Genomic DNA, 57,671 nt, shown 5'->3' with positions numbered 1-57,671 from the left:
TCTTCTTTGGAAGAAGATATAGGTGTGAGACAACTTTTCTTTAACCTGCGATAGACATAAATAAATGCAGGAATTAAAAATAAATCCGCTGCGATCCACGCGGTAGGGTCACCAAAACAGACGGCTATGAAACCGAAAGCCGGCACTGCATAAATACTGACTAGTATACGAGCAATCATTTCCGAAACACCGGAAAACATAGCAAGATTCGTATATCCCACTCCCTGAATGGTATAACGGAGAATACAAAGCAATCCGAGTACAGGGAAAAAGCAGCAAGCAACATGAAGGAAGAGTTCTGTATTTTTCAGAATTTCCGTCTCCGAAGGATCTACAAAGATCAAAGCAAAATACTTAGATCCCACCATCAACAGTACAAAAGTCAATGCTGTATAAATTAACATCATCAGTACACTGGCTTTAATTCCTAACCAAACACGTTCCGGTTTACCGGCTCCGTAATTCTGTCCGCTGTAAGTTGCCATGCAATGCCCAAACTCTCAAATGTACAGATAAAGAACATTTTGATACGCATAGCCGATGTAAATGCCGCTACACAAGCCGTTCCCAATGCATTGTTAGCACTCTGAAGCATTATACTGCCAATTGCAGTAATGGAAAACTGCAATCCCATAGGTATACCTATATAAAGCAATGTCTTAGCCAATTTCGGTTGGAATCGCCGTTCTTTTGGAGAACTCTGTAATATTTCAAACTTCCTGCGCATATAAATATAGCATAGAACCGCCGAAAGTCCTTGCGAGACGACAGTGGCAATGGCAGCCCCCGCCACTCCCCAATTAAGTACTAGAATGCAGAATAAATCGAGAACGATATTTAATACGGTAGATAAGAGCAAAAACCAGAAAGGTGTTTTACTATCCCCTAATGCACGAATAATACTCGAAAGAAGATTATAAAAAAAAGTTGCCGGGATGCCGATAAAGGTAACAAACAGATAATCATAAGCTCCGTCAAAAATAATTTCCGGTGTACGCATTATCCGAAGTATATCGGCACAATAGATACTGGTAATAACAGCAATGACCAAAGACATTCCGACAGCCAGTTTCAGGCTGACGGCAACATAACTACGCATCGTACTATAATCTCGTGCACCAAACTTCTGCGCTACGGGAATCCCAAATCCGCCGCAACAACCATTACAAAAGCCTAGAATAAGAAAGACAACCGATGTACTTGCTCCAACAGAAGCTAATGAGTTTATTCCCAGAAACTTTCCAACTATTGCTGCATCAACAAGTGAATATGTTTGTTGCAATAGATTGCCAAGTAATAACGGCAATGTAAACTTTAAAATTAGAGGTAATGCCGGCCCTGCCGTCATTTCTTTAGAAGTTGCCATACGTCTGTGTTCTAAAATCAGGAGCAAAGATAAAAAGAATTCAACGAATTAAATTTAGTTTTCTTCGTCTCTTTCATTGACTTAAATCAAAAAAAAGAACGAAGCATAGATATATTATCTCTTTACCAATCTTTTAGGAGAACCATGCCAGGAGCAACCTAAACAATAGACCTCTGTCAAATCGTAACCTTCCATAGAAATTCCTTGCTGTTTTGGAACAATCTCTCCATTCTCCATTACATAAACCAGTAATCTTTCTCCCAAATCATTCTTCACATACATAGCAGCAATCTTACACTGCGGACATAATAGCTTTTTCATGCTACAAAGATACAATAGTTTTCTGTCAGTTTATTATCTTTGCTCCCATATTCAGTTATGGAGAAAAGAAAGAAATCGCGTATTGAACAAGAAAAAAGAACAGTTGAGATAATGATACGCCTCTACTGTCGGAAAAAGGAGAAGAATATCACGCTTTGCCCGAAGTGTGAAGAATTGCTCCGGTATGCACATACCCGTCTTGAACATTGTCCCTTTGGAGAAACCAAAAGTTCATGTAAACAGTGCACTGTCCATTGCTACAAACCCATTATGCGAGAACGAATGCGACAAGTAATGCATTTCTCCGGTCCGAGAATGCTTATATATGCTCCTTTGGAAGCTATCCGACATTTATTAAGATAAGACTAACAATTCTTCCTGAACTCCGAATAAAAGAATAATACATCAACTTAATATTTAACAACATGAAACGAGCAATTATCATAGGAGCCACCTCGGGTATCGGACAAGAAGTAGCAAAAACACTTTTACTGGAAGGTTGGAAGCTGGGAGTAGCTGGCAGACGTCGATTTTCACTTGAAATCTTTCAGCAAATAGCACCGGATCAGATAGAAATCGAGGAATTAGACATTACCCAAGAAGAAGCGACTGATAAATTGCAAATACTTATCAATAAGTTAGGAGGTATGGACTTATTCTTGCTTAGTTCCGGCATAGGTTATCAAAATATAAATTTAGATAGCAAGATAGAGTTGGACACAGCACGCACCAATGTGGAGGGATTTATCCGGATGGTAGACAGTGCTTTTACTTATTTCAAAGAAAACGGTGGCGGTCATTTGGCTGTTATAAGTTCTATAGCAGGAACAAAAGGACTGGGAGTGGCTCCCGCCTATTCTGCAACCAAACGTTTTCAGAACACTTATATCGATGCACTCGAACAACTGGTTCACCTACAAAGACTAAATATTTATTTCACAGATATCCGTCCGGGATTCGTTGCTACGGCTTTGTTGAACGACGGAAAACATTATCCAATGCTAATGAAGGCGGACAAAGTAGGATATAGTATTGTTAAGGCTATTAAAAGAAAACAACGAGTAGCTATTATAGACACACGTTACCGGATTCTCGTATTTTTCTGGCAAATGATTCCCCAATGGATCTGGAAACGAATGCCGATTAAAACGAATTGATAATTAATAAGGTTAGATAGTTTCTTTTTCAATAAAACTACCTATATTTGTTGCTGAACAATATAAAAAGAAATAAGATGGAACAGAAAATTTGCCAGAGTTGTGGTATGCCAATAGATGACTCTACTTATGGAAAAGAAGCAGATGGTAGCAATAACGAAGAGTATTGCCATTATTGTTATGCAGACGGACATTTTACTATGGATTGCACAATGGACGAAATGATTGAACACAATCTAAAGTTCCTCAATGAGTTTAATAAGGATTCTGAAGTAAAATTTACCTTGGATGAGGCTCGAGCAAGTATGAAGGAATTCTTTCCGCTACTCAAAAGGTGGCAATCATAAAATCCTGTAATATTTGTTCCATTTTTCTAGAACGATACCAAATTAGAAGGACAAATATTACTACTCATCATTACTGTTTTTTTTACTTTCTTAAAATAACTCCGACTCTTAATAACCATGAGGTTTGCTTGTCATTACCGAATTGGAGTATTTTATTAAAGTGATAAAAACTCCGGATGACGCTCTAGCCATTTCACTGCATAAGAGCAGGTTGCTTTAGGTTTCAGTCTATTTTGCAAAGCAAAGTCATAGGTAGCTTTTACCAATGCGGCAGCAATTCCACGCCCTTCAATGGGTGGAGGGACAATCGTATGAATAATATCAAGGCTATCGCCCAACAAACGATACTCAACAAAAGCAGTACGACCGTCTACTTCCGTTTTAAACAATTTCTGTTCCGGTTGATGAATAATTTTGTAATCCATGTTATTATAGTTTTAGAGTTGTTCAATCCACTTCAAACGTGTTGTATCATAACCGCGACGTTCAGCAGCGGTTACCAGTTTTTTCTTCACTTCTTCCGGAAGTTGTGGAGTACGGCTTAATATCCAAAGATATTTATCAGTACTACTTCCAACAAGAGCATAATTATAATTCTCCTCATCCAATTCCATAATATAATAATCAGAATAAACTCCGGGAAAAAACGAAACCTTCAATTTCCCAGGTTGAGTAAGATCGGGGATAATAGCACGTCCAGTAGCTGCTTTACAAACATTATACGGAGTTTTCTTTTTACATCCACGATTTTCCACACGAATCGTTCCGTTAGGACGTAATGTATAAGTGGCCGTTACATCAATAAGCCCCCGTTCAAAACGATTATCAAAACGGGCTATTTCATACCAATGTCCCATATAGTGGGAAAGGTCCAAATTATTGACAGTATGATGATCTGTACCTTCCAATAATTTATCCACTGTTGGTACTGAAAAAGTAAAACCGGCATCAAGTAAGCGTGTAGGATGAACATATTGCCCTGTGGTCAGAAACGAAGCCGCTTCACCATACAGCAAACGAAAGACCGTGCGGGGAACTTTAACTGTCATCCAAGAATGATATGCTTTCGCCATTGCATTCGTAAAAGGTAATTGGGTAATTTGCTGGGGAGCAACCAAATTAAAAGTTCCCTGCAATGATTCATTATTAATGATAAAAGCTATTGCACGACACAAATCACGGATACTGATCCATGGAAAAGGTTGCGTTCCGGGACCTATTGCAGTAGCTACTTTCATCATTTTCAGTGATCTCAGCATTTGTTGCATAGCTCCTCCGTCAGGAGAAAGTACAATACCGAAACGAGTAATCACCGTTCTCGTTGATGCCGGACATCGATGGGCTTCTTTCTCCCAAGCATAACATAAATCTGACAAAAATCCTTCTCCCCTGACTTTACTATATTCATCGAACACAGTTGTATCAGCACTCGGTTCTTCTCCTTCCCTTGAAGGATAATATCCTGTAGCAGAAGTAGAAATAAATAATTTCGGTTTCGTTTTGATAGTGCCCAGAATACGAATAATATGATGAGTTATATTAATACGACTATCATACAATTCTTTTTTATATTCAGGAGTCCAACGTCGGTAGATAGGAGCACCAGCCAGATTGATAATAACATCACAGTGGGTCAACGTCTGAATCAGATGACCGGACATATCCTCACGAAACATCGATCTTCCGAGCGGAAGTATCCGATGTCCTTCCGTTTCAGTCAGAAACTTAGAAAGATGTTTGCCTATATATCCGGTGGCTCCGGTAATTACTATATTCATATGGATCCATTGTTTTTTAACTATACTAGAAAACGTATAAAAAGCAAAAAAAGTTCTTTGAAAAAAGTAAAATGAGGTTATCTTTGCAAGAGAACATTTTCGAAATATAAAAAATATAAATATGATCGAAGCCCCCGAAGCACGTTATTTGTGCGAACAACTAAACAATACTGTTAAAGGAAAACGGATTACCAATGTGTTTGCCCTATTTACTCCTCATAAATTTGCCTGGTTCTCAGGAAGTCCCGAAGAATATGCAGAATGGCTGACAGGAAAAGTTATCAGCCATGCCCAGTCGCAAGGAGGAATGGTGGAAATTTCCATAGAGGACCGAATGCTTGTCTTTACGGACGGAGTAAATTTGCGATATTATGCTCCGGGGACAAAGTTGCCGGCCAAACACCAACTTCTGATAGGATTTGAGGATGAAAGTTGTCTTACAGCTTCCGTACGTATGTATGGTGGTTTGATGTGTTTCCTGAAAGGAAAATGTAATGTTCCTCTTTCTGAATATTACCTGACAGCCTGCAACAAGCCACAAGTGATGTCAGAAGCATTCGACAAAGAATATTTCCTTAATCTCATCTGCCAAGATAGCGCACAGAAAAAATCCGCCAAGGCTTTTTTAGCAACAGAACAGACAATTCCGGGACTCGGAAATGGAGTATTACAGGATATTTTATATCATGCACGCATACACCCAAAGAAAAAAATCGGTGAACTGACCGACAAACAGAAGGAAAATTTGTTTTATCAAGTGAAGGAGACAATGAATGACATCTACCAGCAAGGTGGACGTAGTACGGAAACAGACTTATTTGGAGAAAACGGCAAGTATGTAGCATGTTTATCTAAAGATACGGCTGGAAAAGTGTGTCCCTGCTGTGGAGAAACGATCATAAAAGAAAATTATCTCGGAGGCAGTATCTATTATTGCCGAGGCTGTCAGACACTCTCTGATTAATAAATTTAGAATTAAACTTTTAACAACGAAATGAAAAAACAGTATCGAATTAATTATATTCTCTCTCTTATTTTAGTGTTTGGTATAGGAACCATGCTTCCTACGCTGATTGGTAGTAGTATGGTTAGTGAACAACATTCCGCCAAGTCGGAAGTTCCTTATTGCGTCACTCCTCCAACTGTTCCCGAAAAAGTCTCTTTTGACGGTGAAACTATTGATCTACGCCGTTATGACCGTCGGGAGCGGATGGATCGTGAAATGATGTCATTTACTTACATGCACTCCACAACAATGTTATTGGTTAAGCGAGCTAATCGATACTTTCCAATTATCGAACCTTTGCTAAAAGAAAACGGTATCCCCGACGACTTCAAATATTTGATGGTTATTGAAAGTAATCTGAATAATATCGCCCGTTCCCCCGTCGGTGCAGCCGGATTATGGCAGTTTATGCCTGCCACTGCAAGAGAATTTGGTTTAGAAGTAAACGATAATGTGGACGAGCGTTATCATATAGAAAAAGCAACAGTAGCTGCATGTAAATATTTCAAACAAGCATACGCCAAGTACGGAGACTGGATGGCTGTATCCGCTTCTTACAACGCCGGACAGGGACGTATCTCTTCCCAGCTCGAACAACAACTTGCCAACCATGCCATGGATCTTTGGTTAGTAGAAGAAACTTCCCGTTATATGTTCCGTCTGCTTGCTATTAAAGAAGTTCTTAGTAATCCGCAACGTTACGGTTTTCTGTTAAAAAAGGAACATCTGTATCCCCCTATTCCTTATAAAGAAATAGAAGTTACCACGCAAATTGATAATCTGGACGACTATGCCAAACAACAAGGAATCACTTATGCCCAGCTGAGAGATGCAAACCCATGGTTGAGGGAACATTCTTTAAAAAACAAAAGTGGAAAAAAATACGTTCTCAAAATACCTACACAAGAAGGTATGAACTATGACCCGAAAAAAACTGAAGCCTATAACAAGAATTGGGTAATTGATTAAAAACGTGATAATGAAACTGAAAGAAAGAATCCATCATTTTTTGTATGATCAGAAACTGAAACATAAATTATATGTTATCATTTTTGAATCGGACACCCCTGCCGGAAAACTGTTCGATGTGATTCTTATCTGTTTCATTCTCCTTAGTGTATTATTAGTGATCATCGAAAGTTTGAAAGGACTTCCTACTTATCTGGCAACTCCGTTTGTCATCATGGAATATATTTTTACCGCTTTTTTCACTTTCGAATACATAACAAGAATTTACTGTTCGCCTCAACCTAGAAAATATATTTTCAGTTTTTCGGTATTGTCGATTTATTGGCAACTCTCCCACTTTATATCGGTCTGCTTTTCCCGGGAGCACGCTACTTATTAATTATCCGCGCTTTCCGCCTGATACGAATATTTCGCGTTTTCAAACTTTTTAATTTTTTAAATGAAGGAGAACTTTTACTTGCCTCTCTTCGGGAAAGTAGTAAGAAGATAGCCGTATTCTTTCTTTTCGTCGTTATCCTGGTGACGTCTATCGGAACTGTGATGTACATGATAGAAGGTACACAACCTAATTCGGAATTCAATAACATACCGAATAGTATTTATTGGGCCATCGTCACTATGACCACCGTTGGTTACGGGGATATTACACCGGTCACCGGATTCGGAAAATTCCTTTCGGCTATAGTTATGTTAATCGGTTATACGATTATTGCTGTACCTACCGGAATCGTATCTGTGACCATGATGAAAGAATATAAGCGAAGAATGGAAAAAGAATGTCCCAACTGCCATCGTTCGGGGCATGAAGATAATGCCAGGTTTTGCAAATATTGCGGACACCAGTTGGAAGAATAAGTGTAACTTAAGAAAGTTTCGAACGTTTACAGAAATGTTCAAACAATAAAATAAATAGACATCCCACTGCATAACAACCAATATCTTTCCAATCATATGTTGAACCTAGAATAACTCTTGCCGGCCGATTAGTGATTCCTAATGTCTCTACCAACTGGAAATATTGCAATATCTCCACAAAACATGCAAATAGGAAAACATAGAAAGGCATTCGGGGAATTCCTGTCGGCAAGAAGATCCGTACAAAACTATAAACCAGCACTACGACTAACACATCTCCCAGATAGGGACGTACAAAACTATCATGTACATATAAAGCAATCAATACTTCGACACAAAATAGTACAATAAAACTAATAATGTAAAATATCCTTTTCTTCATCATCTCTTCAACTTTCTGGAAAATAAATAGCTTCTGGTTTGCGAATATACGATAAAATACAGTTGTCATGTTCAATTATTCCTAAATAAATAATCGCAAAAGGGAAAAGAATTGTATCTTTAGTGATCTAATCATCCTATAAAAGTAAAAAGAAGATTATGCCTATGATATTGAACTTCGATTTTGTATTGAGATTATTGGTGGCAGGAATATTAGGTGCCATCATCGGATTAGACCGGGAATATCGCGCTAAAGAAGCCGGTTACCGGACTCATTTTCTAGTTTCATTGGGTAGTGCCCTGATTATGATCGTTTCACAATACGGATTTCAGGAAATTATCAAAGAGAGTAGTGTTACACTTGATCCTAGTCGTGTAGCAGCACAAGTGGTCAGTGGTATTGGCTTTATCGGCGCGGGGACCATCATCTTCCAAAAACAAATTGTACGCGGACTGACTACCGCCGCCGGTATATGGGCAACAGCCGGTATCGGCTTAGCTGTAGGTGCAGGAATGTATACCATCGGTATTGCAGCAGTGATATTGACACTGATCGGTCTGGAACTTCTGAGTTATGTATTCAAAAGCGTCGGTATGAAAAGCTCCATGATTACTTTCTCTACCGACAATAAGAACACATTGAAAAAAATAGCAGACAAATTTAACTCTAAAGATTATCTAATCGTTTCCTATGAAATGGAAACTCAACATTCCGGTGAAGCAGAATGTTATCAGGTCACAATGGTGATCAAATCAAAACGTAATAATGACGAATGGCATCTTCTCTCACTCATACAGGAGTTTCCGGATGTAACGGTACAACGAATTGAATAGACACTGAAACGAGAATTCTACTTTTTGGAAGAAGGAGAAGAAAAATTCTGTTTCTCTGTCAGATATTTCCAATAGCGAACAGGCATATCCTGTTTATGCTTTCGTGGATTAAGTCGTTCTTTAATACAAATAGCTTTAAAATATGTCTTCCAGAGTTGCTGAAAGAGTTTTTCATCCTTATCCATTAAGCTTTCATCCAGCATACCGGTAATAAGATGTGCCTCACGACTATCATCATTGAAAGAAACTTCAGTAACTTCTTGCAGATCATAATAAAAACCATAACGTCGTTTCATATCATAAATAATCCATTTCTGATCCGCAAAACGATCTTTGAAGTGCTGGATTGTAAGTGGCAACGCATTAAATTGTGGTTCAAATGCTGCAAAAAATGTCCCGTCAGCAGCTTTCTGGAAACGAACAAATTGTAATAAATGTACTCGTTCGCCATCTACCTTTTTCCAGATATGAGCGAGTTGAAGTACATCAGGGTCCGCAAAATTAGTTTCTATAGAGCGAGGGGTATCAATAGCTTTACGAATATAGCGAAAAAGCAACATTCCCACTTCCGGAAGTTCTGACAACCAGCTTTGTGTCAGACATCCCAAAGCAGAAGAAGATACTTTTTTCTGCAAACCTTTCCATACGCGGGTAGCTTTCTCTTCATCCGTAATGACCCTATGCATATCACTATAAAATAAAGGCAATGAATCACCTTCCGACAACAACATATCAGGAAAGGTCTTACGAGAATAGGCATCGAAGACAGCAGTCAGCAGACCGTCGAAGGTTTTATCGTAGACAAAAACGATCATGGAATGTCTTGTATTGGAGTAATGCCAAAATCTAATGTTAATTGACGTTCATCAATCTTCCTTTTAGGTTTCGGGATTAAAAGACTACGTACTCGTTGCGGAGTCAATTCATGCACTGTCTGCATAGGTAACTCTTTACAAGTGATGAAATATTGTGCTTTTTTCATCACTACACCTATCTTCTTTAATTCGTAATAGCCTAAACGGGAAAAGCGACGGGAAGCAACAATCAATTTAGCCGATTTCACTCCAATACCAGGTACACGAAGAATCAATTCATAATCAGCTTTATTGATATCTACTGGAAAACGCTCCGGATGACGTAAAGCCCACGATAATTTCGGATCAATCTCCAGATCGAGATCCGGATAAGCGTCATCTACTATTTCATCCACTTTGAACTGATAAAAACGCATCAGCCAGTCTGCTTGATACAAACGATTTTCACGTACCAAAGGTGGTTGTTTGAGAGCAGGAAGACGCTTATCGTAGGTATTCACAGAGACATATCCAGAATAATAAACACGTTTCATGGTAGGTCCTTGATAAAGTGCCGATGAAAGGAAAAGAATATCTTTATCCGACTCTGAGGTAGCCCCCACAATTACCTGAGTACTCTGCCCGGCTGGTGCAAAACGCGGTGCATGACGAAACCTTTGACGTTCTTCTTTGCTTTCAAGTACTCCTTGTTGTATATACTTCATCGGAGCGAAAACACTTTTATGATCTTTCTCTGGTGCCAAGAGTTTTAGGTTTTCTTCTTTGGGGATTTCTACATTGACACTTAAACGATCGGCATACAATCCGGCTTCATTGACCAGTTCGCGGCTGGCACCTGGAATGCTTTTAAGATGAATGTATCCATTAAAACGATATATCAGACGGAGATCTTTGGCCACTCGTACGAGGCGCTCCATTGTATAATCAGGATTGCGCACGACTCCGGAACTAAGAAACAATCCTTCGATATAGTTACGGCGATAAAATTCGATTGTAAGTTCTACCAACTCCGAGACTGCAAAAGTTGCCCGCGGAAGATCATTACTCCGGCGATTGATGCAATAGGCACAATCATAAATGCAATAATTGGTAAGCATGATCTTGAGTAATGAAATGCATCGTCCATCCTCTGCAAAACTATGACAAATACCCCACCCCCCCACTGTATTACCTAAAGTGCCCGGTTTATTAGCGCGCACCGTACCACTGGAAGCACAAGATACATCATACTTGGCAGATTCCGCCAGTATCTTTAATTTGGCAAGGACATTTTCGTTCACGACTTACTATAGAATTAGACTCGCAAATATAAAGGAAAAAGGGCACGTCGCCAAAACGACATGCCCTTTTCTTTTTCTGATATCTGAGTAGACTCCTAATCTTATTTTTTAGAAGCTTCCAAAGATGCTTTACGGAATTCTTTCATTGCTTTTTCAATTTCCAAAGAAGCCTTACGAGCACGAGTTCCTGCTGCTTTGTTACCATTTTCAATCTGAGCGTTAGCATCTTTTGAGAAGTCAGCATAAAGAGCTGCTACCTTTTCTACCAATTCTTTCATAATCCTTTTATTTTTTCGTTAATAATGTGTCGCAAAAATACACTGTTTCCTGAAATAAACGCATAAAAACGATATTTTTTTTGAATTAATCTGCGAAAAATACCTAAAAAAAAGGCTTTTCAGCATTTTTATCTACCTTTGTAGCCATGAAACCGCTTACAGATACCGATTATATACATACTTTGATTGCTGAAGGAGAGCATCAGCAACAGGATTTTAAATTCGCAATATCCGATGCCCGTAAAATAGCAAAGACACTATCGGCTTTTGCAAATACGGATGGGGGCAGATTATTGATCGGTGTAAAGGATAATGGACGGATTGCCGGTGTACGCTCAGAAGAAGAGAAATACATGATCGAAGCAGCTGCCCAACTTTATTGTTTACCGGAAGTGAATTATGAAATGCAAACGTATATTGTGGAAGGTCGCCAGGTATTGGTAGTCACTATTGAAGAAAGTCTGCATAAACCGGTTTATGCCAAAGATGAAAACGGTAAACCCCTCGCCTATCTTCGCATTAAAGATGAAAATATTTTAGCAACGCCTGTTCACTTACGTGTCTGGCAACAATGCGAAAGTCCGCGTGGTGAACTGATTCGCTATACTGAACGTGAACAACTCCTACTCGACCAATTGGAACAAGGCACCTTACTCTCCCTCAACCGATATTGTCGGCAAACCGGCATTTCCCGCCGTTCTGCCGAACATCTGATGGCTAAATTTGTTCGTTATGACATCGTAGAACCTGTGTTCGAAAACCACAAATTCTACTTCCGTATAAAAAAATAAATAACCATATCGCTATTCCCGACTGGATACTTAATACTTAACTATGGGTTTTATCAACGACATCAATGACTTGCTCTGGACTTACATCCTAATAATCATGCTACTTGGTTGTGCTATTTGGTTCAGCATACGTACTCGATTCGTACAATTCCGTATGCTGCGCGAAATGATTGTACTACTGAGTGAATCTGCCGGAAAAGGTAAACAGGGTGAGAAACATGTATCTTCTTTTCAAGCATTCGCCATATCCATCGCCAGTCGTGTAGGAACAGGTAATCTGGCAGGAGTAGCTACGGCAATTGCTATCGGAGGCCCTGAATCCATATTCTGGATGTGGGTGATCGCTCTACTCGGAGCTTCGAGTGCTTTTATCGAATCTACTTTAGCACAGTTATACAAAATACGCGGAAAAGACTCCTTCATCGGCGGACCAGCCTACTATATGAAAAAAGGATTGAAACAACCCTGGATGGGCATGCTTTTTGCCGTACTTATCAGTATCACCTTCGGCTTTGCTTTCAACTCTGTACAGAGCAATACCATTTGTGCTGCAGCAGAACACGCTTTCGGATTTGACCATTTTATATTAGGTAGTATACTGACTGTGCTGACATTGATTATTATCTTCGGAGGTATTCATCGCATAGCGCGTGTCAGTAGCATTATTGTGCCAATTATGGCATTAGGATATATAGGACTGGCTTTCATCATTGTTTTGCTCAATATTACTCATTTGCCGAGAGTTATCTCACTCATCATCAGTAATGCTTTCGGTTGGGAACAAACTTTGGGTGGAGGAGTCGGTATTGCATTGATGCAAGGTATCAAACGTGGACTATTCAGTAATGAAGCCGGAATGGGTTCTGCACCGAATGCAGCAGCTACTGCACACGTTTCGCATCCGGTAAAACAAGGATTAATACAAACATTGGCTGTGTTTACGGATACCTTATTAATCTGTACCTGTACGGCATTCATTATCTTGTTTAGTGGTGCTCCGCTGGATGGTTCTGCCAATGGTGTGCAACTAACCCAACAAGCATTAACAAATGAAATAGGTGCGTCGGGAAGTATTTTTGTTGCCATAGCTCTTTTCTTTTTTGCATTTAGCAGTATCTTAGGGAATTATTATTACGGAGAAGCAATATTCGTTTTATCACCCAAAGAAAATGGATACTTTATGTTTACCGGATATTAGTCAGCGGTATGGTACTTTTCGGAGCACTTACCACTCTAGACATGGCTTGGAATCTGGCTGATATAACCATGGCACTAATGGCAATCTGTAACCTGATCGCTATCCTTTTCCTTGGGAAATATGCAATCCGTCTGCTCGCTGACTATCGCGCCCAGAAGAAAGCTGGTATTTCAAGCCCTGTTTTCAAAAAAGAGAGAATGCCGGACATCGAAAAGGACCTGGAATGTTGGTGAAACCCAACTGTTTTTCTTACCTTTGCACCCAAATTAGTGAACGGCAAACTGATACAGTTTGATCTCGTCTACTTTGTTTTATATTTGTAACTTGTAATTTGTAAACATAACAATGGGCTTATTTGGTTTATTCAAGAAAAAATCCGATGAAACAAAAGTCGGCAATGTAGAAGATTTTATATCACTGACCCGGGTTTATTTCCAATCAGTAATTGCTACGAACCTAGGTATCACAAACATTCGTTTTTTACCTGATGTAGCTAACTTCAAACGTCTTTTTAAAGTGCCGACACAAAACGGTAAACTGGGACTTGCCGAAAAAACTACTTCACGCAAAATGTTGATGCAGGATTATGGTCTGAGCGAAGGTTTTTTTAAAGAGATTGATGCATCTGTTAAACGAAACTGTCGCACTCAGAACGATATCCAGTCTTACTTATTTATGTATCAGGGATTCTCCAACGACCTGATGATGTTAATGGGCAACCTGATGCAATGGAAATTCCGTATGCCTTCTATTTTTAAGAAAGCTCTTTACGGAATGACCCAAAAAACAGTACACGATGTATGTACTAAATTAGTATGGAAAGCTGATGACGTGCACAAGACTGCCACCGCTGTCCGTCAATACAAAGAACGTCTGGGATATTCGGAAGATTGGATGACAGAATATGTGTACAATATTGTAATGCTCGCTAAAAAAGAGCCTAAGCGGAAAGATGACGACACAGAGACGAAAAAATAAATCGTTCGAAATGTTAGAAAGAAAAAAATAATCGTAAAGAATAATATGGTAGGAAAAGCGAAGTTAGATAAACTCCGCTTTTTTTGTTATCTTTATAGAGTATTTTACTTCCGCAAGTATCCCGCCAAGCTTCAGAAGGACATTATTTATCTGTTTGTTGAATATTAATAGTCAACTTCTCAACTATTAATAACCTACATTCCAACTATTAATGCTCTACATCCCAGTTATTAATAGTCTGCAAACAGACCGTAAACGATATAGGAACGGGGGCATCGACACACTTGCGAAAGTGGACCAATCGATAATGACGCGTAGAAGTATCTGTCACTCTGAACCTGTCAAAGAATCCACTCTTCTGCACGCAGAAAGAAGAGATTCTTCCTTCTTGCAGTTGTCCAAGTGGCAAAGACAACTATTTTGTCACCGACAGAATAATGCAGTAGTAGTGGCATATACTACATCAATTTCAGACTTATTAATTAACCAATAAAAGAAGAATCGCTTATGAAACAAAAGAAAATGCTTACACTTACTCTTTCACAGTTAAAACAGATCTATAGCCAGGACATACCGGAGTTGATAGAAATAGCAACAAGAAATTCAACTATTGAGGATTTCAAATCTAATTTATCACTATATCTGGATACCTGCAAAATAGATGGAGAAATAGCGAAAGAGGCAAGAGAGCAAATTCGACTCTTACTACATTATGATGGATTAAATGTCCATGAACTGTCTATGGGACAGGATATGCCAGTACAGACAATTCGGTTACTTTATCAGTTTCTGACAGGGATGTTGGAGAATGTAGAAATGCCGACGGATTTGTTTATAGAAATCTTTCAGCTTTTCAAGAGGCTGAAAGGAGAAGAGGTTTCCATACCATCACCTCAACGTATCAAAAACCGCAGCGATCGCTGGGCTACAGGACTGGATGAAGAAGTACAGGAGATACGTGCTGAAAATAAAGAGCGGATGTTACATTTGCTAATCCAGAAGATAGAGAACCGAAAATCTAAACCTTCGGTACGGTTTCATTTTGAAGAAGGAATGAATTACGAGGAGAAATACCAATTGGTTAGTGAGTGGTGGAATGATTTCCGTTTTCATTTGGCAATGGCAATAAAAAGTCCGATTGAGTTAAATCGTTTTTTAGGAAATTCACTTTCCCCGGAAACGATGTATTTACTTTATAAAGCCCGGAAAAAAGGAATGCCATTCTTTGCAACCCCTTATTACCTTTCATTGCTTAATGTAAGTGGAGAAGGCTACAATGATGAAGCAATCCGAAGTTACATCATTTATTCACCGCGGTTGGTGGAGACCTATGGAAATATCCATGCCTGGGAAAAGGAAGATATCATAGAAGCTGGGAAACCGAATGCCGCCGGATGGATGATCCCCGGACATAACATTCACCGCCGTTATCCGGAAGTAGCAATTTTAATCCCGGATACCATGGGGCGTGCTTGCGGAGGACTTTGTGCTTCTTGCCAACGTATGTACGACTTCCAAAGTGAACGGTTGAATTTTGAATTTGAAAGTTTAAAACCGAAGGAAAGTTGGGAACATAAATTGCGCCGGTTGATGACTTATTTTGAAGAAGACACTCAATTGAGGGATATTCTTATCACCGGAGGTGATGCGCTGATGAGTCAAAACAAGACACTACGTAATATTTTGGAGGCTGTCTACCGCATGGCGGTACGCAAACAGAAAGCAAACCAAGAACGTCCGGACGGAGAGAAATATGCAGAGTTACAACGAGTACGGTTAGGCTCCCGCCTACTAGCCTATTTGCCGATGCGTATTAATGATGAATTAATTGATATCTTACGGGAATTTAAAGAAAAAGCTTCGGCTATCGGAGTCAAACAATTTATCATTCAGACTCACTTCCAGACTCCTTTGGAAGTTACTCCTGAAGCAAAAGAAGCTATCCGAAAAATTATTTCTGGCGGATGGATTATTACCAATCAGTTGGTGTATACGGTCGCCGCTTCCCGTCGAGGACATACGACACGACTTCGCCAAGTACTCAACTCATTAGGTGTAGTATGTTATTATACTTTCTCTGTGAAGGGATTCAATGAGAACTATGCGGTATTTACACCCAATAGCCGTTCGATGCAGGAACAAATGGAAGAGAAAATATACGGACGAATGACTCCAGAACAAGCAAAAGAGCTATACAAACTGCTGGAAATTAAAACGGAAACAAATAAAGATATCAAGAATGGTAATGAGAAGTCTCAAGCAACTATAAAAAAAGAGTCCAAAGAAGGTACCGCTACTTTGGTCAGGCGCTTTATGAAAAAACATCATCTACCTTTTCTGGCCACTGACCGCAGTGTCTTAAATTTACCAGCCATCGGTAAAAGCATGACATTCCAGTTGGTAGGACTGACTGAGGATGGAAAACGTATTCTTCGCTTTGAGCATGACGGAACACGTCGTCACAGCCCGATTATCGGAAAAATGGGTGAAATCTATATTGTAGAGAATAAATCATTGGCTGCCTATCTGCGTCAATTAGGGAAAATGGGAGAAGATCCGGAAGAGTATGCCTCTATCTGGAGCTATACGAAAGGGGAAACCGAACCTCGTTTCAGTTTATACGAGTATCCCGACTTCCCCTTCCATACAACAGAAAGAATGAGTAACCTGATCATTTAATCCTTCTTACTTTCTTCTTTCACCCGTATTACTATATTCCCAATAATCGCAGTCAAACCTCCGGTAGTAATTCCAGAAGAGAAAATACTTCGAATTGCTTCCGGAGCTTGTTTTAATACGTCCTGCATTAATTCTACTCCTAGCCCTAAAGGCAGACTTACTGCCAATACCAATGTTTCCTTTCGTCCTATTTCCTGAGATGCGATAATACGGATACTGACAGCAGCTACCATACCAAACATCAGCAAGAAATGAATTGAATCCGTCTACCATTACACCTGGAGCATACACAGAAAAAGAGCAGAAATAGTTTAACCGCCTCACATATACACATTCCTATCACTGATTCTTATTTCAGGTTATTATTTCCTGTATCCCACCAAAGTCTTGTACCTCCATTGTCATCGTTCCCCAAAGCTTTCACAAGAGCGAGATACTGTTCAAGATCTTCCGTTTGCAGCGTACCGGGAAAGCAAAGACGACGTATCATTATCTCCGTATCGATACTTCCATTTTTGCTATGATTAAAACGTACAGGAAACAAACGGGGATATCCTGTCCGCCGTTGCTCTGCCCACGCTTCACAACCTTCAGGAAACATAGCAATCCATTTTTGAGTGATGATTCTTTCTAGCTTTATCTCTTTATCGTCTTTTGAGTTCCACTTCGGCGAAACTTTACAACGAGCTTCTATATTATTGGCACTCTCAAAAGTATCCACAAAATCAATAGCTGTCCGTTCACTATTCAAATAATCCTCAACTTGATATATACCGCATTGGTGAAAAGAGGTAGTTACTCCATTTCGATAGCAGGTTTCTTCATCCTCATCTGTCCATCCACGCAAAGCAGCTTCGGCACGCAAGAACCAAATTTCTGCAGGCGTCATCAGAGGCGCATCCGTATTTTGATTACAAGTTAATTTAGAGAGTCCAGCATAATGATTGTGGGCAAAACATGTTCCCTGACGGATCCCACGATATTCTCCCTTATACTTTTCATCCGTACAAGATTCAAAATACACTTTTAGTCGTGGATCTTCAAAACCTTTCAAAATAGATTCCATAGCAGCACTCATATAGGTCTCATTCCAGACACGATTTAATTCGCCCAACGGATTAGTATAACCGGATTTTGTTAAGACTGCAACTCCTTCTGTTTCAGCTTCAAAAACACCATATTCATTCTTCAATCCTTTGAGAAATTCCTGACGGGCTTTATCCGGATCAACGGCAGAAAGGCGCATGGACAAACGCATCCGTAAAGAGTTGGCGAACTTGACCCATGTGGAATATTTACCATCCAGCAAAATATCAAAACGAGCAAATCCGTTAGATTCGGGTTTCTCCTCTATATAATCAGTAAGAGCAACCACAGCTGAATCCAGCTCATAAAAAAACTCATAATAAACATCCTTCTGAGTATCAGGTTGATAATGACTTTTTGCATCAGCAAAATGTTTATAAATAACAGGACCATAATAGTCTGTCATACGATGCATCACCTCTACCTTTAGTATTTTTGTTATACCGAACAAAGCCGGTTGTTCATGGCGAGTTGCATTTTCCGACTGAAATATCTGTGGGAAAATATAAGAATATATAATTGTCCACATGGCACTATTCCAACCATCCTGCAGATTATAATCAGAATTATGAGTACCTCCGTTTAAAGGTTTACTATCATGCATATACCCACAAAACATATCTGCATTCAAATTTTGTATCAGTTGGAAAGGCCAGTTTTTCCCTTTCCCGTAATCATAATTAAAATAAATGCCTTGTTGAATAATTCCCAATCGAATCCCATAACCATTGTCATCAATAATCAAATCTTCATCGGTAATACCGGACAAGTCTGTATTGAAATCACGAAACTTTCCGGTACATGCAATAGACAGTAACAGAACACCCAACAAGCATATGTATATGTACTTCTTCATCATCTCCCCTCCTACCTTTAAAACTCACATTTCACAGTAAAGCCCAAACTACGTGTAGTAGGCATACCAAAAACTTCAATACCTTGATTGTCATTACCTGTAGATAACACCAGATCGGGATCAAACGGGGCTTTCTTATACAGAAAACAAAGATTACGTGCAACAAAAGAAAGTTGCAGACTTTTCATAACATTCGTTCTCTGTATCCATTTCTTTGGAAAATCATAACTCAATGAGACTTCCCGCAAACGAAGATTGGTTGCATCATACATATAATATTCTGTCACTCCGGCACGCCCCCCTACTACATTCTTATAGAAACCCTTTACATTGTCTATACGGTTTCCTTCCAACATTATATATCCTCTGTCACGTGCCTGAGCAGTTACTTCCGAAACACCATAAAGATCCATTTCAGCCTGAGTTTGTGAAAGAACCTCGCCCCCATAGCGCCAGTCCAATAAGCAATAGAGACTAAACCCTTTATAAGAAAAGGTATGATTCCACCCCACCATAAAGACAGGATTAGCATTTCCTACTTTCACCGTATTGCCATCTCCTTTTACTTGAGGGAGTCCTTTATAATCCCCCTCCGTTTCGTACAAAATATTCCCTTCGTTATCACGTACAAATGCCTTACCATAAATATCACCAATAGAACCGCCTTTCACAAGCTTCATCGCATAACTGGATGAAAAACTGGTAGGTCCATAGGCAAACTCTTTCAATTGTTCATGCAGTTCAAGAATCTTATTCTTATTAGAAGAAAAATTCAGAGAAGTCTTCCAAGTAAAATCGGACGTTAATATCGGAGTAACATCCACCGTCATTTCCCATCCCCGATTCTGAATATCTCCGGCATTGACATATCGATAGGCATATTTATCTCCAGCCAGAGCAGGAAGCTTGAAAAATTGATTATGAGTATTCGTACGATAATATGTAAAATTGAACCCCAAACGTTGCTGTAAGAATTTCCATTCCATACCAATTTCCGTTGATCGGGTCATTTCCGGTTCCATCTCTTCAAAAGGAGCAGCGTCATTGGCTTGCATTTCACCCCCTGCAGTAATATGCGAAACAGAATTGGTTATAAATAGAGGAATATCATTTCCCACTTTACTATATGTCCCACGTATCTTGGCTAAAGAGATCCATTCAGGCAATTTAATCCATTTGCCAATTAAAAAAGAGATTCCTACAGACGGATAAAAGAAACCTGTTTTCTCATGTCTGGTATAGGCAAGAGTAGACGACCAGTCATTACGAGCAGTCAGATCAAGATATATTCCCTCCCGATATCCCAATTGAGCCGTACCGAACACAGATTGCAGTTGTCGACGAGCATCTATTTTCTGATCAATACTGGATGATCCGTTCATGATAATATTTGCAAGATTAAACACATTGGCATACTTTAAAGAGGCGTTTTTAGAATCATAACGAATAGAATTCACATTTTTATCATTGATACTTCCACCAATAGCCATATCTAATGTAAAATCATCCCATTTCTTCTTTCCCATCATCATGACATCACCATAAACCAATGTCTCCTGATAATCCATTTCAATATATCGCCCATTCGCTCCACACAATGCGGGAGCCGTAGAAGCATAAAACTTCTGCCGCAACTTATCGGAAAGATAATCCACATTACCCCGAGCCTGAATAGTTATCCAGTCATTCACTTTCAAACTTGCTGAAATAGAAACAATACTTCGCATACGTGTATCCTTACTCTGAATACGGTTTACCACCCAATAAGGATTCTGTTCAAAATCCTCGGTAAAAGTATGCCAGTTTTGTGTATTCAGTTTTCTATCTTCATCGTATGCTTCAAAATGATCTTTATAATAAGATAAATCTTCTCCCCTCGGAAAACGATATAACCCTACTAACGGATTCATATAAAAACCTCCTGAAACAGGCTTATTCTTGACAATCTGTCTCATAACATTCACATTACCATCTAGTTTCAGACGTTTATTAAACATGACAGCAGTCTCTCGAAGATTGATATTATGTCTCACTAGTTGATTCTTATCAATAATACCTCTTCCAGTCGTATTGGCATAAGAAAAATAAGTCTGAAGTTTCTCATTTCCATAATTAACAGACAAAGAAGAGATAGATGTCACCCCCGTACGAAAAAAATCATTCAGGTTGTCAGAAGCTGTTAGATTGGAGCGAATTCCCCAACTATCCACGACATCGCTTACCCCATACCGGTTTTGCATTTCAGGAAGTGTAAAAGATTTTTCAAAAGTTAACCCGGTAGAAAAATTAATATTCCTTTGCCCCACCGAGTTCCCTTTCTTCGTTGTGACAAGAATGACTCCGTTAGCTGCCTGACTACCATATAAAGCAGCTGCAGGAGCTCCTTTTAAGATACTGATACTTTCCACATCCTCCGGATTAAGATTAGAGATACCGTCACCTCCATCCCGGTTACCGGCGTTTGCCGTCCCACCAATAGCAGAATAAGCCTGCTCCGAACTTTCATTTAGCATTGGTACTCCGTCTATCACATAAAGAGGCTGGTTGTCACTGGATACCGAACGAATTCCGCGAATACTTACTTTAGCGGATCCCCCCATACCGGAAGAATTCTTATTAATCTGTACTCCGGCTGCTTTTCCGGCTAAAGCAGTGATCATATTCACTTCTTTCACCCGATTCAATTCTTTCCCGTTTATATTCTGGACAGCATAAGCCAAAGAAGATTCATTCTTTTCAAGTCCCAAAGCGGTCACAATTACTTTATCGAGTATTAATGTGTTTTCAACAAGACATACTTCAAGTGTCTTTTTACCTGCTACACTTATCTCCATCGTCTTGTAACCCACAAATGAGATTTCCAAAATAGCACTGTCCGGAACGGACAAAATAAAATTGCCATTCACATCAGTTGCCGTCCCTTTTGTCCCTCCCTTTTCACGAACATTTGCACCAATTAGCGGCTCACCATTCATATCAATAACGCGCCCTCTCACTAACGAATCAGTGGTGGAAACTTCTATTATTTCTTTAAATCCCAATTGTTTTAAAGCATAACTTTTTTCACCCGAGAAAAAGAACAGAATGATAATAGAGCAACTTAGAATTATTCTTATTTTCAATAACATCTTATGAAGAGTTCAAACATTTACGGACAAAAATAGCTAAATATTTTTAAAAGAACATTTTTTCGCATCGATTTTGAGAGAAAAGAACAATATCATTATTTTTGTAGAAAATTAAAAAAGAAATGGAAATAGAAATTGAAACACATCCATTAGAACCTTTTCTTCCATCAAACGCAAAATTGCTGATGTTAGGGAGTTTTCCGCCACAGAAAAAACGTTGGTCTATGGATTTTTATTATCCGAACCTGAACAATGATATGTGGCGTATTGTTGGATTTTTGTTCTTCAACGATAAGGATTATTTTCTGACCGAGACACGAAAAGCGTTTTGTCGTGACCGGATCATTAATTTTCTGCATGAGAAAGGTATTGCATTGTTTGATACCGCCTCATCCGTCAGACGATTGCAAGATAATGCCTCTGATAAGTTTTTGGAAGTAGTGCAACCTACGGATATAGCAACATTGCTTCGTCAAATTCCTTTATGTAAGGCAATAGTTACTACGGGGCAAAAAGCTACTGATACGCTCCGCCAACAATTGGAAGTGGAAGAACCGAAAGTTGGTGATTTCTCTGAATTTATCTTTGAGGGACGTGCCATAAGACTATACAGAATGCCCTCTTCATCGCGCGCCTATCCGTTGGCACTGGATAAAAAAGCAGCTGCATACCAGATTATGTACCAAGACTTGGGAATGTTAGTGTAATTAAGTAGTAAGTATCTAGTTTTAAAATATAAATCATCGAATATGAAACCTTTATTTTTGCAATATCCAGCGTGTAGTACCTGTCAAAAGGCCAAAAAATGGCTTGTAGAAAATAATATTGAATTCACAAACCGATTGATTGTTGAAGATAATCCTACTGTGGAAGAACTCAAAGAATGGATTCCGAAAAGTGGTTTACCTTTAAAGAAATTTTTCAATACGAGTGGAGTAGTATATAAAGAACTGAAGCTTAGCGAAAAGCTTCCAAACATGAGTGAAGAAGAACAAATCGCATTACTTGCTTCCAATGGGAAATTAGTAAAACGTCCTCTAATAGTCACAAACAACTCTGTACTAGTTGGTTTCAAACCCGAAGAGTGGGAAAAATTAAAATAGTTAAAAACTTATTTATCCGAACGCTTGCAGATTCAGAAGTTTCTACTACCTTTGCAGCCGCAAACACGGGAGTAGCTCAGTTGGTAGAGCACCGGTCTCCAAAACCGGGTGTCGGGAGTTCGAGCCTCTCCTCCCGTGCAAATTTCAATAGCTGTAAATCATAGATCTACAGCTATTTTTTAGTATAACAAATATTATTTCCAGCGACTAATCATTTCAGATGAAATGCCATTGCATCATTAGCATAAAGCAGAGCATAAGCATATGGAATGCGTCCATATCCTTTATCCCCAAAAGATTCTCCGAATGAATTTTTAAAAATGAGATACCCTCCACCAGGTATTTTATCATCTGCTTTATACCCAACAATCAGGACACTATGCCCATCAAAAACATTTTCACGCTCTACTATCGCCAATTCACCATGTTCCCCAATAGTTTCACCTTGTTTAGGCCATTGAAAACCGATCGCAACCGAATGATTAGCGTCTAATTGTTTTTGTACTTCGCACAACTGCTCTTTTGTAATACCCTTTTCTGGATTCCACTGTTTTATCCATATCTGTTTACCAATTCTACGAGACATCGCATCTTTTTTTGCCGACTCAGAAGGTTCTACTTCCTCTGTGAAACGCGTAGCATAAGGCATATAATCGTCTGCACAAATTCCATATTTTGCCATTCCGTCTATCGCATAATTAAAAAATGAACCATCGGCATTTATTCCCTCTATCTGATTGGCAGCCCAATTCAGATATTCTACAGACAACGGTGTGTTATCATTCAAAACATTGGCTCGTTCAAATTCTATTAAACCGACAATGGTAAATATAGAGCAAGTTCCCCTACTACCCTGATTTTTTACTAAAATTCCATACTTTTCAAAAAGCGGACGCAAATCTTTTCCCTGTGCAAAACCTTTTGAAAAGGAGAAAAACAATGCAACAACAATTAAAGTTAATACTTTCTTCATTTGTACGATTTTTATAGTCATCAAACAAAGATAGGATTTGAAAAATATGAAAACAAAAAACGGAGTTTTTTTATTCCGTTCCCATCAATTACATCACATCATTCATAACAATAAAACAGCTTTATCCAGATGAAGGTTGGCTTCTTCACGTTCAAAACCACATGAGCCCCCTCATTATTTCTTTCAGTTTGATATATGCTTTATGATCTTAATCTCCAGATAGTAAAGATAGCCTTATATAAGTTTATTCGCTCCACCACTATTATCCTTTCGCTCTATAGTGGTGGAACTAAAAAATAACAGTTTTTAATTATCAGTATCCAGCCCCTTAGTAACCTCTACCAAGCGAACAAACTCTCTCCTGTACCCTTTTTCATCATTGTCTAAGCCTTGTTTAGCCCAATCAATCACTTTATCATAAGTAGCATCTCCTTTGAAATCGGAATTCCTTAGTAACTGTCCGAACATAGCAACAGCTGAAGCAAATTTGAAATCGGATGAAACGTTATTACCTTTAGAATCAACAAAAGGAAGTTCTATCTTTTTACTAACATCTTTATCCAGAGATTTATAACGAAGTTTCACTGTTAGCAGTTCGTTAGATCCTGTCGATTTCACAACTGTTTTCTCCTTCTTCTGATACTTCAAATCATCTACTTTTCCCACATAATCGTTCTTTACACCTACAGGAATTACTTCATATAAAGCAGTCACTGTATGCCCCGCTCCCATATCTCCTGCATCTTTCGCATCATTATTGAAATCTTCATCTTTCAATAAACGGCTCTCATAACCAATCAATCTATAAGTCTGTACCCGTGCAGGATTGAACTCAACTTGAAGTTTTACATCTTTTGCAACAGTATGTAAAGTTCCTCCGAATTCACCTACCAAAATCCGATTGGCTTCCTGTAAATTATCTATATAAGCATGATTTCCGTTTCCTTTTTCAGCTAGAGTTTGGATTTTACTATCTTTGTAATTACCCATTCCATAACCTAAAACAGTTAGGAATACGCCACTCTTACGTTCTTTTTCTATCAATTGCTCTAAACCTTCTTCAGAAGAAACACCTACATTAAAGTCACCGTCTGAGCAAAGAATAATTCTATTGTTTCCATTAGGAATAAAATTCTTTTTTGCGATACTATAAGCTAATTGGATACCTGCACCTCCTGCTGTAGATCCTCTGGCAAGTAGTTCATCTATTGCTTCACGTATCTTCTGTTTATCACTTCCGGAAACAGATTCCATTTTGACATCCGCATTGCCGGCATAAGTCACAATTGCGACTTTATCTTTATCACGCAAGTTATTGACCAACATTTTAAGAGATGACTTCACCAAATCCAATCGCTCCTCTCCCCACATAGAACCGGAGACATCAATCAAAAAAACCAAATTAGAAGCTGGTAAATTATCTGTTGGAATCTCTTTAGCTTTCAATCCGATTCGAACCAGACGGTGAGTTGTATTCCAAGGACAGTCACCTGCTTCTATTGTTATCTTTACCGGATCGCTCCCCGTTGGTTTCGGGTAATCATATGAAAAATAATTCACCAATTCTTCTGTACGAACGGCATCAGAAGGTGGAAGTTCACCTTTATTAATGAAACGACGCATGTTACTGTAGGAAGCAGCATCCACATCAATGGAGAATGTAGATAGTGGCACCTCCGAAACCTCCTTGAAGCCATTTTCATTGATAAATTTATACTCTTCACTATTCATTACACCCCCTATATTCCCTGCCAATGCATTAGAAATAGGCACTTGTCTCAGTTTCCCTACATTTACAGATGTTACAGCCCCTGTCATAGTCACCTTTTTTTGTGCACCTGTTCCACATACAATGACTTCTTCCAATACATCCTTAACAGATTCTTTCATTACCACATTTATTTCCTCAGACTTAACAATCACTTCCACTGTCTCATAACCTATATATGAAAAACATAAAATTCCACCTTTAGCTATTTGAATAGAGTAAGCTCCTTTGATATCTGTAATAGTTCTGTCATTGGTTCCCTTAACGGTTACATTACAACCAATCAACAGATTATTCTTGTTATCTACAACAGTTCCTTTTACTTTTAGAAACTGTGCACTTACTTCTCCCAAAGAAATAACTACCATTATCAGTACGAACATGATCACTCTAAATTGATTTACTTTCATAACTACAAGTATTTAATGTCATTATTAATTCACTTTTACTATAGAGATGCAGAATACTCACAAATTCCATAAGCTCACTAAAGTTTTTTTTATTTTTCATCTGTCCGTTGTGATTTATCATTTCTATTTCTATCTTTGGCAACAAAAATAAAATTCTGATATTTAGAAAAGACATATCGAAGCTATCGGACGAAGAACTACTAACATGCTATACCAAGTCCGGGGATACAGAATATTTCGGTGAATTATACAACCGTTATATTCCGTTGCTTTATGGTCTCTGCCTGAAATATCTACAGGATGAGGATAATGCACAAGAGGCAGTCATGCAACTATTTGAGGATCTAATCCCCAAAATAGGTAATTATGATATAAAAATATTCAAACCATGGCTCTATCGTGTGGCCAAAAACCACTGCTTGCAACTGTTACGAAAAGGAAACAAAGAAATCTCACTAGATTATACCATTAATATTATGGAATCTGATGAATTTCTGCATCTTTTAAGTGAAGAAGACAATCCGGAAGAGCAACTCAAAGTATTGCACATTTGCTTGGAAAAGTTGCCCGAAGAGCAACGAACCAGCATTACCCGTTTCTTTTTGGAAGAAATGTCTTATGCCGACATTGCCGAACAAACCGGACTTACTCTGAACAATGTAAAAAGCTATATCCAAAACGGAAAGCGAAATTTGAAAATCTGTATAAAGAAACAAACCCTATGAAACTATTGGATTACATACGAGGACTACGCAAAGGGAAAGAAGCCCATCGACTGGAAAAAGAGTCGATGAGAGACCCTTTTCTAGCTGATGCCATGGATGGATACCAGCAAGTAGAGGGAAATCATGAAGAACGGATTAAGGAACTACAGAATCTTATAACAGTCCGCTCTACAAAGAAAAGATATTCATATGCCATCACTTGGAGTATTGCTGCTTGTCTGATCATCGGAATTGGTATCAGTAGTTATTTCTTATTCCTTAAAAATAACATGCCGGAAGATACATTCATAACAAAAGAAACGACTAATGTTACAACAGTAACTCCTGAAATCTCAATGACTCCTGAAACTCCAAAGGAGGAAATTATCCAGTCTCCATCTGCTGCAAAAAAGAAACAGGACTCAAGCCATGTGCTTACCACAGATAAAGAAATTAAAAAAGATATTATTGCTAAATCAAAGGTCGTAACTACTCCCCCAAAACTTCCTACTAAGAATTCTGTTCCTATAAAAGAAGAAGTTATAAAACCTGTAAAAATAGAAAAAGGGGAAAACTCTATTAGCACAATAGATACATCTATCTTACATAGCAATGAAAAAGATACAAAAAGACTCAAACTGAGTGCCAATGCTCAAAATATTATAGAAGGAATGGTGATTGATGATAAAGGGCAACCTCTTGTCGGTGCTAATATAACTTTTGGGACAAAAGAAACGAATAATAAAGATCAGTCTCTACTTTATGGTACCGTAAAAACTCATGAAGGAAAAATTCACAGCACTATTACAGACATTAACGGAAAGTTCACAATTCCCAAAGATCAACTCTTTGGTAAATTGAAAGTAAATTACATTGGGTATGATCCTGTCAGCATAACTATTAAGGACCCACTCCAGCCAATACTCATAGCAATGAAAGAAAGTACCCAATCAAAATTTGACGAAGTTGTAATAACCGGAACCGGTGTACAAAAGAAGATGACTGTTACAGGTGCTATCACATCTGTAAACGTAGAGGATCTGAAACAAGTACCTCCTACCAATGCTTTGGCAGGATCTATACCAGGAGTAACCAGAAGAAGTCCCGTAAAAGCTCCAAAGCAAATAATTCCAAAACCTATAATCGGAATGAAAAAGTACAAAAAATACCTAAAGGAGAACCTGATTCAGCCTACAGATGAAACTTGTAGTGAAATGAAAGGATCTGTCATATTAACTTTTTCAGTCGACAAAAAAGGACGTCCCAACGACATTAAAGTTAAGAAGGGACTTTGCGAATCCGCAGATAAAGAAGCAATACGCCTAATTCTGGATGGTCCGGATTGGACTTACGGAAACACTTCTGCAGAAATTACTGTAAAATTCAAGTAATCGGGGATACTATTATCTCCCAGTTCCAATCCAAGTACCTTTGCGCCACAAGAACTCCAAAGGTCCTTGCTTATGCCGCGCAAGCCACCAACGGCTGAATATCAATTGAATAGTAAAGATACATAATGCAATAAGAAAACTTCCTGTTGCTCCTGCATATCTATACATAGAGAGTCCGAAGCCATAATAAATACAAACTCCCATAATAGATTGAGATATATAATTTGTCAAACTCATACGCCCATATGGAATCAACAGACTTTGCCAACCATATCCACTATTTTTCTTAAACCAAAGCAATGTAAAAATAGAAACGAGAATAACCATGAAAGCAAAATTAACATAAGAAGGTACAACTATTTTATAAGGAACCAAAACAGAAGGATTGGTTATTAAATCGGAAACGAATGTCTTCAGACAATAGAGAGGAATAAAAGCAATGACAGCATACTTCAGCATCTTTTTCCAGAAACATATAGATTCCTCACTCTTAATAAAATATTTCCGGCGCCCCAGCAACATTCCGAACATGAATAAAGCAGCGGTCTGAAACAGACGACCATTTTCTACTTGCCAAATGTTACTATACAATTGCCCGTCAGTAATATTAGAACGAAGTACTTCCAGGAAACTACCATTTGCTGTAACCACCTGTGCACGTTCAGCATAAGGGATAAAGTGACCTGTTACAGGTACATAATTGGGATCTATCATCGCATAAATAGCACGTCCCCATTCATAAGGCTGCAAAAGCAATATAACAGCAATCCAAAAAACCGTTTTATCATTTAATTTACATACTGGAATCAGAGCAGAACCAACTACTGCATATAACAAAAGTATATCACCATTATAAAACAAAGCATGTAACTGTGCAAATAAGAACAACAAACACAACCGCCACGCAAAACGTCCACGAAAGTCAGTACCCCGTTTTTCCGCATTATGTAATTGGATATAAAAACTAAACCCAAACAATAAAGAGAAAGTAGCATACGCTTTTCCGGCAAACAAGAAGAACATCGTATCCCACATATACTTATCTATCGTTTGTAACCACCCCGGTACTGTAAATTCCAACGGTAGAAACAAATTATAATGTTCCAGATTATGTAACAATACAATAGCTAAAAGGGCAAATCCACGCAGAGCATCTACTACTCCCAGTCGTTCAGTCGTTTTAAGTGTTTGAGTCATAAAATAGATTTATTCAAGATTACTTAATAATAGCGGTAAAAATAACAGTAAAATCTGAATTACAAAAGTTTATAAACATAAAAAGGAAATGATATATTTAGTTTCCACCTCTGCTTACTTTACATCTATAAGGAACCGGGATCTAGTTCTTCCCGTTCAATTCATGATTTCACTAGATCAGTTCGTAACTAGCCATTTGTATAGGCATATCCAAATTATGCAAAACCTTCTCCAGCAAAATTCCTTCCCTATTATCATACTCATAACCAAAAGTAGCCCGAATCCCTTGCAAAATAAATTGTGTTGCACGATCCAATGCCATCGGGAGGCTGTCTCCTTGCATCAAAGAACCGGTTATAACACTCGTAAAAGTATCCCCGGTTCCGGGATAATGAGCCGGTAAATAAGGACAGGTCACTTTCCAATAGCGATTTCCATTCCTGTTATATGCATAGACGGAAGTTTTACGTGTATCTTCATGCACCGGAACACTGGTTATAATGACTACTTCCGGTCCCTTATCGGATAAATGACGCAGATATTCCTTTAATTCTTCATCCGTATTATCTGCTTTATATGGTTTATCCAACAAATAAAATAGTTCGGTCAGGTTCGGGGTTATCACATCCGCTTTTGTGATCAGATGACGCATTTCTTTAACCATATCCATGTCGAAGTTAGCATACAAACGCCCGTTATCTCCCAATACCGGATCTGCCACTACCAGACTATCCGGTCTTCTGAAATCATTAATAAAATCAGAAACAATCTGAATCTGCCTGGGAGATCCCAGATAACCAGTATAAATCGCATCAAACTGTACCTCCAAATTCTTCCATTCAGCAATAATTTTCGGCATTTCATCGGTCAGATCCAAAAAGGAAAAACCGGGATACTGTGTATGATTAGACAACACAGCTGTAGGAAGTGGACAAACCTGAAATCCCATCGACGATAAAATGGGAATTACAACTGTCAATGAAACTCGTCCCATCCCCGAAAGATCATGAACAGCCGCTATTTTCTTTACTTTATTTGTGTACATTACATTTTAATTTTTATGCAATCCAATAGTTGAAAATCTAATTTGTCGCCATTCTCTGTCATTCATTTCAAAATAACTAATACTTCCCGAGCTCCATGAGCCCCCATCACCAACGCCTGTTCAATGTCAGCCGTTTTCGACGGGCCGGAAATAAATGTTCCAAACTGATATTCTTGTCCGGCTAACTCGCAATAAGCGTCAAACATCGTATTTACAATTTTATTCCGATCGAGTAAAATTACCAAGCTTTCGGGAATAAAGTAAATAGCTTTATACTTGACTCTTTGTGGAATCCATATTGCTCCATTTTCTGCGACTCCTACCTCTCCTTCAATTACTGCCACCTCTATCCCGTCCAAATCCTTCGGATCATCGAGATTGTCCGGATTAAAAGTAGCACAAGAAACCTCCGGTAGCACAGAAGCTATACGCGTTGCAGCCGGGTAAGTACGGCGAATGACTTGATTCACATCCTCTCCTTCCCCTAATATTACAGCAGTACCACCAACAGCCCGACTAATCGCACAAAACTGTTCTATCTTATCAGGATAAGACATCCGTTTCATATTTATTATATCCGGCTTGTCATAACGAATCTGTGTATTTTTGCGGATATTCGCTAATATTTCTTCTCTACTACTCATTGCTATCCTCCTTTCCCTGTACTTCATTCTTCTTCCACATTTCATTGAACGACTCTTTGGCAAACGTCGGAAGTTCACGTCCTTTACCCCAAGCATCAAAATCATTATATTTCATAAAGCGTGGCAAACCATTCACAACAGGAGCTACCCACAAAGCCGCATTGAACAATGCCGGACGGTCCATCAGAAATTTCATGCCACCGGACATTATTTTCTTTCCGGCACTTGCTTTTCCTAAACCATCCAAATCCTGGCGCCATTTATAAATCTGCTCCGCCAAATCTACCTTCACCGGACAGACATCAGAACAGGATATACACAATGAACAAGCAGAAAGATTATCGTAATACTTCTCCGGATCATGTGCCATCCCCAGATTAATACCAATAGGTCCGGGAATAAAATAAGTATAAGAATATCCCCCGCTCCTGCGATACACCGGACAGGTATTCATACAAGCACCACAACGGATACAATTTAATGTTTTAATATGATCAGTCTTAGAAAGTATTTCACTTCGACCATTATCTACGATGATAATATGATATTCTCCCCCTTCACGCGGACGACGATACTGGGAAGTATAAGTAGTCACCGGCTGTCCGGTAGCCGAACGTGCCAACAGACGTGTAAATACCCCTAAAGATTCCAAGTCCGGTACAATCTTTTCTATTCCGAAAGCAGCAATATTCAGTTTCGGATAAGACGTTCCCATATCTGCATTACCTTCATTTGTACACACAACGATATCGCCCGTAGAAGCTACGGCAAAGTTTGCTCCCGTCATGGCAGCTTCTGCATTGAGGAAAAGATGTCTCAAATTTTTACGAGCCGCATGAGTCAGATAAGCCGGATCAAAATTACCTTTTTCCGTACCCATTTCTTTTTCAAAAAGCTCGCCTACTTGTTCCCGCTTAATGTGGATAGCCGGCATCACGATGTGGCTCGGCGCCTCATGCATCAATTGCAGAATACGTTCTCCCAGATCGGATTCAACGACGTCAATTCCACGTTCCATCAGGAAAGGATTCAGCCGCACTCCTCGGCAAGCATAGATTTACTTTTGATAAAATGATGAACATTATGTTCATTCAATATATCATAAACGATGGCACAATATTCATCCGCATCTTTTGCCCAATGTACAATCGCACCATTAGCAGTAGCATTTTTCTCAAACTCAATCAATAGTTCTTCCAAATGGCTGTTGGAATAAAGTTTCAACTCACAAGCCTTATTACGCAGTTCCTCCCACTCAGGAACTTCTTTACTCATTTTATCCCTTTTGACACGAACCATCCAAAGGGTTTCGTTATACCATGCTGCCATCTTGCCGTCCTGCAAGAACTTTTCTGCAGCTTTTGCATGTTTGGTACTCATGACTGCGAAGCTAAGATTTCTACTATATGAATGATTTTTATAGGAAGATGTTCCCTTTCAATAACTCCCTGCATATGCATCAGGCAGGAACTATCAGCTCCTACGATATATTCGGCACCAGTAGCCATGTGATTTTTCACCTTATCCCGTCCCATACAAACAGATACCGCTTGTTCTTCCACAGCAAACATACCTCCAAATCCACAGCATTCATCCACATGAGCAGGTTCGAAAACCTCAATCCCTTCTACCATATCAAGTAAATCACGCAACTTATTAAAATAAGGAATATTCAACTCACTTGGAGCAGAAAGAAGTAGTTCGCGTACCCCATGGCAACTATTATGAATGCTTACTTTATGTGGAAAACGTGCTGGCAGTTTGGAAGGTTTAAGCACATCATGAATAAATGCACAAAGATCATGAATCTTACCCGCACTTTGGCAAATATGTCCTTCTTTCTTTAGAATACCGGGATGATTCTCTTTCACAAAAGCCACACAACTGGCAGAAGGACCGACAATATAATCGTACTTCTGAAACAATTCATCAAACCGGAGTGCCAACTTCACCGATTCATCCTCAAAACCGGCATTTGCCATCGGTTGTCCGCAACAGGTCTGATCTAACGGATAATCGACATCTACTCCTAAACTTCTTAATAGCTTATACGACGCCACCCCCACATTTGGATAGATAGCATTGATATAGCAAGGAATAAACAAACCTACTTTCATAATGTATATGTAAAATATTATCAGCTCCTTTAGTCCATCCGTTTATCTATTTAGCGGATGTCAATAAGTTTGTGCGTCTGCAAGCTAAGCCTCCATTTGGGATGTCGCATTACGCAGTCTACTGTTTCAGCAGTATTACTACAAGAACAAGGCTGAAGGTAAAAATGTTCGGCAAAAAGTGATTCATAAATGCTGATATCTTGTCCTTCATAGACAACTTTCACTTCATCCATTCGGGTAATCTCCAATTTGGCACCTTGTTTAGGAGAACAAGTTATCCAATCGATAGATTCGGGCAATGGATGGGTTCCGTTAGTTTCGATACAGATATATTTACCTGCCTCATGCAAACGGTCAATAAAATCATTATCTATCCATAACGAAGGTTCACCCCCCGTCAAAACCACTGTAACGGCAGGATATTTCCTTACTTCAGCAATGATTTCTTCATCAGTCATCATTATTCCTTCTTCATGTTGCGTATCACAAAAATCACAGTTGAGGTTGCATCCCGAAAATCGAACAAAAATAGCCGGTGTCCCAGTGTGATAGCCTTCCCCCTGTAAACTATAAAAGATTTCGTTGATTTTTCTCATCATTTTTATCTTTCATTCACCGGTTCTTATTCCTTTTCATTCTCTACATTATCTTTCTCGTAAATGGCAACATTGCCTTCCGACTCCTGCACTTCCACTTTATAGCATTGAGGAATCTGCTTGCAAACCCAACGAGCTATATTCTCCGCCGTTGGATTAAATGGAAGGACTTCATTCAGATTCTGGTGATCAAGCTTTTCCATAACTACTTCTTTAATTCGGGAGAAATCGACCACCATCTTCGGAGTTCAACCGCGCAGAGCGGCAATAGACAGTGATAATCCAATTGTGACCATGTAGACTAGCGCATTTACTGCGATACGGGAGCACCAGCTTATGAGAAGCTGATATCTCCATTCGTTTAATTACTGTAAACATTGTTATATGAATTAAAAGTTACCTGTATCTAATGTCACCTCGATACAAGTACAAAAGTAATATAAAAAGAGTTTTCATTGGGCAAAACTTGTTATTTTTTCATTTTTCCACTCTGCAAAATAAACTACACCGAATGTAGAATACAAATAAATTTGCTTCTACATCCGGTTTGCACTATCTTTGCTGCATGAAAACTCTCTGTATTGTTTTAGGAAGCATCTCTCTGGCACTCGGCATTCTCGGTATATTTTTGCCGTTATTGCTACTACCCCCTTCTTATTACTTACTGCTGCCCTTTATTTCAAAGGATCACCTCGATTATATAATTGGCTATTAAATCATCGGCATTTCGGACCATACATTCGTAACTTCCGCGAGAACAAAGCAATACCTTTACGCGCCAAAATAATTTCCCTCACTCTCATGTGGGGAACCATGTCTTATTGTATATTCTTCTTGATCCCACTTTTATGGGTAAAAATACTCCTTGCACTGATAGCAACAGGAGTCACTTATCATATTCTTTCTTTTAAAACGTTGAAATAACGTGAAAGTTCCTGACGGGCCTCTGCCAGCTTATCCTCCCAAAGTTTCACCGAATTCTGTCCAATGATATCCGACACGTATTTCACCGAAATAAAAGGTATTTCTTTCGCCCGGCAAACAAATGCCTGCGCATAAGCTTCCATATCTACGACATCTCCAGTGACATGAGTCAGCTCCGTCAAGAAACTATCTCCTGTATTGCAAACTCCTTCTTCCGTCCAATGTTCACAAAAACCTTTTTCTTTAAGTAAAACAGACGAGTCAATTTCTGACTCCAATCCAAAATCTGTCATCTTTTGCATATCACGATCCACAAACTTACGACAAACAAAGATATCTCCTACTTGGTGATTAACGGTTCCAGCTGTACCAAGATTCAAAACTAAATCCGGTTGCACCTGACGAATCGCTTCCGCCAAATGAAAAGCTGCCTTCACTTTACCAATGCCTGTACGAATGTAATAAGGTTCCACTTCAGGCCATTTTATCTCTACAAACTCACCTTGAACAGCGTAGGTTACTAAAATTTTCAACATAAATACCTCTTTATTTATACAACTTTTATTTATACGGGAATAAACCAATTACATATTAAATGTACAAAAGTAACTATTTTATTGAATTTTTCCTACCCAGCCAAGACTTAACATCGAAACAAGGACAAGACTTTATATATTCACAAGATTCAACCACTCCATCTCCATCCAAATCCGGTGAAGTATCCCGATGTCCTAGCACTTGATGAATATCATATTTATTCTTCAAATCGATAACTAATTGATAAAGCGTATGTTTTTGCTCATTGGTACGCGTATCCGCCGGACATCCGTTCTTATCTAAACCACCAATATAACATACTCCGATACTTCGCTCATTCCAACCTTTGCAGTGAGCACCAACTAAAGATATATCACGTCCTTTCTCTACTTTCCCATCCAACGAATCACATAATGATATCCGATTCCGTTAAATCCACGCTTACGATGCCAGCCATCAATATCCATTACAGTAAAATCCTGTCCGGCTTTCGTAGCCGAACAATGTATGATAATAGAATCTATCTTTCTCATTATATTTGTCATTAATCAATTATTTTTTTTAGTAATCAGAGGGAGGGATGCGCTTTGCGCACCCCCTGATTTCACACCTCTTCACTTCAAATTCTTTCTGAATCAGCTCCACTTCATGACACTTATGTATCCAGTTTATTTTATCTTCCTGTTCCTTGCGAAGTTCGGCATAGAGTCCATCTATTTTTTCGTCCCTTTGAGTCAGACGTTCTTCCAGCCAGTCCACTTTTTTACGGCGATTTTCCTCTTCCAGACTACAAACAGTCGCCTCTTCCCTCCGAGCATCGGTCTTACGGCAAGTGATGCATCGCACCATCCACTTTATCGCTTCCAAACCACCTATAGCGGTAATAAAAGCCAGAATTGTAGTGATTTGCATTGCATATTAAAGTGTCGGATCCGGTGACTCGCCACCATCTCCCGGATCACCTTTATCTCCGGAATCATCAATACCAGGATTATTTCCATTTCCATCCGAATCCTTATTAATGTGATCCAAATCCTTAAACTTCAAACCACTTGTACGACCTGTCCCTCCTGTCTGCAACCGGATATCCGAGTTGGCACGAAAACAGATACGCAGTCCCGAAATATCAGCTGCGGTAAAATCTTCTGCGGTATCTGTTCCTTTACTTTGGGCAGATAAGTAAAAGTAGCCCAATCCGCTGATATTTACCGACCGCCCTGCAAGCAAAGTCTTTCGTAATAAAGTACGAAAATCTTTGAGAACACTAATCGTCTCTCCCTCGCTTACCCCGGAAGTTGAAGAAATCTCATTTGCAAATTCATCCAGCGTAGCACTATTATCATACTGATAAGAGATTACCGGATATACTTTCTTCCCTGCAGCTTTGTCTGTTGGATCACACAAACGCTCTACTCTTCTAAATCGAATTGCCATAAATTTTCCTTTCTTTAATTTTAATGAATACTGTTATTTATTACTTTGCTAACGTTAACGATACAAAGATGCAGTATATTCACCGGTCATGAAACGACAAGAGTATATCTACCCCAGAAAGCATCCTAAGAGGAAATAATCTCCAAAAGCGGGAGTTTTAGAACAATTAAGCGACAGAGAAGCAAAGGAAGGAGTAATGTTTTCTTCTATTAAGATTTCAATTCCTATCCTAATAAAAGACGAAAACCATCACGTTATTGCAAGATTTTAAAATATAATACCTATATTTGCTCGGTAAACAATTAGGTTTATTCTGATTCTTCTTCTTTGTCTGTGTTTGATTCCCATGCTATTTTGCAGTGGACTTTCTCATTTTCAAGATTGATCTCATTATTAGTCCTTTTTGTCTGGAGAATATCCATTTTCAACATTGATTATTTGGTATATGAAAATTGATGAAGGCATCATTAGCAGAATATACTATTTAATTATATAAATTACAATTATATATGGTAAAAAAAGTAACATCAACTAAAAGAGATCGAGAAAAAGCGAAGCAAAGTAAGAGAGAAGAAAAACAAAAGAAAAAAGAAGAACGTCTTAATAATGGGAGTCGCAGTTTTGAAGAAATGCTTGCATATGTAGACGAAAATGGAGTACTTCATTCAACGCCTCAAGAAAAGCCTAGAGAGGAAATTGATGCCAGTGAAATTGCAGTCTCAGTTTCCAAACAAGAAGTAATGGAGGATCCGCTTCCCTTTACCGGACAGATTGATCATTTTAATGAGTCCAGAGGTTATGGTTTTGTGAAGGACGCAGAAAACGGTGAGAAATATTTTTTTCACATCAGTTCAGCTCCGGATAATATTGCAGAAGGAGATATAGTAACATTCGAAATAGAACGTGGTACGCGGGGAATGAACGCCGTGCGCATCTCAATTATTAATAAGTAAATAAATAGAAAAGAAAATGAACATTTATGTTGCAAATTTAAGCTGGGGTACAACATCCGACAGCTTGCAAGAATTATTCTCACAGTTTGGCGAAGTTACAGCAGCCAATATCATTACCGACAGAGAAACAGGGCGTTCACGCGGATTCGGTTTCGTTGATATGTCGAATGATGAAGAAGGTCAAAAAGCTATTAACGAACTTAATGAAACAGAATTTGAAGGCAAAACTATTGCGGTGAGCGTAGCGCGTCCGAGAACTGAAAGACCTTCAGGTGGACGTGGCGGTTACGGTGGTGGAAATCGTGGTGGTGGCTATGGCGGTGGAAACCGTGGCGGTGGCTATGGTGGCGGAAGATATTAATTTCCGAATTATATAAAGGATATATCAATAAAAGCGGATGCGTCACGACAGACACATCCGCTTTTTATACACATGGAGTACAAAAAAGTATCCATGCTTTAAAAGTTTTTCAATACTAATCGCAAGTAAAAATTGGATATGAAGTATTAATCGGAAAGAATTGCTTCTTTAATACACTCAACAATGTAACGCACATCATCATCGGTAACGCATGGTCCACTAGGCAAACACATACCAACTTTAAAGAGAGCTTCTGAAACTCCGTTCACATAAGCATCAGCATCAGCATATACAGGTTGTTTATGCATAGGTTTCCAAAGAGGGCGACTCTCGATACCTTTTGCATCAAGGAAAATACGCATAGCTTCAACATTAGCATTAGGCTCGCAATCGGTATGCAATTCCTTTGCCTCGTGAGTTAAACCGGAAGCACCTCCCACTGCGCCCTGAACAACCACCTGATAAGCATTTTCCTGTCCGCTCACTCTCAATAATGGGTCAAGAGTTATGGTACAGAGCCAATAATTGCTATCGTATTTCCCTGTGGAAGGCTGACTATGAATAGTCACACCTTGAATGTCAGCAAGCAGCTCCTCATACATCTTCTGAATGTGCTTATGGTGAGAAATATGATCGTTAGCCACAGTCATCTGACCTCGACCGATACCAGCACAGATATTTGACATACGATAGTTATAACCGATCTTCTCGTGTTGATAATATGGATACGCTTCACGAGCCTGGGTAGCATAGAACATTATTTCTTTCTTATCATCTGCAGAAGGAGTTATTAGAGCACCACCACCTGAAGTCGTAATCATCTTATTACCATTGAAACTCAACACACCGTATTTTCCGAATGTACCACACATCTGCCCATTATACTTCGAGCCAAAACCTTCGGCAGCATCCTCGATAACAGGGATGTCGTACTTCTCCGCAACTGCTATGATTTCATCAATCTTGGCAGGCATACCATACAGATACACAGGCACAATCGCTTTTGGCTTCTTTCCGGTTTTCTCAATACGGTCTTTGATAGCTACTTCTAATAGTTCAGGATCCATGTTCCAGGTATCCATTTCCGAATCCACAAACACAGGCTTAGCACCTAAGTAAGTGATCGGATGCGAGGAAGCACAAAAAGTAAACGATTGCACCATCACTTCATCTCCAGGTTTCACACCGCAAGCAATCAATGCCAAATGTACAGCAGCCGTACCTGCAGACAAAGCAACGACCTCCTTTGTTTCAAGCTCGTCAATACTCGCTGTCACAAACTCTTTCAGGTCTGCCTCAAATCCATTCACATTAGGTCCTAAAGGCACTACCCAATTGGTATCGAACGCCTCTTTAATGAAGCCTTGTTCTTTGCCTGACATGTGGGCAAGACATAGATATATTCGTTTATCCATAAGTTTATATAATTATAAAACCATTATATTCTTTTAATTATTTTACACCTGTTCCCAACAGCCAATACATTGTCAGGAATATCTTTCGTAACAACAGATCCCGCACCAATAACACTCCATTTTCCAACTTTTACACCTGGTATAATGGTTGTACCGGCACCCACCCATGTCCCCTCTCCAACCTGCACATTACCGCAAAGGGTACAATGGGGAGAAATATGTACGTAATCATCTACAACACATTCATGATCTATTGAAGCTCCTGTATTTATAATACAATGCTGTCCTACATTCGCACAAGATTGAATAATCGCTCCTTGCATCACAACACTTCCTACTCCAATTTTCGCTGTTTCAGAAATAATTGAAAACGGATGAATAGCGGTTCCAAATTCAACTGACAATAAATCTGCAATCTTACAACGAATCTGATTATTTCCTATACTAATTATTAATGGCCCTAGAACAGACGAAGGGTGTAAAACAGGATAACCTAACAAATCATGAATTGCCTCATTATCATCAAATAACCCCTCAACAACCTCATTATTTGCACGCAAAATATCAATGATCACTTTAGCATGCCCACTGGCTCCATATAAAAACATTACTTTCTGATTTAATTATTTCCGGTAAAAGGCTCCATTGTAGCAGAAGTTTCAGAACTAATACCTTCACGTATAAATACTTTTCTTATAGTCATCAAAAGAATTCTCATATCAAGCAAAAAAGAACAATGATCGACATACCATACATCTAACTCAAATTTCTTTGTCCACGATATAGCATTACGCCCGTTACATTGTGCCCAACCAGTAATACCCGGACGCACTCCATGTCTTCTTGCTTGTTCTTTACTATATAAAGGCAAGTATTGTACTAATAATGGACGAGGACCAATCAGTGACATGTCACCTTTAAGTACATTTATCAACTGTGGCAACTCGTCTATTGAAGTAGAGCGTATAAACTTGCCTACGGAGGTTAAGCGATCTGCATCAGGTAGGAGGTTACCCTCGGCATCACATTCATCGGTCATGGTTTTAAACTTCATCACCTTAAAAATCTTTCCACCTTTACCAGGGCGCTCCTGCGTGAAGAAAGCACCTGCACCCTTATTAGCAAAATGAAGCCAAACAGTAATGATTAGTAATGGAAAAAATAAGATACTTAATGTTACAAAAGCAATACAAAAATCAATTACTCGTTTAAAAAAGCATTTATACATAATTAGTTATTTAACTAAAGATTTTAATAAAGCGAATGTGAAACAATCTTCGCAGAGAGCATACGTTCACTATCTTGAAAAATAACCTATAATCTTCTATAAAGTTATTTAGGAATATAAAACTTGCACTCAACTTATCCAAGCCAAACATGATTTAAAAACAAATATAATCCCAAACGTCAAATTAAAAGAAATTTCAGGATATGCCATATCATAATTACTCACCATAGAATAGTTAAAAGCACACGCAATATCTCCTATTACATTACAAAACACTTTATAATCAATGGATATTATTTCCTAGAATTTCCTTATAGAAATCCTTTTGACATTTTCGTACGAAACTTTGCTCATATCTCTCAGCAATAATACCTCTTGCAGTTGATGACATACGCTTCACTTCTTCCGGGTTATCCAAAAAATCTTTCATTGCATGATATAAGGCATCAACATTCTGGAATGGAATGATTATACCGTTTACACCATTTTGGATAATTTCACGGGATCCATTAATGTCTGTCACAATAGATGGTAATCCCATTGCGCCTGCTTCTAAAACTACATTGGGAAAACCTTCACGATAACTTGGAAATACCAATACATCAGAGGCCGCTAACCAAGGACGCACATCGTTTTGTCTACCAACAGCTCTTATACAAGACGATTTAATGATAAAATCTTTAGTTCTTTCGTTTATTGGATCTAAATCGTCTTCAAATGGACCAACTAAAAGAATTCTAAATTTGTAACCTTCACATTGAAGGCGCCTAGTAGCCTCAATTAATTCATTGATTCCCTTATCACGAACAATGCGTCCAATAAAAACGAATGTGAAAAGTGTTTTATCCTCGATATCTTCAGCATCTTTAATTACTTTAATCGTACGATCATAATGTACAAGATCAACACCTCGCACATTACCATAACCTAATACTTTAATCGGCTTTCTGGTTATCCTATAATTTAACAAATCTTCTTTCACTCCCTCACCTTCGGGGATAATATGAGTGGCACAGGCACAAGTTATCCAATCAGTGACCATTAAAACCTTACGCTTCAAACCTGTAGAGGTCGGGAATACTAATCCTGTAAAAGTATGTATTCGATAAGGTACTCTTATAACCCATGCGGCCACCATACACAGCAATCCGGCTTTGGGTGTAATACTATGTATAATAGCTGGCCTTTCTTTACGAAGAACTTTCATCAGTAACCAAAGTGATATGATATCCTTTTTAAGAGATATATGCCTCTCCATATCAACAGCTATAGTTCTAATGCCCTCATGTTCCGCAATAAAACTCATTGCTTCACCATGTGATGATAATGCTACCACTTCATAATCCTCAGACAATTCCTTTAAAAATCCAGTACAAAAAGTCGCAAGAGACTGAGGAACGGTTGATGCCCTTATCAATTTAGTTTTCATTTTTTATTGTCATTTTATAAAATAAAATCAATGGCACTGAATATCTATGTCTCAAAATGTAATTTTTAGTTGGCACCCAATTTTGATATGTTTGTCAAAGAAAGCCGCCTCAAAGTAGGTTCCTTATAATAAACCCAAAAGCTGAACTGATTTTTAATAATTGTAATTACATACTCCAAAAACCAATGGTAACAAATTATTGTAATTCACACAACTTTTAACAATCTTATAGAAAATACTCTTGAAGCATTCAAGCACTGGTATACGCTGCATTTTGCAAGTCGATATGATTATATAAGTACACACCAACCAAAGGGGGGCAAGATTAAATTTTCGATCGAGTAGAAACCATCAAAAGTATCCATATATTTAAGCGTTTTGTTAGTGACCAATTTTGACATATCCTATACAGAAAGTCGCATTTAAGCAATTCATTTATAAAATTTGTCAAAAATAGGATTGTTGCCTAATATTTATTGTTGTTTATTCCAATAGTCATCGGCAACAAATTCTCATAATCGGTACGACCAAGCACTATTCGTTTGAAAATCACTACCAGATGCTACTCCAACAAGTTCATAATATTGATTTAGAAAGATCAACTGATCTTTTAATAAAATCTCAAGACTAGTAGAAACTGTAATGATTCTTAATATTTTTTCATACATCCAAAGCGATTCAGATTCTCTATGGTTATCGTATTTTATCCATATTAGAAGAATTCTTTATAAATGCTGTTAAAGCGCTTATTTGTTCTCCCCTATCCACAATTTCATGTAATGGAATATTTGAAGCATTAAAACTCTTATGATTTAGTTCTTCATTTGACAAATTTTCAAAAAAATGGTATATTGCTTCCTCTGAAAAACAATTTAAAATGAAACCATTTTTTCTTAGCCTTACTTGTTTAGCCAAATAAGTGTTTTCACTTACAATAATTGGAGTATTAAAATATATAGATTCATACAACTTATTAGGTTCTGCCACTCTTTCATTTCGTCCATGAGTATCATAGCAAACAAAATTGATATCAATAGTATCATATATTGAAGATAAATCAAGAGGATTACGAAATGGACCATGATAAACAACATTATCTTTTTCCTTAACACATTGATTTATTTGATCTTTCATATATTGAGGACCATCTCCCCAAATATGAAATTCATAATTAGAATTAAATTTACTCATGACCTTAATGAAAGGGAAAATTGTATTAGGATATCGAAGTAAGCCAATAAAAGCAAATCGTATTTTTTCCGGATTATATTTTTTAATACCAGGACGTTTTTGATTTAAAAAGTAAGAATCTAATTTATTTGGAATAACAAAAATATTAGTTGGAACAGTAGAATATAAATAATCAAGAAAGCCACTTGAAGTCAGAACTGATGCAATAGACCTTTTTTGTATGAATCTATCAAGGAACTTAAAAAAAGGAATCAAAATATTATTATATTCTAAATACATTAAATCACTTTCTTCATATATATACTTTCTTTTAAATAGCAAAGTGACTAATGCTAAATCCATTCCAAAACAATAATAAATACATTTCTTCCCATGTTTCTTAAATATAGGTGATAATGCTTTGAAATAGATATATAATCTTTTCATATATGAACCACTAGATATATCAGCTAATATCTCAATATCAAAATCTACAGGTTTATTAACTGAATACCAATTTCTATCAAAAGAATAGACTTTTACTGTATATCCCAAATCAATAAAAGACCGAATTCTTTTATGACATCGCGGTTGAGTACAAGAATTTAGTAAAAAAACATATTCCATTCCTAATCAAATATTATGTACGGAACAACTCCTTGGTTATTATGAAGAAGTCCCCAAATTAAAGTAAAAAAGATAAAACTAACGAACACAAAAGAATTTATCATTCTATTTCTCAAATAAATACATTGTTGAATACAATAAGGAAAAGTTATTGTATCCATAATAGTTACATACCATACTAAACGATCGATTCCTACTAAATAATTAAATAAATTAGAAACAACTATACCACAAAATGTCAGAGGAATATATTGAAATGTAGATACTCTAACACAGTTCTTAATAACAAAAATATAAATTACTGTCCTAAGTATATTAAAAAATAAAACTCCTACTATATTAAAATCCAAATGACTTCCATAGTCAGCATAATTGGCATATTTATCAATACCAATAATAGAAATAACACTCGTGATAAGAGGGGAAATACATGGACCTATAACCAAAGAAATAATTGATAATTTTATCCAAACATTTAGTTTTATTTTTTTTATAAAAGGATATAACAAAAATAAAGTAGCAAAAAAGAATGCAGAGTAATGGAACAGTACTGAAAGTATAAAAAAAGAATAGCATTTCAATTTTTGTCTTTTGAAATAAAAGTGCCATGCCACACAAAAAAAAGATAAAGCTATTGCTTGACGCATTTGATTAAAACAAATGAAATAGAAACACAAACAATAATAAATCAAATATGATTTATTGGCATTTACACTTTCCCTTTTAAAAAAAACGAACAGAGGGAATAATGTCAAGAAGGCTGAAATGAATAACAAACATCGAAAATCTCCTCCAAACAAATCAATAAAAAAACAAAGAAAACTCCAACCGATCTCATAACTATCACCTAATAAATAAGTATGCCATTCAAAAGACTCTGCATATGAGATTACATCAAATCCAACTTCATTTCCTCTAATACTTGCTAAGATGAGAAGAATAATAAAACTAAAAAATGCTAATATATTTTTTCTACTTACACTAAAATAAAATAATAATATAGCTACTCCAATATACAATGCCATATTTTATTTAATTTTACATCCATTATTATCATATTTCTTCAGTAATTTTGAGACTTCTCTTAACAAAATCAACCTTCTTTCTGGAATTTATATCAAATACAATAAATATATCTAAATATATTTATCGCAATAAATTTCCAAATACTTACCACAATGTAATCAAAGAACAGCAATTATTCTTCCACACGCCAACCCATCGCCATAAGGATTTATAGCTTTACTCATTTTTTCATAAGACTCATGATCATTCAGTAAAATAGATACTTCATTCACAATCTTATCATAGTTAGTTCCAACCAACTTAACCGTTCCAGCTTCCAATGCTTCTGGGCGTTCTGTCGTATCACGCATCACAAGAACAGGTTTTCCTAATCCGGGTGCTTCTTCCTGAACACCTCCACTATCTGTCAATACAATCGTCGATTTTTCCATTAAATAAACAAAAGAAAGATACTCCAATGGCTCAATAAAAAACATATTACCCAAATTAGACAGTTCTTCACCAAATACTTCATGTATTGGCTTACGAACATTTGGATTTAAATGCATCGGGTACACAAAATCCACCTCAGGATATTTCTCTGTTAGAGACTTGATAGCCTGGCATATAGATATAAAACCATCACCAAAGTTTTCACGACGATGACCGGTAATTAAAATCATTTTCTTTCCGTCTCGTAAACGATTTATATCATATCCGGAAACTTTTAAAGTATTCTCTAGTTCTTTATCAAGCTCCTTGCTATTTTTAATCTTCTCTACAACCATATATAGAGCATCAATCACTGTATTACCAGTCACTGTAATAACTGAATCCTTAACACCTTCATTCAATAAATTTTGTTTACTCAAAAGAGTAGGAGAAAAATGATAAGTAGCAATACGTCCTGTAATCTGACGGTTCATCTCCTCTGGCCAAGGACTGTAAATATTATGAGTACGGAGCCCAGCTTCTATATGTCCTACAGGAATCTGCTGATAATAAGCAGCTAAAGCAGCAGCTGTAGAAGTAGTTGTATCGCCATGAACTAACACTATATTTGGATTACAATCTTTCAACACATCTCTCATACCTACCAAAACACGTGACGTTACATCATATAAATCTTGTCCTTGTTTCATAATATTCAGATCGTAATCAGGAGTAATTTCAAACAGATGTAATACTTGATCCAGCATCTCCCGATGCTGACCTGTGACACATACTATAGTCTTAAACTCCTTCGGATTCTTCTGAAATTCTTTTACCAAAGGAACCATTTTTATAGCCTCGGGACGTGTCCCGAAAACTAACATTATTTTCTTCATATCGTTAAATGCTTGAATTATTTTTTGTAAATACCACAAAAATCAAGAATAATTTTCTTGTCATCATAAGGAAGAGATTTGAAAACCGAATGAGCTACCAAAAACACTACAATGTCGGCCTTTATATATGCTTCTTTGTAATCTGTCAGTTTAAAAACATTGTGTTCCTGTACATTAGGTTCCACCACCAGTATATCCGCATTATTGCAGCTTTGCATTACTTTTGTTGTGATATATTTAGCAGGTGCTTCACGTAAGTCATCAATATCTGGCTTAAAAGCCAATCCCATCATAGCAATAGTAGGTTTACGATGATGTTCTAGTTCGAACTTTAACATTGTATTTTGAACTTTTTCCGCGCACCAAAAAGCTTTATAATTATTCATTTCCCGTGCAGTAGCTATAATTTTGGACTCCATAGGAAAGTCAGATGTAATAAAATATGGATCAACAGCAATACAATGACCGCCAACACCACATCCAGGCTGAAGGATATTTACACGAGGGTGCTTGTTAGCCAGTTCAATCAGTTCCCATACATTAATTCCAGCTTTATCACAAATTAGAGAAAGTTCGTTAGCAAAAGCTATTTGTACGTCACGAGAAGAATTCTCTGTCAGTTTACACATCTCAGCAGTTTTACAATTAGTACGGTGAAGTGTACCTTGTACAAATTGACTATAAAATGCAATAGCTTTATCCGTAGACACCTCGTTTATGCCACCGATAACACGATCATTACATACCAACTCATAAATTACATTTCCAGGAAGAACACGTTCCGGACAATAGGCAATATAAATTTTATCTGTTAGTTCGGGACGTAAATCAAAAATTAATTTCGCCATCTTATCAGTAGTACCAACAGGAGATGTAGACTCAATAACATACAAATCACCTTCCTTCAGAAGAGGAATTATTGCACGAGTTGCTGCCTCTACATAAGAAATATCAGGCTCATGGTTTCCTTTAAAAGGTGTGGGAACTACCATAAAATAGGCATCACTTATTTCAGGAGTAGTAGAAGCTTTTAATTGCCCAGAAGAAACAACTTCCTGAAGCAGTTCTTGCATGCCAGGCTCAACAATATGCAACTTACCTTGATTAGTCATTTCAACAACTTTTGGATTAATATCAACCCCTATAACCTGAATGCCATGTTTAGCGGCAATAATGGCAGTGGGCAGGCCAATATAACCTAACCCCATAAAGCATACTTTCATAATAAAAAAATGAATTATTTTACTTGATAACAGTTTATTATCATATATATTTTTTTAATAAATACCTTCATTAAGTTTACACAGTAGCTATTTGGAAGCAGCCTATCGATGACAAAGCCATACACAAGCATGTAAACTAAACTATAGACTATAATCACTATTATTGACGATACTTTTCCCAGAAAAAGATAGAAAGGAATAGAATATACTGTAATCATCAGTAATGGTTTTATGGATTTCATCATATATTCAATGAAATGCCCATTTATCAATGGTTTTACAGTTATTCTCCAAGAAATGGGTTTAGATAATAGTGTTACTAAAAATAAGCTTAATATGATTCCTTCTATATTATTAAAATAAGAGCCTATAAATATGGCTAAAGTATTCAATACAATTCTTACGATCGTCCAATAAAAGCCTGTATCTGTCCTTCCCAAAGCTGCTTGTAAACTACCAACAGGGCTTCCTGTAGATAAATAGCCATAATAAATTGAAAGCAATGACAATATCATTGCACTATCCGTATAGTTATCACCATACAGAAAGTTGATTATTCCATATGAAAAGATAGAGATTAAAAAATAGATTGGAAAATTGATAATCGAAATCGTTTCTATAACATCATAATAAATTTTCCGCACATGGCTAATATCATTTTGTATGTAGGCAAATGTTGGAGCTAATACTTTTGTTAAAATTGGAGTAATCGCAGAATACACCGACAACACAAGTTTCTTACATAATGAATAGGCACCTAATATCTCTTTCCCCAATGTTACGCTAATTAAGATAACATCCACTTCCCGAGAGAGATAATCCAAAACTTGCGTACCAACGGAAAATATACCAATTTTTAAAAATGGATAAGTATCTTTTAGTATAAAATGAAAAGATATATTTCTATCCTTATATATTCCTATGAAGAAAAACAATAGGTTTGAAAATAGGATATTAAATAAGGTTGAGTAAACCAAACTATAAATCCCGTAACCATTTGTCACTAGTATAATAGCAACAAGTAAAGTCAACAATGATGCTAATATTTCTATGACAGAAATATATTTAAACCGCATCAACTTCTGTTGTACTGTTCGATGTTGATTACCGATCGATGAGAAAAGTATACTAAAACTTAACAGTGATAGTATATTTGTTAATGAAGGAGTATTATAAACTTCCGCAATGATTGGTGAAATCATGTATAATATACCAGTAATCAAAATACCCGAAAATATATTTAACCAAAACAAAGAGCTATATTGTTGTGGAGTTATATCCTGTTTATGAATAATACCTATTGAAAAGCCCAAATCCATGAAGATTTGACTAAATCCAATGAAAAGTGTACAGATGGCAACTATACCAAATTCTGTCTTATCTAAAAAGCGAGTAAGAATTGATACTTGAAGCAAGGAAACAATACTTCTCACAATTGTTGATGCAGAACTCCAAGCAACCCCTTTTATAGCAGCAGAAAACAAACTCATATTACCAGTTAATTATCTCCCCAAATAGTACAAATAGCCTTAATAATTGTCTTTTCACTCAACAAGTCAAATAGGATTTTTCGATTTAAACTCTTTATCTCATCAGATAGAGGAATATTAATATCTTCCTGTTTTATCTGTTCAATCGTATATACAACAACACCAATACTCTCAAAATACTTAACTAATGAAGACTTTTCAGATAAAAAGACCTTTGCACCTAGATATAAAGCTATAACTATATTTCCAAAAGCCTCTTGACGCCAACTTGGAAATATACAGATTTCAGCAGTTGTCATTAGCTGATTATATTCATCAAGAGGTAGAAACTTGTAGAGGGGAACAAAAGAGGTCCCCCAATTTTGATGTCCTTGTTCTGTAATATGTCTAATATATTGGGGAGATCCTCCATAGCTTAATGGTACAGCAATCTTTTTACCATTCAAATTTAATTTGGACAAAATCTTAAAAGCATAAGAATGGTTATTAGTAAAGGAGGCAGAATTACCAAGCAAAATAAGATTACCATTAACTGTTTTCTCTATCAATGGTCCCAAAATAGTATCAATGGAATAATATCTAAATCCAGTGACCTGAACTCCATTTATATACTTGCCAATATATTGTTTCGCAATATTATAATCCGAATTACTAACAAAATGGGTTATACGTTCTTTAATGAACTTCAATACAGTTCGTTGCTTGGGAGGTAATACTTTTATTTCATGCAAAACTTTATATATAAATGATTTATATCCCAAAAATCTTGGTTCATAATAAATTGGATATCCTCTATAAGCAAGTATGCCATTATATAAATCTCCCCCCCAGATATTCCAATAACACGGAATAGATTGAGGAATATACTTTTGTATGAACTTTATCTTTTTATATGATAAAAAATGAACTATGACCTTATTGATATCTTTCAATATATCTCTTTGAAAACTATCATTTTCTTTATAGAAATAAAGATTATCTGTTGCCCTTACAAAACGTGGAGCTTCATCAATAAAACATATATAAATACTTTTTCCAGGCAATGCTTTTTCAAATATCTCTATAGTTCTATTAACTACTTTCTCGTCATCAAATAAATGTAATAACATATAGATAAGCGGTAAAGATCAACTAAAAAAAAGATTGATGTTGTCAATTATATATTGAACTTCTTCATTCTTTAATTCATAATACATCGGAAGTCTTACCAAACAATTTGCATATCTATCACATTGAGGAAGATTAGGGATATCATTATAATGAGAAGTATAATAATCACTTAGATGCAAACTTAAATAATGGAATACAGACAAAATACCATTATCTTTCAAAAACTTAATTAAAGCAGTTCTTTCCTCCAACGAACGACAGATTATATAAAACATATGGGCATTGTTAGTGGCATATGCAGGAACATCTGGCAATTTGATGATTTCTCTTTTTTCTAAATCACTTAATCCATTATAATATTTGTTCCATATAGCCTTACGCTGATTTTGAATCATTTCCATATTCTCTAATTGAGCCCATAGAAAAGCTGCTATTACTTCAGAAGGCAAAAAAGAAGAGCCTGTATCTACCCAGCCATATTTATTGACCTCACCGCGAAAGAACTCAGAACGATTAGTTCCTTTCTCCCAAATAATCTCTGAACGACGAATAAAACGTTCATCATTTATAGCCAATAAGCCCCCCTCACCAGATATAATATTTTTTGTTTCATGAAAAGAAAATGCTGACATATGTCCAATACTCCCTAAAGGACGATCTTTATAATAAGAATCTATGGCTTGTGCTGCATCTTCTACTACGAGAATGTTGTGTCGATTAGCAATTTCCATTATACGATCCATATTACAAGCAACACCCGCATAATGAACGGGCACTATAACTTTTGTTTTAGGAGTTATCAATGATTCTAATTTCTCAGGATCAATATTTGGATTGGAGGCCATACTATCTGCAAATACAATTTTAGCTCCCTGACGGACAAAAGCAAGAGCTGAAGAAACAAACGTATATGATGGTACTATAACCTCATCGCCGGGATGTACATCAGACAAAATAGCACACATCTCAAGTGCATCCGTACAAGAAGTGGTCAACAAAGCCTTCTTAAAACCATATTGCTTTTCAAAAAAATTCTGGCATCTCTTTGTAAAAGAACCATTACCAGATAGTTTACCGGTATATACTGCTTGATACATATAGTGTGCCTCCTTGCCGGTAAGGAAAGGACGATTAAAAGGAATATTCATTTATTATATTATTTATAATTTCACACGTACGAAGAGCTTTATCTTCTGAATAATACTTGTCATTAAATAAATTAATTACACGAGAATGTAGTCGTTCAGAGTTTGAATAAATATCATAATTAAATAGTCGATTAGCGCTATTATAATGGGAACTAGCAAATAAATTACTTTCAAATATTTTTTTAAGTATCACATCTTTTAATGAGAAATCAACACTTATATTAAAACGCCAATTCTGATATTCATTTGGTAGTTGAATACTTTCAGGAAGATGAGTCTTATATATTTCATTTAATTTATCCCTACATAAATTTCGTTCTATAGAATAATTCTCTATTTGAGATAAATATGTATCTAGACTTATATCAAGATAATCAAGACAAAGCCACCCTGATGGGATTCTATCAAAAGGTTTGTTACTAGAAAATGCCTCCTTATATATCGCTACTTCATCTGTACCATCATATAATACATTTTTCTCTATTTTATAAGATCCGACATTTCTGAATACAGCCAATCCTCCTTTGCCCAGATCTATTTGTTTGCAATGCCCCGTACTATAAAGTAACATATCCGCTCCTTGCATATCTGCATTAATATCAGGAATACACAAGCATCGATCATCAATAATTCTTAAATCCGGTGACTCAGAATGAAGCGTATCAAAGAAATCTGAAGCATTATCCAAAAAACCATAGGTTCGAACAAATACTATTCCTTGATATTTATCAATATTCTTTCGAATTTTATTAAGACACGCTGATTTGTTTATGCACAACGTTTTCTCATCAATATCTACAAATTCAAAAGAAACATTTGCTAAACAAAATGTCAATGGTACATCAGGACAAACATTTACAGGTAATAAATATGTTCCTTTACTATATTGACTTATATAGCTATATAATAAAGTACAAGCTCTATTAGCAGTAGCTATAGGTGATATTTTTGTCATAAAGTTTTAGGCTTATCAGCTTCCTTTATGAAATGATAATTGTGGAATCGCTTAGACTCCCACTCTTTTTTATAATCTGAATACAAAGTCACAATATCTGTATATTGTGGTTTCCATAACAACTCATTTTTTGCTTTATCTATTGAATAGACATATCCTCTAGTAAGCCCAGGCTTTTCTGGATGAAGTTCAATCTCAGATTTATTATTCCCAAATACCTCATTTAAAGCTTTAGCTTCATCATATTGTGAATAGCCTATACCTGAAGCAATGGTATAAATTCCCGCTGCATCTTTAGTATCAATGGAAGCTTTTATTGCAGATAAAACATCCTTTATATAAATATGATCACGTTTTATCGTTTGGTCTCCCCAAACTTCTATCTTCTTACCTTCCAAAATACGTTCAAAGAAAAGTTCAAAAGTACTCTTTTTGTATGAACCATCCGTATTCAGATGTCCCAATATTTCTCCATAACCATGTACACCTGTCAAACGTAGAACAATTCCTTGAATACCAAAGTCTTTCTGATAGTATTGTACAAAATTTTCTGCAGCTATTTTAGATATAATATACGGGGAATGATCTCCTCTGAATGAAATACCATCTGCTTCCGAAATAATCAGCTTATCTATATCATTATACACCTTGTGTGATGAAGTAAGGATAAATTTATTAATACCATTCATCCTTGCATATTCCAATAGTTTATACACTCCTAAAGTATTAATATCAAAAAACTTATGTACAGGAGTTTCATGTTCCGCCAAACATGCAGAGAGACACACTATTGCTTCAACACCATCTTTAGGCAAAGATAAATAGGAAGACTCATCTGTTATATCAAAAAATTGAAATGGTATTTGATTTTCTTCAAAAAATGTCTGAACAGCCTTTGAACGACCTAATGCTAAAATATCATATCCTAATTCCTTCAAATAGACTGACAAATATCTACCTAAATAACCTGTTGCACCGACTAATAAAATCATACCCTATTAAATTTATTTGTTTTAGATTTATATATAAAGTAACCACTCCTATCTACACTACATTCAATATTACGTAAATTAGGATTTGTTATTTTAGCTTCAACAATCTCAGGATAATCTTTCCAATTTTCAATAATTGATACTAGACTTTCTGTTTCCTTACTTAAAAAATATACTCCAGAATAACTTTTTTCTGTAATTTTCGGTTCTTTAAATTCTCCCATTGCAACTTTAATTGTTGCTTCAAGAAAATCATATCCTGTAGAAAGTTTAACCAAATCTGAACCAATAAAATCGCCCCCCATACGTGCACCAATTTCAATAACACAAATATCGCCATCTTCTGTAACTTTCAATTCTGAATGAGATGCACCATATCGTATATGTAATGCATCCAAAGCTGTCAAAACTATCTTTTCCACCCTTTGCTTTATATTATCAGGCAAAGAAGATGGCTGATGATGTTCTAACTCAACAAAATAAGGTTCTCCAGTAGTTACTTTATCTGTAATCTGCAAGATATAATGTACTCCATTGAATGAAATAGACTCAACACTTATTTCACGACCAGTTACAAATTCCTCAATAATAGCAGTTTTACTGAAAGACTCATTTTGCGCTCGAGTTATTGCCATATCCAATTGAATAGGATCAAGAACTTTTTCCACCCCACGACTACCAGAACGGTCTGTAGGTTTTACTATTAATGGAAAATGAAATCCTGTAATATCATAGTTATCATGACTGTCGGCAATTGTAAAACGAGGAGAAGGAACTTTGTTTTCTGCAAAAGATTGACGCATCTCATATTTATTGGTAGTTATCAAAGTATATTCATCAGGATTAGATATTAGCCCCAAATGACTTGCAATATAATTAACCGTCAATACGGCTACATCAGAAGAGATTGAAGTAATACCATCGATCCCTATTTCTTTACATTTTACTAAAATCTCTTCTTTTTCCATTATTGAAATAGGATAGAAATAGTCTGAATGTTCAGCACAAACAGCTCCATCAATCCACGAAAAACAATGAACTTCTAAACCGAGTTCCTTTGCTTTTAGAACAGCAGGCAGTTGTAAATAGCTACCACCAATTATTGCAATCTTTCTCATTATTAATAGAATTTGTCACTAATACTATGATTATTCTCTTCATCTTTCAATACTGACTATCTAAAACCTCAAATCGTGAATTTTTCGATATAAATTCCGGAAGTATCTTTTTCATTAAAGTAACCGTATTCATGATCTCAACATTACGAGCAAGATTTTCGAAATCAGCATAAGCTTCTAGTACATCATTATATTCGTAACGACGAACTTTAGCTATTTTAATTTTCTTGTTGGAAGTTGGAAGGGTATTCTCCTCTGTACTCAATAATTCTTCATACAGTTTCTCTCCTGGACGTAAGCCTGTAAACTCAATCTTTATGTCTTCATCTAGACGATAGCCTGCTAACTCAATCATACGCGTTGCCAAATCTACAATCTTAACAGGCTCACCCATCTCAAAAACAAAAATCTCATTACCTTCACCCATCATACCAGCTTCCATCACCAAGCGACAAGCCTCGGGAATAGTCATAAAATAACGAATAATATCAGGATGCGTTACAGTTACAGGACCACCATTTTCTATTTGCTCTTTGAAACGAGGGATCACCGAACCATTACTACCTAAGACATTACCAAACCTAGTTGTAATGAATTTGGTCTTTCCTTTTACTTTTCCTTCTTTGATAGCAGTTCCCAAACTTTGGACATAAATTTCAGCCAGACGTTTGGAAGCCCCCATCACATTTGTAGGATTGACAGCTTTATCCGTAGAAATCATGATCATTTTCTCTGCCTCATATTCGACTGCTATTTCAGCAACTTGACGGGAACCGATCACATTAACATAGACAGCTTCGCAGGGATTTTCCTCCATCAGAGGAACATGTTTATAAGCGGCTGCATGGAATACAATTTGTGGATGATACAGTTCAAAAACCATACGTATACGTTGCTTTACACGAACGTCACCAATGACGGGGACAAAATCGATATTAGGATATTTCTTCTCAAACTCCAGACGGACATTATGAAGAGGGGTTTCGGCAGAATCAAACAAGATCAATTTACGAACCCCTATTTGGGCCAATTGCCTGCACAACTCGCTACCAATACTTCCGGCAGCTCCTGTCACCAATATTGTCTTATTACAATATTCGGAAGCAATCTCATCCATATTAATTTTGATTTCTTCACGTCCTAACAGATCCTCTATTCTGATAGGACGAACAAATTGATGAAAAAGCCCGTTCGCATCAGCTTCACTGATTGAAGGAGCGATCAAAGTCTTTACACCACTACTTTTACAATATTCAAGAAGACGGTCCTCTTCCTCTTTGATTGATTCATTTCGAGCAAACAGAATGCCTTGAATATGGTGCTTTTTTATCAAAAAATCAAAACTCTCTTTATTGCTAAAAGAATAAACCCGCGAATCTACAAGTATTCTACGACTATGGTCACGACTATAAATACAAAAACCAGATATCTTATAGTGAGAACTGTTACGTAAACGGGTTTTTAGAGCGACACTTTTGTCATCGGTTCCATAAATCAGAACCTTTGTATCCGTTTTACGGACAATACCAATAAGGGATTCATAGGTGACAATAACTAGTACCCGAAGACCGATCAGAGTAATCAAGGTAAGCATTCCGTCAGAAATGACAAATACCAAATTCTGACTACTGAACAGTTTGTCTTCCTTGAAAAAGAAGAATACAAACATTGTCATGCATAACGTTTTAAACAGGACACTACATGTGATACGCCATAGATCCTTTATCTCGGAATAGCGAATCGTATTGCGGAAGGTATTGAATATCAGATCTCCAATTATGCTGGACAGTAAAGCAACAGCAATCACCTGAATCAATTGAGTAGTATTCCATTCTATACCTGTTATATAATGAATACCGATAAAAGTAAACAATGTGCATAAGCTAGCAATGACCGTATCTACCCTAAAATCAGCCAGCAACTAAAAAAATTCCGACTGGTATATTGAAGGAACTTTTCTAATGATTTCTTCATGATAATATTTTATATTTATTCCCCATTAAACATTATGCAAGCTCTTTCTTCAGCTTATCCAAAATATCTTTTATCCATAGTTTCCATACAGATGCCAGAAGCACAGCCAGAAATACACAAAAAATCACATACACTTTCTTTCCGGTACCAGAAGGTTTTTGTGGAACGACGGCAGGCTCGACTATAGCAAAGACAGGCTTCTCTTCCTGAACTTTAGCACGCGCTACCTGTAATTGAGTAGCAACCTGACTGTAGACTTGATAGGCCAGACTCATATCGTTCTGCAAACGCTCCTGTTCGGCACGAACACTTTGAAGGATCAGATTGTCATGGGTATCCACATACTCCGCATATTTCTTTTGGGCGGTATAGTATTCATCCTGACGTTCCTTGAACAGTTTCTCCAAATAAATACAATCTTCTTTAGCTTTGGAAGTGCGATAGCCGATTATACATTCCTGCAATTTATGAACAACCGAATCGGCAACAGATGCGGCAACCATAGGGTCTTGCAAAGTGACAGATACGCTGGTAATAGCGGTCTTCTTGTCTACTGTAGCCGATATATTTTTCTTCAAAGCATCTATTTTTCTTTTTTCCTTTTTGGTTAATGTAATTGTTCCCGACTTCTGTTTATCAGCAGCACTTTCTTCTTTGTCAGATATAAACAATGCTTTCACACCACTTATCACTTTGCCAGGCATACCTAAAATGTAACCCCACCAGGGAGAAGACTGGGTATCCAAATAAGAAGTTAAGGTTATATCCTCACCCTTATCCACAGCAGGAACATTAATCTCAAATAGTTCCAACAGAAAAGGAGTAGAAGATACAATGTCAGACGAAAGAGAAGCATTCAATGCATCCGTACCATCACCAACAGTTGTTCCACTGCCTAAAAAAGAAGCGGCAAGACCAGCAAGACCATTGTTACCGTTGGAATTACCCATTTCGGGAGATAGAGTTACTTTAACAGTATATTGTTTCGGAATACTTAAAGCAACTATTATACCTATAATCAAGCCTATCCCAGCAGCTTTGTACAAAGTCTTACGAATACTTATTAATTTGCGTAAGATATCCATCAAATCAATTTCCATCTCATCGGTCTTCGGGTCGTTAGATACAGTTGGGAGGTCTTTGGATAGTTTCTGTTCTGTCATGGTAGATATCTGTTATTTCTTTATCAGGTTAGCAAC

General features: G+C 37.2%; 50 protein-coding genes, 1 tRNA gene and 9 pseudogenes (1 of these 60 running past the window's edge). 19 read left to right on the top strand and 41 right to left on the bottom strand.

Features of this window, described 5'->3' with window-relative positions:
• Nucleotides 1-1,366: pseudogene (locus JCM17102_RS25825) on the bottom strand (MATE family efflux transporter) (it extends 31 nt beyond the left edge of the window).
• Between the two features lie 114 nt (nt 1,367-1,480).
• Nucleotides 1,481-1,687 (bottom strand): hypothetical protein, encoded by a 207-nt coding sequence (locus tag JCM17102_RS02180; RefSeq protein ID WP_025073798.1) that lies wholly within the window; start codon nt 1,685-1,687, stop codon nt 1,481-1,483.
• Between the two features lie 57 nt (nt 1,688-1,744).
• Here JCM17102_RS02180 and JCM17102_RS29410 point away from each other — a divergent pair, with 57 nt between their 5' ends.
• From JCM17102_RS29410 to JCM17102_RS02165, 3 genes are all read left to right on the top strand, one after another.
• On the top strand, nt 1,745-2,050 hold the full coding sequence (locus tag JCM17102_RS29410; RefSeq protein ID WP_025073797.1) for a nitrous oxide-stimulated promoter family protein: 306 nt from the start codon (nt 1,745-1,747) through the stop codon (nt 2,048-2,050).
• Nucleotides 2,051-2,112: 62 nt separating this feature from the next.
• A complete protein-coding gene (locus tag JCM17102_RS02170; protein ID WP_025073796.1) occupies nt 2,113-2,844 on the top strand; it encodes an SDR family NAD(P)-dependent oxidoreductase in 732 nt (243 codons plus the stop codon).
• 77 nt (nt 2,845-2,921) lie between these two features.
• On the top strand, nt 2,922-3,191 hold the full coding sequence (locus JCM17102_RS02165; RefSeq protein ID WP_025073795.1) for a zinc ribbon domain-containing protein: 270 nt from the start codon (nt 2,922-2,924) through the stop codon (nt 3,189-3,191).
• Between the two features lie 155 nt (nt 3,192-3,346).
• On the opposite strand, the gene JCM17102_RS02160 is transcribed toward JCM17102_RS02165, so the two are convergent.
• Nucleotides 3,347-3,616: a GNAT family N-acetyltransferase gene (locus JCM17102_RS02160; RefSeq protein ID WP_025073794.1), complete on the bottom strand. Its 270-nt coding sequence runs from the start codon at nt 3,614-3,616 to the stop codon at nt 3,347-3,349.
• A gap of 12 nt (nt 3,617-3,628) precedes the next feature.
• Nucleotides 3,629-4,969 (bottom strand): TIGR01777 family oxidoreductase, encoded by a 1,341-nt coding sequence (locus JCM17102_RS02155; protein ID WP_025073793.1) that lies wholly within the window; start codon nt 4,967-4,969, stop codon nt 3,629-3,631.
• 121 nt (nt 4,970-5,090) lie between these two features.
• Between JCM17102_RS02155 and JCM17102_RS02150 the strand changes: the two genes are divergently transcribed.
• The 3 genes and pseudogenes from JCM17102_RS02150 (at nt 5,091) to JCM17102_RS25820 (ending at nt 7,799) form a co-directional block, all read left to right on the top strand.
• Nucleotides 5,091-5,933, top strand: a complete 843-nt coding sequence (locus JCM17102_RS02150; protein ID WP_025073792.1) for a DNA-formamidopyrimidine glycosylase family protein — start codon at nt 5,091-5,093, stop codon at nt 5,931-5,933.
• Nucleotides 5,934-5,963: 30 nt separating this feature from the next.
• Nucleotides 5,964-6,944, top strand: a complete 981-nt coding sequence (locus tag JCM17102_RS02145) for a lytic transglycosylase domain-containing protein (protein WP_025073791.1) — start codon at nt 5,964-5,966, stop codon at nt 6,942-6,944.
• Nucleotides 6,945-6,954: 10 nt separating this feature from the next.
• Nucleotides 6,955-7,799: pseudogene (locus JCM17102_RS25820) on the top strand (ion transporter).
• A 7-nt stretch (nt 7,800-7,806) separates the two neighbouring features.
• Here the strand turns inward: JCM17102_RS25820 and JCM17102_RS02135 are convergent.
• A complete protein-coding gene (locus JCM17102_RS02135) occupies nt 7,807-8,181 on the bottom strand; it encodes a ribosomal maturation YjgA family protein (protein ID WP_025073790.1) in 375 nt (124 codons plus the stop codon).
• Nucleotides 8,182-8,345: 164 nt separating this feature from the next.
• On the opposite strand from JCM17102_RS02135, the gene JCM17102_RS02130 reads away from it, so the two are divergent.
• Nucleotides 8,346-9,014: an MgtC/SapB family protein gene (locus JCM17102_RS02130; protein WP_025073789.1), complete on the top strand. Its 669-nt coding sequence runs from the start codon at nt 8,346-8,348 to the stop codon at nt 9,012-9,014.
• Between the two features lie 17 nt (nt 9,015-9,031).
• Here the strand turns inward: JCM17102_RS02130 and JCM17102_RS02125 are convergent, their stop codons facing one another.
• From JCM17102_RS02125 to JCM17102_RS02115, 3 genes are all read right to left on the bottom strand, one after another.
• Nucleotides 9,032-9,829, bottom strand: a complete 798-nt coding sequence (locus JCM17102_RS02125; RefSeq protein ID WP_025073788.1) for a TIGR03915 family putative DNA repair protein — start codon at nt 9,827-9,829, stop codon at nt 9,032-9,034.
• On the bottom strand, nt 9,826-11,109 hold the full coding sequence (locus tag JCM17102_RS02120; RefSeq protein ID WP_025073787.1) for a putative DNA modification/repair radical SAM protein: 1,284 nt from the start codon (nt 11,107-11,109) through the stop codon (nt 9,826-9,828). Before JCM17102_RS02120 ends, JCM17102_RS02125 begins: the two co-directional genes overlap by 4 nt.
• Before the next feature lie 101 nt (nt 11,110-11,210).
• Nucleotides 11,211-11,387, bottom strand: a complete 177-nt coding sequence (locus tag JCM17102_RS02115; protein ID WP_004301965.1) for a BF3379 family histone-like protein — start codon at nt 11,385-11,387, stop codon at nt 11,211-11,213.
• Nucleotides 11,388-11,533: 146 nt separating this feature from the next.
• On the opposite strand from JCM17102_RS02115, the gene JCM17102_RS02110 reads away from it, so the two are divergent.
• The 3 genes and pseudogenes from JCM17102_RS02110 (at nt 11,534) to JCM17102_RS02100 (ending at nt 14,354) form a co-directional block, all read left to right on the top strand.
• The gene (locus JCM17102_RS02110; RefSeq protein WP_025073786.1) at nt 11,534-12,178 is read left to right on the top strand and encodes an AlbA family DNA-binding domain-containing protein; all 645 of its coding nucleotides are present in this window, start codon (nt 11,534-11,536) and stop codon (nt 12,176-12,178) included.
• A 43-nt stretch (nt 12,179-12,221) separates the two neighbouring features.
• A pseudogene (locus JCM17102_RS25815) lies at nt 12,222-13,609 on the top strand (alanine/glycine:cation symporter family protein).
• 112 nt (nt 13,610-13,721) lie between these two features.
• Complete coding sequence (locus JCM17102_RS02100) at nt 13,722-14,354, top strand: DUF8491 family protein (protein WP_025073785.1); 633 nt, start codon at nt 13,722-13,724, stop codon at nt 14,352-14,354.
• A 208-nt stretch (nt 14,355-14,562) separates the two neighbouring features.
• Here the strand turns inward: JCM17102_RS02100 and JCM17102_RS30200 are convergent, their stop codons facing one another.
• A complete protein-coding gene (locus JCM17102_RS30200) occupies nt 14,563-14,763 on the bottom strand; it encodes a hypothetical protein (RefSeq protein ID WP_148302033.1) in 201 nt (66 codons plus the stop codon).
• Between the two features lie 98 nt (nt 14,764-14,861).
• Between JCM17102_RS30200 and JCM17102_RS02095 the strand changes: the two genes are divergently transcribed.
• On the top strand, nt 14,862-17,033 hold the full coding sequence (locus JCM17102_RS02095) for a KamA family radical SAM protein (protein ID WP_025073784.1): 2,172 nt from the start codon (nt 14,862-14,864) through the stop codon (nt 17,031-17,033).
• Here JCM17102_RS02095 and JCM17102_RS02090 read toward each other — a convergent pair.
• The 3 genes and pseudogenes from JCM17102_RS02090 to JCM17102_RS02080 all read right to left on the bottom strand — a co-directional run.
• Nucleotides 17,030-17,281, bottom strand: a pseudogene (locus JCM17102_RS02090) (xanthine permease XanP); the annotation flags it as partial. The gene JCM17102_RS02095 and the pseudogene JCM17102_RS02090 sit on opposite strands and share 4 nt — an antisense overlap.
• A gap of 101 nt (nt 17,282-17,382) precedes the next feature.
• Nucleotides 17,383-18,978, bottom strand: a complete 1,596-nt coding sequence (locus tag JCM17102_RS02085) for a SusD/RagB family nutrient-binding outer membrane lipoprotein (RefSeq protein WP_025073782.1) — start codon at nt 18,976-18,978, stop codon at nt 17,383-17,385.
• A gap of 14 nt (nt 18,979-18,992) precedes the next feature.
• On the bottom strand, nt 18,993-22,103 hold the full coding sequence (locus tag JCM17102_RS02080) for a SusC/RagA family TonB-linked outer membrane protein (RefSeq protein ID WP_051572680.1): 3,111 nt from the start codon (nt 22,101-22,103) through the stop codon (nt 18,993-18,995).
• A 122-nt stretch (nt 22,104-22,225) separates the two neighbouring features.
• On the opposite strand from JCM17102_RS02080, the gene JCM17102_RS02075 reads away from it, so the two are divergent.
• From JCM17102_RS02075 to JCM17102_RS02065, 3 genes are all read left to right on the top strand, one after another.
• On the top strand, nt 22,226-22,810 hold the full coding sequence (locus tag JCM17102_RS02075; protein ID WP_025073780.1) for a uracil-DNA glycosylase family protein: 585 nt from the start codon (nt 22,226-22,228) through the stop codon (nt 22,808-22,810).
• A gap of 42 nt (nt 22,811-22,852) precedes the next feature.
• On the top strand, nt 22,853-23,206 hold the full coding sequence (locus JCM17102_RS02070; RefSeq protein WP_025073779.1) for an arsenate reductase family protein: 354 nt from the start codon (nt 22,853-22,855) through the stop codon (nt 23,204-23,206).
• Between the two features lie 65 nt (nt 23,207-23,271).
• Nucleotides 23,272-23,344, top strand: a tRNA-Trp gene (locus JCM17102_RS02065).
• A gap of 73 nt (nt 23,345-23,417) precedes the next feature.
• Here the strand turns inward: JCM17102_RS02065 and JCM17102_RS02060 are convergent.
• The gene (locus JCM17102_RS02060; RefSeq protein ID WP_033886455.1) at nt 23,418-24,179 is read right to left on the bottom strand and encodes a C1 family peptidase; all 762 of its coding nucleotides are present in this window, start codon (nt 24,177-24,179) and stop codon (nt 23,418-23,420) included.
• 306 nt (nt 24,180-24,485) lie between these two features.
• Complete coding sequence (locus JCM17102_RS02055) at nt 24,486-26,357, bottom strand: vWA domain-containing protein (protein ID WP_025073777.1); 1,872 nt, start codon at nt 26,355-26,357, stop codon at nt 24,486-24,488.
• Nucleotides 26,358-26,512: 155 nt separating this feature from the next.
• Between JCM17102_RS02055 and JCM17102_RS02045 the strand changes: the two genes are divergently transcribed.
• Nucleotides 26,513-27,082, top strand: coding sequence for an RNA polymerase sigma factor (locus JCM17102_RS02045; RefSeq protein WP_373278856.1), 570 nt, complete (start codon nt 26,513-26,515; stop codon nt 27,080-27,082).
• Nucleotides 27,079-28,452: an energy transducer TonB gene (locus JCM17102_RS02040; RefSeq protein WP_025073775.1), complete on the top strand. Its 1,374-nt coding sequence runs from the start codon at nt 27,079-27,081 to the stop codon at nt 28,450-28,452. Before JCM17102_RS02045 ends, JCM17102_RS02040 begins: the two co-directional genes overlap by 4 nt.
• Nucleotides 28,453-28,464: 12 nt before the next feature.
• Here JCM17102_RS02040 and JCM17102_RS02035 read toward each other — a convergent pair whose 3' ends face one another.
• The 7 genes and pseudogenes from JCM17102_RS02035 to JCM17102_RS25805 form a co-directional block, all read right to left on the bottom strand.
• Nucleotides 28,465-29,649, bottom strand: coding sequence for a DUF418 domain-containing protein (locus tag JCM17102_RS02035; protein ID WP_025073774.1), 1,185 nt, complete (start codon nt 29,647-29,649; stop codon nt 28,465-28,467).
• A 172-nt stretch (nt 29,650-29,821) separates the two neighbouring features.
• Nucleotides 29,822-30,694 carry a pyridoxamine kinase gene (locus tag JCM17102_RS02030; protein ID WP_025073773.1) on the bottom strand — a complete coding sequence of 291 codons (873 nt, stop codon included), beginning with the start codon at nt 30,692-30,694 and terminating at the stop codon, nt 29,822-29,824.
• A gap of 62 nt (nt 30,695-30,756) precedes the next feature.
• Complete coding sequence (locus JCM17102_RS02025) at nt 30,757-31,338, bottom strand: LutC/YkgG family protein (RefSeq protein ID WP_025073772.1); 582 nt, start codon at nt 31,336-31,338, stop codon at nt 30,757-30,759.
• Nucleotides 31,331-32,718 (bottom strand): annotated as a pseudogene (locus JCM17102_RS25810) (lactate utilization protein B). The gene JCM17102_RS02025 and the pseudogene JCM17102_RS25810 overlap by 8 nt, the downstream one beginning before the upstream one ends.
• The gene (locus JCM17102_RS02015; RefSeq protein ID WP_025073771.1) at nt 32,715-33,455 is read right to left on the bottom strand and encodes a (Fe-S)-binding protein; all 741 of its coding nucleotides are present in this window, start codon (nt 33,453-33,455) and stop codon (nt 32,715-32,717) included. Before JCM17102_RS02015 ends, JCM17102_RS25810 begins: the two are co-directional and overlap by 4 nt.
• Nucleotides 33,456-33,505: 50 nt before the next feature.
• Nucleotides 33,506-34,051 carry a 7-carboxy-7-deazaguanine synthase QueE gene (locus JCM17102_RS02010; RefSeq protein ID WP_025073770.1) on the bottom strand — a complete coding sequence of 182 codons (546 nt, stop codon included), beginning with the start codon at nt 34,049-34,051 and terminating at the stop codon, nt 33,506-33,508.
• Nucleotides 34,052-34,077: 26 nt separating this feature from the next.
• Nucleotides 34,078-34,429, bottom strand: a pseudogene (locus JCM17102_RS25805) (6-pyruvoyl trahydropterin synthase family protein).
• A 187-nt stretch (nt 34,430-34,616) separates the two neighbouring features.
• Between JCM17102_RS25805 and JCM17102_RS29405 the strand changes: the two are divergent.
• Nucleotides 34,617-34,975, top strand: a pseudogene (locus JCM17102_RS29405) (YbaN family protein).
• On the opposite strand, the gene JCM17102_RS02000 reads toward JCM17102_RS29405, so the two are convergent.
• The 4 genes and pseudogenes from JCM17102_RS02000 to JCM17102_RS01985 form a co-directional block, all read right to left on the bottom strand.
• Nucleotides 34,945-35,511, bottom strand: coding sequence for a 5'-methylthioadenosine/S-adenosylhomocysteine nucleosidase family protein (locus tag JCM17102_RS02000; protein ID WP_025073769.1), 567 nt, complete (start codon nt 35,509-35,511; stop codon nt 34,945-34,947). The pseudogene JCM17102_RS29405 and the gene JCM17102_RS02000 sit on opposite strands and share 31 nt — an antisense overlap.
• Before the next feature lie 97 nt (nt 35,512-35,608).
• Nucleotides 35,609-36,045, bottom strand: a pseudogene (locus tag JCM17102_RS25800) (N-acetylmuramoyl-L-alanine amidase); the annotation flags it as partial.
• Between the two features lie 28 nt (nt 36,046-36,073).
• The gene (locus tag JCM17102_RS01990) at nt 36,074-36,424 is read right to left on the bottom strand and encodes a hypothetical protein (protein WP_025073768.1); all 351 of its coding nucleotides are present in this window, start codon (nt 36,422-36,424) and stop codon (nt 36,074-36,076) included.
• 6 nt (nt 36,425-36,430) lie between these two features.
• On the bottom strand, nt 36,431-36,946 hold the full coding sequence (locus JCM17102_RS01985; RefSeq protein WP_025073767.1) for an HU family DNA-binding protein: 516 nt from the start codon (nt 36,944-36,946) through the stop codon (nt 36,431-36,433).
• Between the two features lie 509 nt (nt 36,947-37,455).
• On the opposite strand from JCM17102_RS01985, the gene JCM17102_RS01975 reads away from it, so the two are divergent.
• Both JCM17102_RS01975 and rbp read left to right on the top strand, forming a co-directional pair.
• Nucleotides 37,456-37,899, top strand: coding sequence for a cold-shock protein (locus JCM17102_RS01975; RefSeq protein ID WP_025073766.1), 444 nt, complete (start codon nt 37,456-37,458; stop codon nt 37,897-37,899).
• Between the two features lie 16 nt (nt 37,900-37,915).
• Nucleotides 37,916-38,260: an RNA-binding regulator gene (rbp, locus tag JCM17102_RS01970; protein WP_025073765.1), complete on the top strand. Its 345-nt coding sequence runs from the start codon at nt 37,916-37,918 to the stop codon at nt 38,258-38,260.
• A 146-nt stretch (nt 38,261-38,406) separates the two neighbouring features.
• On the opposite strand, the gene JCM17102_RS01965 is transcribed toward rbp, so the two are convergent.
• The 16 genes and pseudogenes from JCM17102_RS01965 to JCM17102_RS01890 all read right to left on the bottom strand — a co-directional run bounded on the left by JCM17102_RS01965 (nt 38,407) and on the right by JCM17102_RS01890 (nt 57,635).
• Nucleotides 38,407-39,675: a DegT/DnrJ/EryC1/StrS family aminotransferase gene (locus tag JCM17102_RS01965; RefSeq protein ID WP_025073764.1), complete on the bottom strand. Its 1,269-nt coding sequence runs from the start codon at nt 39,673-39,675 to the stop codon at nt 38,407-38,409.
• Between the two features lie 23 nt (nt 39,676-39,698).
• Nucleotides 39,699-40,283: an acetyltransferase gene (locus tag JCM17102_RS01960; protein ID WP_025073763.1), complete on the bottom strand. Its 585-nt coding sequence runs from the start codon at nt 40,281-40,283 to the stop codon at nt 39,699-39,701.
• An 11-nt stretch (nt 40,284-40,294) separates the two neighbouring features.
• Complete coding sequence (locus tag JCM17102_RS01955; RefSeq protein WP_025073762.1) at nt 40,295-40,903, bottom strand: sugar transferase; 609 nt, start codon at nt 40,901-40,903, stop codon at nt 40,295-40,297.
• Between the two features lie 283 nt (nt 40,904-41,186).
• Nucleotides 41,187-42,332 (bottom strand): glycosyltransferase family 4 protein, encoded by a 1,146-nt coding sequence (locus JCM17102_RS01950; protein ID WP_025073761.1) that lies wholly within the window; start codon nt 42,330-42,332, stop codon nt 41,187-41,189.
• Nucleotides 42,333-43,025: 693 nt separating this feature from the next.
• On the bottom strand, nt 43,026-44,057 hold the full coding sequence (locus JCM17102_RS01945; protein ID WP_025073760.1) for a glycosyltransferase: 1,032 nt from the start codon (nt 44,055-44,057) through the stop codon (nt 43,026-43,028).
• Nucleotides 44,058-44,131: 74 nt separating this feature from the next.
• The gene (locus tag JCM17102_RS01940) at nt 44,132-45,154 is read right to left on the bottom strand and encodes an EpsG family protein (RefSeq protein WP_025073759.1); all 1,023 of its coding nucleotides are present in this window, start codon (nt 45,152-45,154) and stop codon (nt 44,132-44,134) included.
• Nucleotides 45,155-45,313: 159 nt separating this feature from the next.
• Nucleotides 45,314-46,462, bottom strand: coding sequence for a non-hydrolyzing UDP-N-acetylglucosamine 2-epimerase (wecB, locus tag JCM17102_RS01935; protein WP_025073758.1), 1,149 nt, complete (start codon nt 46,460-46,462; stop codon nt 45,314-45,316).
• A 17-nt stretch (nt 46,463-46,479) separates the two neighbouring features.
• On the bottom strand, nt 46,480-47,685 hold the full coding sequence (gene wecC / locus JCM17102_RS01930) for a UDP-N-acetyl-D-mannosamine dehydrogenase (RefSeq protein ID WP_025073757.1): 1,206 nt from the start codon (nt 47,683-47,685) through the stop codon (nt 46,480-46,482).
• A gap of 14 nt (nt 47,686-47,699) precedes the next feature.
• Entirely contained in the window at nt 47,700-49,175 is a 1,476-nt protein-coding gene (locus JCM17102_RS01925; RefSeq protein WP_025073756.1) for an MOP flippase family protein, read from the bottom strand.
• Nucleotides 49,176-49,183: 8 nt separating this feature from the next.
• Nucleotides 49,184-50,284, bottom strand: coding sequence for a TDP-N-acetylfucosamine:lipid II N-acetylfucosaminyltransferase family protein (locus JCM17102_RS01920; protein ID WP_025073755.1), 1,101 nt, complete (start codon nt 50,282-50,284; stop codon nt 49,184-49,186).
• Between the two features lie 18 nt (nt 50,285-50,302).
• A complete protein-coding gene (gene rffA / locus JCM17102_RS01915) occupies nt 50,303-51,433 on the bottom strand; it encodes a dTDP-4-amino-4,6-dideoxygalactose transaminase (protein WP_033886453.1) in 1,131 nt (376 codons plus the stop codon).
• On the bottom strand, nt 51,417-52,388 hold the full coding sequence (locus JCM17102_RS28775) for a hypothetical protein (RefSeq protein WP_025073753.1): 972 nt from the start codon (nt 52,386-52,388) through the stop codon (nt 51,417-51,419). Before JCM17102_RS28775 ends, rffA begins: the two co-directional genes overlap by 17 nt.
• Nucleotides 52,385-53,380, bottom strand: coding sequence for an NAD-dependent epimerase/dehydratase family protein (locus tag JCM17102_RS01905; RefSeq protein WP_025073752.1), 996 nt, complete (start codon nt 53,378-53,380; stop codon nt 52,385-52,387). Before JCM17102_RS01905 ends, JCM17102_RS28775 begins: the two co-directional genes overlap by 4 nt.
• The gene (locus tag JCM17102_RS01900) at nt 53,377-54,498 is read right to left on the bottom strand and encodes an ATP-grasp domain-containing protein (RefSeq protein WP_025073751.1); all 1,122 of its coding nucleotides are present in this window, start codon (nt 54,496-54,498) and stop codon (nt 53,377-53,379) included. Before JCM17102_RS01900 ends, JCM17102_RS01905 begins: the two co-directional genes overlap by 4 nt.
• 46 nt (nt 54,499-54,544) lie before the next feature.
• Nucleotides 54,545-56,472: pseudogene (locus tag JCM17102_RS25795) on the bottom strand (polysaccharide biosynthesis protein).
• A gap of 32 nt (nt 56,473-56,504) precedes the next feature.
• Nucleotides 56,505-57,635: a Wzz/FepE/Etk N-terminal domain-containing protein gene (locus tag JCM17102_RS01890; RefSeq protein WP_033886452.1), complete on the bottom strand. Its 1,131-nt coding sequence runs from the start codon at nt 57,633-57,635 to the stop codon at nt 56,505-56,507.
• Nucleotides 57,636-57,671: the final 36 nt, after the last annotated feature.

Source organism: Bacteroides faecichinchillae JCM 17102 (assembly GCF_000614145.1).
GTDB lineage: Bacteria > Bacteroidota > Bacteroidia > Bacteroidales > Bacteroidaceae > Bacteroides > Bacteroides faecichinchillae.
The sequence above is the reverse complement of the archived record's forward strand: the minus strand, read 5'-3'. Positions and strand labels throughout refer to the sequence as shown.

Coding starts and splice junctions, on each gene's coding strand:
- rbp (WP_025073765.1), top strand. CDS start 37,916: ATGAACATTTATGTTGCAAATTTAAGCTGGGGTACAACATCCGACAGC.
- JCM17102_RS28775 (WP_025073753.1), bottom strand. CDS start 52,388: ATGACAAAAATATCACCTATAGCTACTGCTAATAGAGCTTGTACTTTA.
- JCM17102_RS01955 (WP_025073762.1), bottom strand. CDS start 40,903: ATGTATAAATGCTTTTTTAAACGAGTAATTGATTTTTGTATTGCTTTT.
- JCM17102_RS02010 (WP_025073770.1), bottom strand. CDS start 34,051: ATGAGAAAAATCAACGAAATCTTTTATAGTTTACAGGGGGAAGGCTAT.
- JCM17102_RS01905 (WP_025073752.1), bottom strand. CDS start 53,380: ATGATTTTATTAGTCGGTGCAACAGGTTATTTAGGTAGATATTTGTCA.
- wecC (WP_025073757.1), bottom strand. CDS start 47,685: ATGAAAGTATGCTTTATGGGGTTAGGTTATATTGGCCTGCCCACTGCC.
- JCM17102_RS29410 (WP_025073797.1), top strand. CDS start 1,745: ATGGAGAAAAGAAAGAAATCGCGTATTGAACAAGAAAAAAGAACAGTT.
- JCM17102_RS01975 (WP_025073766.1), top strand. CDS start 37,456: ATGGTAAAAAAAGTAACATCAACTAAAAGAGATCGAGAAAAAGCGAAG.
- JCM17102_RS02055 (WP_025073777.1), bottom strand. CDS start 26,357: ATGAAAGTAAATCAATTTAGAGTGATCATGTTCGTACTGATAATGGTA.
- JCM17102_RS02085 (WP_025073782.1), bottom strand. CDS start 18,978: ATGATGAAGAAGTACATATACATATGCTTGTTGGGTGTTCTGTTACTG.
- JCM17102_RS01900 (WP_025073751.1), bottom strand. CDS start 54,498: ATGAGAAAGATTGCAATAATTGGTGGTAGCTATTTACAACTGCCTGCT.
- JCM17102_RS02115 (WP_004301965.1), bottom strand. CDS start 11,387: ATGAAAGAATTGGTAGAAAAGGTAGCAGCTCTTTATGCTGACTTCTCA.
- JCM17102_RS01960 (WP_025073763.1), bottom strand. CDS start 40,283: ATGTTTTTATATGGAGCCAGTGGGCATGCTAAAGTGATCATTGATATT.
- JCM17102_RS01965 (WP_025073764.1), bottom strand. CDS start 39,675: ATGGATAAACGAATATATCTATGTCTTGCCCACATGTCAGGCAAAGAA.
- JCM17102_RS01985 (WP_025073767.1), bottom strand. CDS start 36,946: ATGGCAATTCGATTTAGAAGAGTAGAGCGTTTGTGTGATCCAACAGAC.
- JCM17102_RS02110 (WP_025073786.1), top strand. CDS start 11,534: ATGAAACCGCTTACAGATACCGATTATATACATACTTTGATTGCTGAA.
- JCM17102_RS02075 (WP_025073780.1), top strand. CDS start 22,226: ATGGAAATAGAAATTGAAACACATCCATTAGAACCTTTTCTTCCATCA.
- JCM17102_RS02000 (WP_025073769.1), bottom strand. CDS start 35,511: ATGTTGAAAATTTTAGTAACCTACGCTGTTCAAGGTGAGTTTGTAGAG.
- rffA (WP_033886453.1), bottom strand. CDS start 51,433: ATGAATATTCCTTTTAATCGTCCTTTCCTTACCGGCAAGGAGGCACAC.
- JCM17102_RS02080 (WP_051572680.1), bottom strand. CDS start 22,103: ATGTTATTGAAAATAAGAATAATTCTAAGTTGCTCTATTATCATTCTG.
- JCM17102_RS02165 (WP_025073795.1), top strand. CDS start 2,922: ATGGAACAGAAAATTTGCCAGAGTTGTGGTATGCCAATAGATGACTCT.
- JCM17102_RS01990 (WP_025073768.1), bottom strand. CDS start 36,424: ATGCAAATCACTACAATTCTGGCTTTTATTACCGCTATAGGTGGTTTG.
- JCM17102_RS02030 (WP_025073773.1), bottom strand. CDS start 30,694: ATGTACACAAATAAAGTAAAGAAAATAGCGGCTGTTCATGATCTTTCG.
- JCM17102_RS01890 (WP_033886452.1), bottom strand. CDS start 57,635: ATGACAGAACAGAAACTATCCAAAGACCTCCCAACTGTATCTAACGAC.
- JCM17102_RS02025 (WP_025073772.1), bottom strand. CDS start 31,338: ATGAGTAGTAGAGAAGAAATATTAGCGAATATCCGCAAAAATACACAG.
- JCM17102_RS02060 (WP_033886455.1), bottom strand. CDS start 24,179: ATGAAGAAAGTATTAACTTTAATTGTTGTTGCATTGTTTTTCTCCTTT.
- JCM17102_RS01950 (WP_025073761.1), bottom strand. CDS start 42,332: ATGAAAACTAAATTGATAAGGGCATCAACCGTTCCTCAGTCTCTTGCG.
- JCM17102_RS02130 (WP_025073789.1), top strand. CDS start 8,346: ATGATATTGAACTTCGATTTTGTATTGAGATTATTGGTGGCAGGAATA.
- JCM17102_RS02040 (WP_025073775.1), top strand. CDS start 27,079: ATGAAACTATTGGATTACATACGAGGACTACGCAAAGGGAAAGAAGCC.
- JCM17102_RS02150 (WP_025073792.1), top strand. CDS start 5,091: ATGATCGAAGCCCCCGAAGCACGTTATTTGTGCGAACAACTAAACAAT.
- JCM17102_RS01925 (WP_025073756.1), bottom strand. CDS start 49,175: ATGAGTTTGTTTTCTGCTGCTATAAAAGGGGTTGCTTGGAGTTCTGCA.
- JCM17102_RS02070 (WP_025073779.1), top strand. CDS start 22,853: ATGAAACCTTTATTTTTGCAATATCCAGCGTGTAGTACCTGTCAAAAG.
- JCM17102_RS02035 (WP_025073774.1), bottom strand. CDS start 29,649: ATGACTCAAACACTTAAAACGACTGAACGACTGGGAGTAGTAGATGCT.
- JCM17102_RS02170 (WP_025073796.1), top strand. CDS start 2,113: ATGAAACGAGCAATTATCATAGGAGCCACCTCGGGTATCGGACAAGAA.
- wecB (WP_025073758.1), bottom strand. CDS start 46,462: ATGAAGAAAATAATGTTAGTTTTCGGGACACGTCCCGAGGCTATAAAA.
- JCM17102_RS02135 (WP_025073790.1), bottom strand. CDS start 8,181: ATGAAGAAAAGGATATTTTACATTATTAGTTTTATTGTACTATTTTGT.
- JCM17102_RS02015 (WP_025073771.1), bottom strand. CDS start 33,455: ATGAAAGTAGGTTTGTTTATTCCTTGCTATATCAATGCTATCTATCCA.
- JCM17102_RS01940 (WP_025073759.1), bottom strand. CDS start 45,154: ATGGCATTGTATATTGGAGTAGCTATATTATTATTTTATTTTAGTGTA.
- JCM17102_RS01920 (WP_025073755.1), bottom strand. CDS start 50,284: ATGTTATTACATTTATTTGATGACGAGAAAGTAGTTAATAGAACTATA.
- JCM17102_RS02180 (WP_025073798.1), bottom strand. CDS start 1,687: ATGAAAAAGCTATTATGTCCGCAGTGTAAGATTGCTGCTATGTATGTG.
- JCM17102_RS02160 (WP_025073794.1), bottom strand. CDS start 3,616: ATGGATTACAAAATTATTCATCAACCGGAACAGAAATTGTTTAAAACG.
- JCM17102_RS02095 (WP_025073784.1), top strand. CDS start 14,862: ATGAAACAAAAGAAAATGCTTACACTTACTCTTTCACAGTTAAAACAG.
- JCM17102_RS02100 (WP_025073785.1), top strand. CDS start 13,722: ATGGGCTTATTTGGTTTATTCAAGAAAAAATCCGATGAAACAAAAGTC.
- JCM17102_RS02155 (WP_025073793.1), bottom strand. CDS start 4,969: ATGAATATAGTAATTACCGGAGCCACCGGATATATAGGCAAACATCTT.
- JCM17102_RS02125 (WP_025073788.1), bottom strand. CDS start 9,829: ATGATCGTTTTTGTCTACGATAAAACCTTCGACGGTCTGCTGACTGCT.
- JCM17102_RS02145 (WP_025073791.1), top strand. CDS start 5,964: ATGAAAAAACAGTATCGAATTAATTATATTCTCTCTCTTATTTTAGTG.